The sequence below is a fragment of the Pontibacter diazotrophicus genome, from assembly GCF_003367245.1.
Classification (GTDB): Bacteria; Bacteroidota; Bacteroidia; order Cytophagales; family Hymenobacteraceae; genus Pontibacter; species Pontibacter diazotrophicus.
Map to the genome: position 1 here is coordinate 1 of NZ_QRGR01000030.1, position 57,671 is coordinate 57,671.

Annotated in this window: 47 protein-coding genes (1 of these 47 running past the window's edge); 25 read left to right on the top strand and 22 right to left on the bottom strand. The window is 49.3% G+C overall.

Going from position 1 to position 57,671, the window contains the following annotated elements:
* Positions 1-348: 348 nt before the first annotated feature.
* Entirely contained in the window at positions 349-1,329 is a 981-nt protein-coding gene (gene meaB / locus DXT99_RS21615; RefSeq protein ID WP_115567682.1) for a methylmalonyl Co-A mutase-associated GTPase MeaB, read from the top strand.
* 305 nt (positions 1,330-1,634) lie between these two features.
* Here meaB and rny read toward each other — a convergent pair whose 3' ends face one another.
* The 5 genes from rny to DXT99_RS21640 form a co-directional block, all read right to left on the bottom strand.
* Positions 1,635-3,266, bottom strand: coding sequence for a ribonuclease Y (gene rny, locus DXT99_RS21620; RefSeq protein WP_115567683.1), 1,632 nt, complete (start codon positions 3,264-3,266; stop codon positions 1,635-1,637).
* A gap of 114 nt (positions 3,267-3,380) precedes the next feature.
* Complete coding sequence (locus DXT99_RS21625) at positions 3,381-3,671, bottom strand: cell division protein ZapA (protein WP_115567684.1); 291 nt, start codon at positions 3,669-3,671, stop codon at positions 3,381-3,383.
* 77 nt (positions 3,672-3,748) lie between these two features.
* Positions 3,749-4,045 carry a hypothetical protein gene (locus DXT99_RS21630; RefSeq protein WP_115567685.1) on the bottom strand — a complete coding sequence of 99 codons (297 nt, stop codon included), beginning with the start codon at positions 4,043-4,045 and terminating at the stop codon, positions 3,749-3,751.
* Between the two features lie 4 nt (positions 4,046-4,049).
* Positions 4,050-6,470 (bottom strand): phenylalanine--tRNA ligase subunit beta, encoded by a 2,421-nt coding sequence (gene pheT / locus DXT99_RS21635; protein WP_115567686.1) that lies wholly within the window; start codon positions 6,468-6,470, stop codon positions 4,050-4,052.
* A 245-nt stretch (positions 6,471-6,715) separates the two neighbouring features.
* Positions 6,716-7,345: a DUF1684 domain-containing protein gene (locus DXT99_RS21640; RefSeq protein WP_115567687.1), complete on the bottom strand. Its 630-nt coding sequence runs from the start codon at positions 7,343-7,345 to the stop codon at positions 6,716-6,718.
* A gap of 160 nt (positions 7,346-7,505) precedes the next feature.
* On the opposite strand from DXT99_RS21640, the gene DXT99_RS21645 reads away from it, so the two are divergent.
* The 10 genes from DXT99_RS21645 to DXT99_RS21690 all read left to right on the top strand — a co-directional run bounded on the left by DXT99_RS21645 (position 7,506) and on the right by DXT99_RS21690 (position 17,211).
* The gene (locus DXT99_RS21645; protein WP_115567688.1) at positions 7,506-7,736 is read left to right on the top strand and encodes a DUF433 domain-containing protein; all 231 of its coding nucleotides are present in this window, start codon (positions 7,506-7,508) and stop codon (positions 7,734-7,736) included.
* Entirely contained in the window at positions 7,733-7,963 is a 231-nt protein-coding gene (locus tag DXT99_RS27995; RefSeq protein WP_115567689.1) for a DUF5615 family PIN-like protein, read from the top strand. Before DXT99_RS21645 ends, DXT99_RS27995 begins: the two co-directional genes overlap by 4 nt.
* Before the next feature lie 226 nt (positions 7,964-8,189).
* A complete protein-coding gene (locus DXT99_RS21655) occupies positions 8,190-8,576 on the top strand; it encodes an SRPBCC domain-containing protein (RefSeq protein WP_115567690.1) in 387 nt (128 codons plus the stop codon).
* Between the two features lie 56 nt (positions 8,577-8,632).
* A complete protein-coding gene (locus DXT99_RS21660) occupies positions 8,633-9,952 on the top strand; it encodes a glycoside hydrolase family 2 TIM barrel-domain containing protein (protein WP_246000935.1) in 1,320 nt (439 codons plus the stop codon).
* Positions 9,953-10,161: 209 nt separating this feature from the next.
* Positions 10,162-11,622: an Nramp family divalent metal transporter gene (locus DXT99_RS21665; RefSeq protein WP_115567691.1), complete on the top strand. Its 1,461-nt coding sequence runs from the start codon at positions 10,162-10,164 to the stop codon at positions 11,620-11,622.
* 221 nt (positions 11,623-11,843) lie between these two features.
* Complete coding sequence (locus DXT99_RS21670; protein ID WP_115567692.1) at positions 11,844-13,691, top strand: pyruvate kinase; 1,848 nt, start codon at positions 11,844-11,846, stop codon at positions 13,689-13,691.
* Positions 13,692-13,858: 167 nt separating this feature from the next.
* The gene (locus DXT99_RS21675; protein WP_115567739.1) at positions 13,859-14,470 is read left to right on the top strand and encodes a DJ-1/PfpI family protein; all 612 of its coding nucleotides are present in this window, start codon (positions 13,859-13,861) and stop codon (positions 14,468-14,470) included.
* Positions 14,471-14,569: 99 nt separating this feature from the next.
* Positions 14,570-14,800 carry a hypothetical protein gene (locus tag DXT99_RS21680; RefSeq protein ID WP_115567693.1) on the top strand — a complete coding sequence of 77 codons (231 nt, stop codon included), beginning with the start codon at positions 14,570-14,572 and terminating at the stop codon, positions 14,798-14,800.
* Between the two features lie 6 nt (positions 14,801-14,806).
* On the top strand, positions 14,807-15,319 hold the full coding sequence (locus DXT99_RS21685) for a hypothetical protein (RefSeq protein WP_115567694.1): 513 nt from the start codon (positions 14,807-14,809) through the stop codon (positions 15,317-15,319).
* A 1,688-nt stretch (positions 15,320-17,007) separates the two neighbouring features.
* Complete coding sequence (locus DXT99_RS21690; RefSeq protein ID WP_115567740.1) at positions 17,008-17,211, top strand: YwbE family protein; 204 nt, start codon at positions 17,008-17,010, stop codon at positions 17,209-17,211.
* A 33-nt stretch (positions 17,212-17,244) separates the two neighbouring features.
* Here DXT99_RS21690 and DXT99_RS21695 read toward each other — a convergent pair whose 3' ends face one another.
* Positions 17,245-17,625: a four helix bundle protein gene (locus tag DXT99_RS21695; RefSeq protein ID WP_115567695.1), complete on the bottom strand. Its 381-nt coding sequence runs from the start codon at positions 17,623-17,625 to the stop codon at positions 17,245-17,247.
* A 56-nt stretch (positions 17,626-17,681) separates the two neighbouring features.
* Complete coding sequence (radC, locus tag DXT99_RS21700; protein WP_246000937.1) at positions 17,682-18,404, bottom strand: RadC family protein; 723 nt, start codon at positions 18,402-18,404, stop codon at positions 17,682-17,684.
* 151 nt (positions 18,405-18,555) lie between these two features.
* Between radC and DXT99_RS21705 the strand changes: the two genes are divergently transcribed.
* The 4 genes from DXT99_RS21705 (at position 18,556) to uvsE (ending at position 22,401) form a co-directional block, all read left to right on the top strand.
* Positions 18,556-19,788 (top strand): metallophosphoesterase, encoded by a 1,233-nt coding sequence (locus DXT99_RS21705; protein WP_115567696.1) that lies wholly within the window; start codon positions 18,556-18,558, stop codon positions 19,786-19,788.
* 258 nt (positions 19,789-20,046) lie between these two features.
* Positions 20,047-20,502 carry a hypothetical protein gene (locus tag DXT99_RS21710; protein ID WP_115567697.1) on the top strand — a complete coding sequence of 152 codons (456 nt, stop codon included), beginning with the start codon at positions 20,047-20,049 and terminating at the stop codon, positions 20,500-20,502.
* A 195-nt stretch (positions 20,503-20,697) separates the two neighbouring features.
* Positions 20,698-21,330 carry a carboxypeptidase-like regulatory domain-containing protein gene (locus DXT99_RS21715; protein ID WP_115567698.1) on the top strand — a complete coding sequence of 211 codons (633 nt, stop codon included), beginning with the start codon at positions 20,698-20,700 and terminating at the stop codon, positions 21,328-21,330.
* Positions 21,331-21,501: 171 nt separating this feature from the next.
* Positions 21,502-22,401, top strand: a complete 900-nt coding sequence (gene uvsE / locus DXT99_RS21720) for a UV DNA damage repair endonuclease UvsE (RefSeq protein ID WP_115567699.1) — start codon at positions 21,502-21,504, stop codon at positions 22,399-22,401.
* Between the two features lie 10 nt (positions 22,402-22,411).
* Here the strand turns inward: uvsE and DXT99_RS21725 are convergent, their stop codons facing one another.
* The 5 genes from DXT99_RS21725 to DXT99_RS21745 all read right to left on the bottom strand — a co-directional run bounded on the left by DXT99_RS21725 (position 22,412) and on the right by DXT99_RS21745 (position 24,593).
* A complete protein-coding gene (locus DXT99_RS21725; protein WP_115567700.1) occupies positions 22,412-22,900 on the bottom strand; it encodes a DUF4112 domain-containing protein in 489 nt (162 codons plus the stop codon).
* A gap of 85 nt (positions 22,901-22,985) precedes the next feature.
* Positions 22,986-23,213: a hypothetical protein gene (locus tag DXT99_RS26870; protein ID WP_147294272.1), complete on the bottom strand. Its 228-nt coding sequence runs from the start codon at positions 23,211-23,213 to the stop codon at positions 22,986-22,988.
* Between the two features lie 168 nt (positions 23,214-23,381).
* Positions 23,382-23,660, bottom strand: a complete 279-nt coding sequence (locus DXT99_RS26875; RefSeq protein WP_147294273.1) for a hypothetical protein — start codon at positions 23,658-23,660, stop codon at positions 23,382-23,384.
* Positions 23,661-23,851: 191 nt separating this feature from the next.
* Positions 23,852-24,124 carry a mechanosensitive ion channel family protein gene (locus DXT99_RS21740; protein ID WP_181885214.1) on the bottom strand — a complete coding sequence of 91 codons (273 nt, stop codon included), beginning with the start codon at positions 24,122-24,124 and terminating at the stop codon, positions 23,852-23,854.
* A gap of 1 nt (position 24,125) precedes the next feature.
* Positions 24,126-24,593 carry a mechanosensitive ion channel domain-containing protein gene (locus DXT99_RS21745; RefSeq protein ID WP_181885215.1) on the bottom strand — a complete coding sequence of 156 codons (468 nt, stop codon included), beginning with the start codon at positions 24,591-24,593 and terminating at the stop codon, positions 24,126-24,128.
* A gap of 671 nt (positions 24,594-25,264) precedes the next feature.
* Here DXT99_RS21745 and DXT99_RS21750 point away from each other — a divergent pair.
* Positions 25,265-25,510 (top strand): hypothetical protein, encoded by a 246-nt coding sequence (locus DXT99_RS21750; RefSeq protein ID WP_115567705.1) that lies wholly within the window; start codon positions 25,265-25,267, stop codon positions 25,508-25,510.
* 125 nt (positions 25,511-25,635) lie between these two features.
* Here the strand turns inward: DXT99_RS21750 and DXT99_RS21755 are convergent, their stop codons facing one another.
* From DXT99_RS21755 to DXT99_RS21795, 9 genes are all read right to left on the bottom strand, one after another.
* Positions 25,636-27,030, bottom strand: coding sequence for a glycoside hydrolase family 30 protein (locus DXT99_RS21755; RefSeq protein WP_115567706.1), 1,395 nt, complete (start codon positions 27,028-27,030; stop codon positions 25,636-25,638).
* 354 nt (positions 27,031-27,384) lie between these two features.
* A complete protein-coding gene (locus DXT99_RS21760; RefSeq protein WP_115567707.1) occupies positions 27,385-29,748 on the bottom strand; it encodes a glycoside hydrolase family 127 protein in 2,364 nt (787 codons plus the stop codon).
* Positions 29,749-29,969: 221 nt separating this feature from the next.
* Complete coding sequence (locus tag DXT99_RS21765; RefSeq protein ID WP_115567708.1) at positions 29,970-30,857, bottom strand: glycoside hydrolase family 16 protein; 888 nt, start codon at positions 30,855-30,857, stop codon at positions 29,970-29,972.
* 81 nt (positions 30,858-30,938) lie between these two features.
* The gene (locus DXT99_RS21770) at positions 30,939-31,187 is read right to left on the bottom strand and encodes a hypothetical protein (RefSeq protein ID WP_115567709.1); all 249 of its coding nucleotides are present in this window, start codon (positions 31,185-31,187) and stop codon (positions 30,939-30,941) included.
* Positions 31,188-31,221: 34 nt separating this feature from the next.
* Positions 31,222-35,325 (bottom strand): glycosyl hydrolase, encoded by a 4,104-nt coding sequence (locus tag DXT99_RS21775; protein WP_115567710.1) that lies wholly within the window; start codon positions 35,323-35,325, stop codon positions 31,222-31,224.
* Positions 35,326-35,547: 222 nt separating this feature from the next.
* Positions 35,548-37,098, bottom strand: coding sequence for a carboxylesterase/lipase family protein (locus tag DXT99_RS21780; protein WP_115567711.1), 1,551 nt, complete (start codon positions 37,096-37,098; stop codon positions 35,548-35,550).
* 6 nt (positions 37,099-37,104) lie between these two features.
* Entirely contained in the window at positions 37,105-38,724 is a 1,620-nt protein-coding gene (locus tag DXT99_RS21785) for a carboxylesterase/lipase family protein (RefSeq protein WP_115567712.1), read from the bottom strand.
* 245 nt (positions 38,725-38,969) lie between these two features.
* Positions 38,970-39,866: an alpha/beta hydrolase gene (locus DXT99_RS21790; RefSeq protein WP_115567713.1), complete on the bottom strand. Its 897-nt coding sequence runs from the start codon at positions 39,864-39,866 to the stop codon at positions 38,970-38,972.
* Positions 39,867-40,000: 134 nt separating this feature from the next.
* Positions 40,001-40,870 carry a sugar phosphate isomerase/epimerase family protein gene (locus DXT99_RS21795; RefSeq protein WP_115567714.1) on the bottom strand — a complete coding sequence of 290 codons (870 nt, stop codon included), beginning with the start codon at positions 40,868-40,870 and terminating at the stop codon, positions 40,001-40,003.
* 191 nt (positions 40,871-41,061) lie between these two features.
* Here DXT99_RS21795 and DXT99_RS21800 point away from each other — a divergent pair, with 191 nt between their 5' ends.
* The 5 genes from DXT99_RS21800 to DXT99_RS21820 all read left to right on the top strand — a co-directional run bounded on the left by DXT99_RS21800 (position 41,062) and on the right by DXT99_RS21820 (position 47,353).
* On the top strand, positions 41,062-41,433 hold the full coding sequence (locus DXT99_RS21800) for a DUF7009 family protein (RefSeq protein ID WP_246000939.1): 372 nt from the start codon (positions 41,062-41,064) through the stop codon (positions 41,431-41,433).
* 221 nt (positions 41,434-41,654) lie between these two features.
* Positions 41,655-42,548, top strand: coding sequence for a LysR family transcriptional regulator (locus DXT99_RS21805; RefSeq protein ID WP_115567716.1), 894 nt, complete (start codon positions 41,655-41,657; stop codon positions 42,546-42,548).
* Positions 42,549-42,954: 406 nt separating this feature from the next.
* Positions 42,955-43,590, top strand: coding sequence for a peroxiredoxin (locus tag DXT99_RS21810; protein WP_115567717.1), 636 nt, complete (start codon positions 42,955-42,957; stop codon positions 43,588-43,590).
* Positions 43,591-43,596: 6 nt separating this feature from the next.
* Positions 43,597-45,405, top strand: a complete 1,809-nt coding sequence (locus tag DXT99_RS21815; RefSeq protein WP_115567718.1) for an assimilatory sulfite reductase (NADPH) flavoprotein subunit — start codon at positions 43,597-43,599, stop codon at positions 45,403-45,405.
* Between the two features lie 232 nt (positions 45,406-45,637).
* A complete protein-coding gene (locus DXT99_RS21820) occupies positions 45,638-47,353 on the top strand; it encodes an NADPH-dependent assimilatory sulfite reductase hemoprotein subunit (protein WP_115567719.1) in 1,716 nt (571 codons plus the stop codon).
* A 263-nt stretch (positions 47,354-47,616) separates the two neighbouring features.
* Here DXT99_RS21820 and DXT99_RS21825 read toward each other — a convergent pair whose 3' ends face one another.
* A complete protein-coding gene (locus DXT99_RS21825; RefSeq protein ID WP_115567720.1) occupies positions 47,617-48,954 on the bottom strand; it encodes a hypothetical protein in 1,338 nt (445 codons plus the stop codon).
* A 404-nt stretch (positions 48,955-49,358) separates the two neighbouring features.
* Here DXT99_RS21825 and DXT99_RS21830 point away from each other — a divergent pair, with 404 nt between their 5' ends.
* From DXT99_RS21830 to DXT99_RS21845, 4 genes are all read left to right on the top strand, one after another.
* A complete protein-coding gene (locus DXT99_RS21830) occupies positions 49,359-50,564 on the top strand; it encodes a proline dehydrogenase family protein (protein WP_115567742.1) in 1,206 nt (401 codons plus the stop codon).
* 255 nt (positions 50,565-50,819) lie between these two features.
* Positions 50,820-52,634, top strand: coding sequence for a hypothetical protein (locus DXT99_RS21835; RefSeq protein WP_115567721.1), 1,815 nt, complete (start codon positions 50,820-50,822; stop codon positions 52,632-52,634).
* Between the two features lie 123 nt (positions 52,635-52,757).
* Positions 52,758-53,084, top strand: coding sequence for a 6-pyruvoyl trahydropterin synthase family protein (locus DXT99_RS21840; RefSeq protein WP_246000940.1), 327 nt, complete (start codon positions 52,758-52,760; stop codon positions 53,082-53,084).
* A 981-nt stretch (positions 53,085-54,065) separates the two neighbouring features.
* Positions 54,066-57,671, top strand: the 5' portion of a protein-coding gene (locus DXT99_RS21845; RefSeq protein ID WP_181885216.1) for a gliding motility-associated C-terminal domain-containing protein. The gene runs 5,880 nt beyond the window's last position; the window shows 3,606 of its 9,486 coding nt (coding positions 1-3,606); its start codon is at positions 54,066-54,068; its stop codon lies beyond the right edge, outside the window.

A 57,671-nucleotide genomic window follows, 5' to 3' on the forward strand; every position in this document is an offset into this window, starting at 1 on the left:
TGCCTCGAACTCCTTCAGGATTTTGGCGATCTGCTGCGGGGTAAATGTCTTTCTCTTCATAAATAACTGTTCAAAGTTAAAGGTTTTACTCTACTTCAAAACAGTTCTATTTGCTGGGGAGCTGACAAAGGTAATCTACAAGATCCTTAACAGGATGGCAGAATAGAAAACCTGATTCATCTTTAAGAGTCTACTTCTTACATGCTCAGTGGAGCAGAAAAGTGAAAGCAGCAAAAGAGAAGCTTTTACCGTTAAGCACCTTATGTAGCCTGTGCTATGGCTCTTAGTGCAATAATCTTAAATTTGTAGAAGACGATTTCTACTCCTTAACCTAAAACCCGGACACTCTTGGCTAAGCGATTTAGTGCAGAAAAATATGTAGCAGGCATTTTAGCTGGTGACAGAGTGATGCTGAGCCGCGCCATCACCTTAGTGGAAAGCAAGCTGCATTCCGACCAGGAACTGGCGCAGGAGGTTATCAGCCAGGTGCTTCCACATGCGGGTAATTCCGTACGGATAGGTATAACAGGAGTACCGGGTGTAGGGAAAAGCACGTTTATAGAAGCCTTCGGTATATACCTGATTCAGCAGCAAAAAAAGAAACTGGCTGTGCTGGCCATCGATCCGACCAGCCAACGCTCCGGCGGCAGCATACTAGGGGATAAAACCCGTATGGATACGTTGGCAACTAATCCGCAGGCATTCATACGGCCTTCTCCGGCAGGGAAATCACTGGGTGGCGTAACCAGGAGTACACGCGAATCCATCATTCTCTGCGAAGCAGCCGGTTTTGATACGATTTTTGTAGAAACGGTGGGCGTAGGCCAATCAGAAACAGCGGTGCATGCCATGGTAGACTTTTTCCTGTTGCTAATGCTCGCCGGCGCCGGCGATGAGTTGCAGGGCATCAAGCGCGGCATCATGGAAATGGCCGACGCCATCGCCATCACCAAAGCCGACGGCACCAATGCAGACAAAGCCAAAATGGCCCGCGCCGAATACCAGAACGCCCTGCACCTCTACCCAAAAGCAGCCTCTGGTTGGCTGCCGCAGGTCAGCACCTGCTCTGCCCTTCAGCAAACCGGCCTCGACACTATCTGGCAAACCATGACCGATTACCTGCAGCTTACGCACAGCAACGGCTTTTTTGAGCAAAAGCGCCACAGTCAGAACCTGCAGTGGATGTATGAAGCCATTCGGCAGGGTTTGGAGGAGCATTTCTATCAGCATCAGCAGGTAAAGGAACAGCTTCCCGGTATTGCGGCGCAGGTAAAGGAAGGGCAGAAATCTGCTTTTGCTGCCGCTTCGGAGCTGTTGGGATTGGTGTAGTAGGTAAAGCTTAAAAAATACTTTTACTGGATCAAACTACCTGCTGCTGTTTCGGACATCTTTGTCCGAAACCAAACTGCCGGGGACATCCTTCCCCCCGTTTCTGTAATACCGGGTCAAACCATCCCTGCCCCTCCTTGTCCAAGGATGGGAGCCTGGATAAGCTGCGTAGTAAAAGCCTTCACCTCCCGTAAGCTTCCAGCTTAAAGCAGGTTAACGCTTGTTATAATTACGCTTTAAAACAAAACCGCCTGCCACAAATGTAGCAGGCGGTTTCTTATTAAATCAAATCTCTATAGCAACTGCTACTTGGCGTAGCTGATGGCGCGCATCTCGCGGATAACTGTGATCTTGATTTGTCCGGGATACTGCATCTCTTTCTCGATTTTCTGAGAGATATCATAAGATATCTGGGATGCTTTTTCATCTGATACGTTATCTGCATCTACCATTACGCGCAGCTCACGGCCGGCCTGTATGGCGTAGCACTGGTTTACACCTTCGAACGAAACAGCTGTTTCTTCCAGCTCTTTCAGACGCTTGATGTAAGACTCCATGATCTCGCGACGGGCACCTGGTCTTGAACCGGAGATAGCATCGCAGGCCTGTACCAGCGGAGACACCATGGCAGTCATCTCTACTTCATCGTGGTGGGCTCCAATGGCGTTGCAAACATCCGGATGCTCCTTGTATTTCTTGGCCAGCTCCATACCGATGATAGCGTGTGGCAGTTCCGGCTCATCCGGTGTTACCTTACCAATATCGTGTAGCAGACCAGCGCGCTTCGCGTGTTTCACGTTCAGGCCAAGCTCGGCGGCCATGGTGGCGCAAAGGTTGGCTACTTCGCGTGAGTGTTGCAGCAGGTTCTGCCCATAAGATGAACGGAAACGCATACGTCCAACCATTCGAATCAGTTCAGGGTGCAGTCCGTGGATGCCTAAGTCAATGGCAGTACGCTCTCCAATCTCTACTATTTCTTCTTCAATATTTTTGCGTGTCTTGGAAACCACCTCCTCAATGCGGGCCGGGTGAATACGGCCATCTGCTACCAGGCGGTGCAACGACAGACGGGCAATCTCACGGCGAACCGGGTCAAAACCAGATATAATAATCGCCTCAGGCGTATCGTCCACGATGATTTCCACACCAGTGGCAGCCTCTAAAGCGCGGATGTTACGGCCTTCGCGACCAATGATTTTACCTTTGATGTCATCGCTCTCGATATTGAACACCGACACGCAGTTTTCAATGGCATGCTCTGCCGCAGTACGCTGAATCGTTTCGATAACGATTTTTTTGGCTTCTTTCGTAGCCGTCAGTTTGGCCTGGGCCACAATGTCTTTAACATGGGAAGAAGCTTGTGTCTGCGCCTCACTCTTCAGCGCCTCTACCAATTGCTCCCGTGCTTCAGAAGCAGTAAGGCCTGCTATTTTCTCCAGCTGGCCTACAATCTCGTTGTGCTTCTTTTCTACTTCCTCTTTGCGCTTTTTAAGCTGCTCCTGTTGTGTGGTCAGGTTCTCTTTTTCCTTGTCGAGCTGGGCGTTCATCTGCGCTCTTTCCTTATCCAGCTGCGCGGCTACATTCTCCCGCTCTTTTTCAAGCTCTGTCTCCAGGCGCTTGGTCTGCTCCAACTGCTTTTGAGCTTGCTGCTCGCGCTGCTTTACCTTGTTCTCGTTCTGGATGATGATGTTCTTTTTCTTGTTCATCTCCTCATCGAACTCAGACTTCAGCTTCAGGTATTTCTCCTTGGCCTCTAAAATGCGGTCTTTCTTGATGCTCTCAGCATTCAACTCCGCCTCACGGATGATGCTTTTTGCCTTCTGGCGTGCATCTTCCTCCTGCTGCTTATAGACCTTCTGCAGCATGGCGCGCCCAATGAACACGCCCACTGCGAGCGCGACAACGGCAGTTAATAAAATATAAAGGATATCGGGCATAACTATTAAGCTTTTATAGTGAATAAAAACATATAGCAGTGCCTGCAAAGGGACAGGGTATGACTTATAGCCCTAACGAAAAATAAAAGCGGCTGGCCAGAATGGCCATGTTGCCTACTTCACATTTACTGATGATAAGAGTTCTTCCAGAACGTTGAGTTTTTGTCCGATGTCTGCACCGTGGGTGTCTTTGTCCTCCTCCAGTTTCACCTTGTCCACCATCGTTTCAAAGGCAACCAGGGCCAGCAGATCCTGCTTGTCCTGCAAGCCGAACTGATCCTTGAAAAAGCGCAGGCGCTCATTCAGAATCTTGCCAACAACTCTAATTCTTTCTTCTTCCTCCTCCTTTACCCGCATCGGATACTCGCGTTCCGCGATGCGAATCTTTATAGCTAATTCTCCCATCCGTTGCGTTTTAAGGGTTGTGCTTTCTCAGGTGCTTTCATAGCGTTGGGCCCTACCGGCCCATTATATGCTGGTGCTCAGTCCTGTAGATAAGCGATACACTTATCAATTTCTCTGATATATTCGTTCAGCTTGAGCTTTAACTCTGTCGAATTTGCAGGGTTTCCTGCTATCGTGTTTACAATTTTAACAATATTCTCCTGATTTTGAAAATTTTTTATTTGTTGATCCTTTTCATCGACTAAACCTTCCAGGATTTTAATTTCCTCCTGGGCATTGTTTAGCTTCTGCTGCACGTCGGTGTAGCGGGCGACAAGTTTGCGCAACTTATCCTCAATATGCTGAAGTTGTTGTATCTGCTTTTCCTTTGGCATAACACTATTTGCGAATTAAAGCTCCCAACTGTTTCTCAAATTGTTGCATCAGGCGATTCATCGTTGAGTCAATCACCTTATCGGTCAGGGTTTGCTGTTTGTCCAGCAACGTGAAGCTGATAGCATAGGCTTTCTTGCCGGGCGCTATCTTGTCGCCTTCGTACACGTCGAACACATTCACATCCTGCAGCAGCTTGCGCTCTGTCCGGAAGGCGATGTGCCTGATCTGGTCGAAGGTAACATTTTTATCGAGTACGAGCGACAGGTCGCGGCGCACTTCCGGGAATTTAGGCAGCTCTTCGGCCACCAGGTTGTCTTTGTACTTCTTCAGGAGGTAATCCCAGTTCAGCTCCGCATACCACACCTGCTCCTTCACTTCCATGAAGCGGCTCACGCCGGCATCCAGTGGGCCAAGCTCGGCAATCACAATACCATTTTTCAGGTAGGCGATGCCCTGCCGCATATAGCTGTTTGGCTGCAGTGGCTGCACCTCAAAATCACCGGCATTCAGCTTGCGTAGCACGTTCTGCACTACTCCTGCCAGGTCATGAAAGGAAGATTTGTTACTCTGCTGCTGCCAGCTCTCAGCGGTTACGTTGCCAGCCATATACAGGGCCAGTTTGCGGCTCTCCCTGGTGCTGCCGTCCTCCAGCTGCTCGTATACCTTGCCCAACTCAAACAGCTTCAGGTCGCGCTGTCGGCGGTTGATGTTGCGGCGCAGCACCTCCAGCCCTGAAAACACCATGCTCTTGCGCAGCACATCCAGGTCTTCGGAGTTATAGTTCACGACCCGCACCAGACCCGCTACCTCTGCTTCGCCGGCAGGTTGATAGTAATTGGAGTTGGTAATGGAGTTAGTGATAATCTCATGGAAGTCGTTATCCGCAATATAATTTGAGATGGCTTCCGTTACGTTCTCAGCATACGGCTTCGGGAACTTGGCCAGGTAAGTCGTCGCCAGATCCTCAGACATTTCAATGTTGTTGAAGCCGTAGATGCGCAGGATTTCTTCCACCACATCGGCCTCACGGGTTACATCTACCTTGAACGGGGGCACTGAAAACTGAATGTATTCTCCTGTTTCGCCGGTTACCTCCACTCCTAAATCGGTCAGGATTTTTTTAATACGCTCTGCCCCAACGTGCTGCCCAATCAGGGTATGCGCACGTTCTATGCTGAGTGTGATGATTTTGTTTTCAATCGGTGTAGGGTATACATCCACAATTTCAGAAGACACCTCGCCACCTGCTACTTCCTGCATCAACAAGGCAGCGCGCTTCAGGGCATGCAGCACCATGTTCGGGTCGGTGCCACGCTCGAAACGGAACGATGCATCTGTTTTCAGGCTGTGGGTCATGCCGGTGCGGCGCACCCAGTCCGGGGAGAAGTAGGCGCTCTCGATGAAGATGCTGGTGGTTTCGTCTGACACCCCGGACTCCTCGCCTCCAAACACGCCACCAATCGCCATCGGGCCTTCTGTGTCGCAAATCATCAGGTCCGTTGCCTGCAGTTTGCGCTCCACGCCATCCAGCGTTTTGAAGGTGGTGCCTTCGTCCACGGTTTTCACAACGATTTTATCGCCTTTTATTTTATCTGCATCAAAGGCATGCAGCGGCTGTCCCAACTCGTGCAGTACATAATTGGTCACATCCACCACGTTGTTTATCGGCGATAAGCCGATAGCACGCAAGCGCTTCTGCATCCACTCCGGCGACGGCCCCACGGTTATACCAGACACTGTTACACCGGCATAGCGTGGACAAGCCTCTGCGTTCTCCACCTCCACCGCAACTGGGCGGGAAGTACTGCTTACCTTGAAGTCTTTTACTGAGGGCAGAACCGCTTTAGCATCTGTCAGCGCCTGCAGGTCGCGGGCTACGCCGTAGTGCGAAGCAGCATCGGCGCGGTTCGGCGTCAGGCCAATTTCAAATACTTTATCAGAGCCCAGGCCGAAGAACTCGGCGGCTGGTGTACCGTTTGGCAAATCCGTGTCCAGCACCATGATACCGGCATGCGATTGGCCAATTCCAATCTCATCCTCGGCGCAAATCATCCCCTCCGAAACGGCGCCGCGTATTTTGGATTTCTTAATTTTAAAGGCTTCTCCGCCTGTTGGGTATAAGGTGCTGTTGATAGTTGCCACCACCACGCGCTGCCCAGCCGCCACGTTGGGCGCACCGCACACAATCTGGCTTGGCGTGCCGTTGCCGATGTCCACGGTTGTGATGCGCAGGCGGTCCGCATCCGGGTGAGGTTCGCAGGTCAGCACCTCGCCCAGCACAATGCCTTCCAAGCCTCCCTGTACCATGTCAAACGTTTCGATGCCCTCTACCTCCAGGCCTGCGCCTGTCAGCAAAGCACCTACTTCTTCCGCATCTTTATCTATATGAATCAGTTGTTTCAGCCAGTCGAATGAAATCAGCATGTTATTTTTTGTTTCTTTTATTACTTAGCCTCTGCAGCAGAAGCCAATGCTTTTCAAAATTAAGAATTTAAATTTTAGGAGACACAAGTATCAGGATACAAGACATAAGACTTTTACATGAATGCGTCACTTGAATGCCTGCATGTATTTGTAAGCTAATTTATGGTTCATTCTGTAAAGTTGTTTATTTCATAAATAAGCAACTTTATGCCTTAAATCTTGTGTCTAACGTCCTGTGTCCTCTTTCAATGTGCTCCCTCATACGTCTTCTCCCCTGCCGGAATGGCTATGTCGAGGCGATTATCCTTTGGCGGCACCGGGCATACATAATCAGGGTTATAGGCGCAGAAAGGGCTGTAGGCGCGGTTAAAATCCAGCACCACCGTCTTCGCATCTTCCTCGAAAGGGATGTCCAGATAGCGGCCGCCGCCATAGGTATCGTAGCCGTTGGTTCTATCGGTGAAGGGCACAAACAGTTGCTCTTCCTCGTCAGACGCCGTGCTCGCTTTTTTATACAGCGTCAGGCGCTGCGGCTGGTCCTCCAACTCAAATGAGGCAGTGGCATAGCGTACGTAGGCTTCGTTGCTGCCGTCGGTCATGGGCATGAGCAGGGTATCCTGCTGTGGCAGTTGCTCTACCTCCGCCTTCACACGGTAATCAGGGTCCGGCTCGAAATACACCAGGTTCTTAAAATTGCGGCGGTCTTCATCTTTGAAAGGGCTGTTAGCGCGACTCCGGAAAGTCAGGTCTTTGTCTGTACGCTCCTGCTGCAGCGGCTTTATGTAGTTGTCTTCGTTAAAGAAGGTTTCCTGCACAAAGTAGAAGAGCACCAATGCGATGCCCGCAAATATGATCAGCCTGAGTGGTCGTTGCATAAGGTTCAATAGCTATTTTATGCAAAGGTCGGAAATTTTTGGAGAGGTTGTTGGGGAAAATAATGAAGGCAATCACTTTCTACCAGGGAGCAGTTCTGCTTTGGCGCTGTGTGAAGACGCATAGAAAAGACCGAAACAAAATAATTCCGTAAATTGAAGCATGGAAAACTTGTTGAATAGAATAACACTTAATCCTGAGATTTGTCATGGGAAACCGACTATCAGGAATAAAAGGTACACAGTTGACTTGATTCTCGACCTGTTGACTTCAGGCATGACAGAGGCTGAAATACTTGCAGATTATCCTGCATTAGAAAAAGAGGATATTTATGCTTGCCTGGCGTATGCTGCTAAACTAACCAGGACAAAATCTTATACCAAGACTGCATGAAGTTTCTGGTAGACGCCCAACTGCCATCAAAGCTATGTGAGATTCTCGAATCGGTAGGGTTTCATTCTATTTATGTAGATTCCTTACCAACTGGAGACGAGACTCCTGACAATGTTATTTGCGCTTATGCAGATAAAGAGGACTTTATCGTAGTTACAAAAGACTCTGATTTTTATCACTATGATTCTAGGCCAGCCAAAAAGACTATTTCTGATTACAACAGGTAACATCAGGAATAGAAGGCTTTTCTCTTTAATAAGAGATAATGAATTGATAGTTAAGACCCTATTTGAAACATGTAATTATCTGGAAATGTCAAATGACGGCATAATAGGACATGAAGCGTAGTAAAACATCAAAATAAAAACAGTTTAACTGCCATAGGTATTTATCAGTTATCAGCACTATTACCAAATCCGTACTTTTGCCTCAACTAAGCTCCTTTTACAAACCATGAAAGACTTCAAGAAATATTACATCATACCCGCATCTCCGGAAGAAGTATACCTGGCCCTGACGCACCCGCTTACCATACAGGCCTGGACGGGTGACAAAGCAGACATGTCGGCGGAGCCCGGATCTGAGTTTTCGCTGTGGGACGGCAGCATTGTGGGCAAGAATCTGGAGTTTGAAGAGGGGAATAAAATCGTGCAGCAGTGGTACTTCGGGGAGCAGGAGGAAAACTCAATCGTCACTATTAAACTGCACCCACACAAAAGCGGCACTTCGGCAGAGCTCAGGCACACCAACATTCCGGACGAGGATTTTGAGGACATGGTAGAAGGCTGGAACAACAGCTACTTCGGTGCCCTGATTGAGTTTTACGAGGACGAAATGTAAGAAAGCGTTGTGGCTTGATACTTGTGTCCCCTTTATCAAAAAGACATCCTATCAACATGAAAAACTTAATCTTAGCAGCGCTTGCTCTCCTGCTCATGTTCCCCTTTGCGCAGGCATACGCTGGTAAATTACCTGAAACAGAACAACCTGGCAAGCCAATGCAGGAAGCGATAAAAGTAGAAGTACGCAAAGAAAACGGGGAATACCAGCTTTACAGAGGTGGTGCCCCTTATTACATAAAGGGTGCAGGCGGTAGCCAGTATCTGAAGCAACTGGCGGCTTATGGCGGCAATTCCATCCGCACCTGGAGCACCGACAATGCACAGGAGATACTGGACGAGGCACACAAGCATGGTCTAACCGTTACAATGGGCCTCGAAGTTGGTCGCGAGCGCCACGCCTTCGACTACAGCGACCCCCAGGCCGTTGCCCAGCAACTGGCGGAACTGCGGAAAGAGGTAATCAAATACAAAGACCACCCCGCTCTGCTGATATGGGGCATTGGTAACGAACTGAACCTGCACTACACGAATCCACTGGTGTGGGATGCTGTGAACGACATTGCGAAAATGATTCACGAGGTAGACCCAAATCACCCGACCAGCACCATGCTGGCAGGCATCAACAAGATGGAGGTGGATTATATAAAGGAGAAAGTGCCTGAACTGGACATACTGGCTGTGAACGCCTACGGTGGTTTACCGGATGTACCGAAACGGGTGCGTGAGTTCGGTTGGGAAGGCCCTTACATGATTACAGAATGGGGACCAACAGGGCACTGGGAAGGCCCGCAGACGCCCTGGGGCGCATCGGTGGAGGAAACCAGCAGCCAGAAAGCAGCTGTCTACAAAAGCCGCTACGAGGCCTCCATGCTGCAGGACAAGGAGCGTAACCTAGGCTCTTATGTATTTCTGTGGGGGCAGAAGCAGGAAAGAACACCTACCTGGTATGGCCTGTTTACAGAAGACGGTAAAGAGTCTGAGGTAATTGATGTGATGCAGTACCTCTGGACGGGCAACTGGCCTGAGAACCGCGCGCCGCACCTCAGTACGTTTGAGTTAGATGACAAAAAAGCTACCGACAGTGTTTACCTGAAGCCAAACAAAAATTACAAAGTAACAGCTGCTGTCACCGACCCGGATAATGATAAGCTGACGTATCGCTATGAGCTGTTGCACGAAAGTACTGATCTGAAAGAAGGCGGCGATCGTGAAAGCAGGCCCTCCGCAGTTGAGGGTAGTGTGTCTGGAACTACTGCAGGAAAGGCTAAGTTAAAAACACCAAAGCAGGAAGGAGCCTATCGCCTGTTTGTATATGTGTATGACGGCAACAACAATGTGGCTACCGCCAACATACCATTCTATGTGAAGAAATAGTCCATAAGGAACCAAACAAGGTAGCAGCGCCTGTAAAAACCATTTTTTACAGGCGCTGGTCTTTTCAGCAAAGGGAAGCTTAACATAATGAAACATTTAAGAGCCCTGTAACTAAATGCTCTTGTCGTTTTACAAAAAATTGCACCCAATATAAGAAACCTCACTTGCCTGTCTGGGTAATAAATAGTTAAAGTAAAATTGCATTAACTATGGCTTCAGACAATACCGAAGATAAAAAAGTAAAAGAAGTACGCGCCTCAACACCGTCCCCACCCAGCGGTAAGGAGCGATTTAAGTGGTACGGGCCTGGGCTCATCTGGATGCTCTCCTCCGTAGGGTCTGGCTCCGTTCTTTTCACGCCACGGGTTGGCTCCAGGTATGAATACTCTCTCCTATGGATAGCACTGATAGTATTCGTGCTGATGTGGGTCATGATAAAAGAAGTTGGCCGCTATACTGTTGTAACCGGCAAAACCATACTGGATGGGTACAGAGACATATCCGGCAAAAGTGGCTGGGCGCTCTGGCTGATCTTTGTTCCCCAGATAGTTGCCGCCGTGGTAACCATTGCCGGAATTGCTGCGCTGGCTGGCAGCGCGCTCATGATCGCCTTTCCCGGAAACCAGCTTACCTATGCCATCGGCCTGATTGTGCTTTCCATCATCCTGGTGGTATCAGGGCGGTATGTATGGGTAGAGCGTGCTACTAACGCACTTGCCGCAATTCTGGTGGTGATTGTGGTCGTCACCGCTACCCGTGTCATCTCTTCGGGGCAGGCTCTCCTAAAGGGCGCCGTACCGAACATACCTTCTGACTTCGATATCGATTTTGTACTTCCATGGGTCGGCTTTATACTGGCTGGTGCCGCTGGCATTATGTGGTTCTCTTATTGGGTGGTGGCCCGGCAATATGGCGGTCCCCAGGCAAATCCTTCAGATGTAGATCATATAGATGCGGATGCGGATGAAAACGAAGAGCGAAGTAATAAGCTGAGGCAGTGGGTAAAGATTATGAGTACAACCGCTGCTATCGGTGTATTGGGAGGAGGGTTGATCATCGTTGCCTTTACCATACTTGGTGCCGAGCTCCTCGCCCCGGAAGGCATTGTGCCGGAGGGCATTCAGGTGGCGAAGGACCTGACCAGGCTGTTGTCTGAGGTATGGGGAGAAGCAGGCTACTGGATGCTGATAACGGCTATTGTCATTGCCCTGGGCGGAACAGTACTGGCGAACCAGGATGGCTGGGGGCGCATGTTTGCCGATGCCACCATCGTGCTGCTGGCACCATGGTTCGAGAAAAACGACAAGGTAGAGTTCAAAAACAGAAACGAGATACATACAAAAGAAGATCTTCCCAGGAGGCAGCATCTTTTCTATAGCTCTATTACACAGCGCCGGAAGCTAAAAAACATATATGCGGTTCTTTTTTGCGCGGTCATTCCTATTCTGCTGCTTTTCATTGTGCAGGACCCGGTTGACATCCTGTCTATTGGCGGGGCAGTTGCTGCAGCCCACACTCCTATCGTCGTTTTCCTGACCATGTACCTGAACTACAAGAAGCTACCCAAACAACTTTCGCCCGGCATTTTCGCCACCGTTGTGATGACCCTTTCAGGTCTGTTCTACTTAGGATTTGCCTTGTTTTACTTTATACAAGGTGGCACCGGCTGATGAATCAGCCAGACAGATCTATCCCGGATCTAACAAGATAAGATTACAGCATCTATGTGGAATAGCAAAGCAATGGATGAGACAGCATTCTGTTCTGGTGCAGCAATTAAATTTTACTAATCGTATTATAAAAATAAATATTTTGAGTTAACTTGATACTACAAGCACAACCTAAGTATCAAATCCTCACTTTGTAAGCCTGTATAAAACTTGATAAGCGTATGCAGCAAGACGTAAAGCAACTGGAAGAACTGATAGAGCAAATAGACACTCTGCACGAGGGGGCAGTGGCGTTGGAACAGAAGTTCGCACCGGCGGTTGAGTTGGTGCACCCGGAGTTTCGGAAGAGTGCCCAGAACCTGCTGCACTACCTGTCGTTGCGCAAGCATGATATGCGAAACCTGCAGGAGAACCTGTCGCAGCTGGGCTTGTCGTCGTTGGGGCGCGCGGAGGGGCATGTACTGGCTAGCCTGCAGGCGGTGCGGAACCAGCTCTGCCTCCTCTCTGCCTGCACACCTGCAGAAAAGGAACTCGCGGTTTCTTTTTTTGAGTACAGCGAATTGCTGGAGACACACACTGAGGCATTGTTGGGTCCAAAACCCGAAAAGCGAAATACCCGCATTATGGTGACGCTCCCCAGCGAGGCGGCCGAAGATTACGATTTGCTGCTTCGCCTGCTAAAAGCCGGCATGAACTGCGCCCGCATTAACTGCGCCCACGACAACGAAAAGGTGTGGCTGCAGATGGTGCAGCTTATTCATCAGGCCGAAGAAGAAACAGGCGTCAAGTGCAAAATTCTGATGGACCTGATGGGACCGAAACTACGCACGGGCCCGTTGAAAGAGGGTCCGAAACTGATTACTATTCGACCTGCCCAGAATAATCTGGGTCAAACCACGGAAGCAGCTAATGTCTGGCTGGCACCACCGGATGCGCCTCCACCTGTCAACATGGATGCCTGGTTGCCTGTAAAAGCCGAGTGGGTAGCGCAACTACGGGAGAACGATGCCATCCTCTTTACCGATACGCGTGGCCGTAAACGCTCTTTCTCTGTTCTGAAGAAGGAAGCGAATGGCGTTATAGCGCACCTTTTCAAAAGCTCCTACATCACCACAGGCATGAAGCTGCGCATCAAAAACAAAGCCGTGGCGGAGCGAACAACCGAGGTAGGCGAACTGCCTCCCACTTTTGCGCCCATCATCCTCAAAAAAGATAACCTGCTGGTACTTACACGGGAACTGATACCCGGTGAGCCGGCGCTATACGACGACCAGGGCCATGTGGTGAAGCCTGCTCAAATCTCCTGCACTCTTCCTGAGGTTTTTAAACAGGTAAAAGAAGGACAACCTATTCTTTTCGACGACGGCAAAATAGAGGGTAAAATCATGGAAGTCAACAAAGACTCCATTATGGTGAAAATCACCTATGCCAGCCCCACCGGCAGTAAGCTGCGTGACGACAAAGGCATTAACCTGCCCGAAAGTAAAATCCGGCTCAAGGGCATGACGGAGAAAGACAAGCATGACCTGAAGTTTGTAGCCAGGCACGCCGATATCGTCAACTTCTCTTTCGTGAACTATGTGGAAGATGTAGAGGCGCTGCACCACGAACTAAATGAGTTGAAGGCAGATAATGTGAGCGTGATGCTGAAAATAGAGACGAAGGAGGGATTCCGTAACCTGCCCCACCTGCTGCTTGCCTGCATGAAGCGCTACCCGGCAGGCATCATGATAGCACGCGGCGACCTGGCAGTGGAATGTGGTTTCCTGCGGCTGGCTGAGGTGCAGGAAGAGATTCTGTGGCTTTGCGAAGCGGCACATATGCCGGTGGTGTGGGCAACGCAGGTGTTGGAAACGCTAGCCAAGAAAGGCCGCCCCTCCAGGGCAGAGATAACGGATGCCGCCATGGCCCAGCGTGCCGACTGCGTGATGCTGAACAAAGGTCCGTATGTGGTACAGGCCATCGAAATGTTGCACGACATCATGGTACGCATGCAGGAGCATCAGCACAAAAAAACATCGATGCTGCGCAGCCTGCAAGTGTCAGACATGGAGGCGCTACAGGAGTAATTAGCTGAAGCAGTAAGCCTGTGTAGCTACAGCTGCAGCTTCATCTAATTGAATTTCAACTGCATACACTGTACTTTCTAAAACATTATACCTACCTTTCTACAAGCAATGCACCCAAACGCGCTGTGAAAGGTGTTGCCTCTTGCTTACTTATAAACATGAACACTATGGAAAACACAAAGAAAATCCTGTTCCTGACAGGTGATTTTGCCGAGGATTATGAAACAATGGTGCCCTTTCAGATGCTCCTGATGGTAGGCTACGAAGTGCATGCCGTGTGCCCGGGCAAGAAAAAAGGCGACTTCATTAAAACGGCTATTCACGATTTTGAGGGCGACCAGACCTACACCGAAAAGCCGGGCCACAACTTCCAGCTTACCTACTCTTTCGCCGACGTAAACCCTGCCGATTATGAGGGGCTGGTAATTGCCGGTGGCCGTGCCCCGGAATACCTGCGCCTGAACCAGGACGTACTCAACCTTGTGAAACACTTTGCCGACAACAATAAACCATTAGCCGCTGTTTGCCACGCCATCCAGATACTGACAGCTGCCCGTGTGGTAGCAGGTCGTCGGCTGACGGCTTATCCTGCTGTTGGCCCTGAAGTAGAGATAGCAGGCGGCACATTTGTTTCGGTGGAGGCAACTGAAGCAGTAGTGGATGGCAACCTTGTCACCTCTCCTGCCTGGCCTGGCCACCCGAAATTTATTCGTGCTTTTCTGGACGTGCTGGGCACAAAAATAGAATTAGGGCAACCTGCCACACTGGCATCAGTATAACCTTTTCCATAGATTGATTAAATTTACCACTATCCTTTGTGCTCCGGCAATAGCGAAGAGCACAAAGGATAGTGCTGTTGTTTAACGAATTTTGGTTTGATGAAAGACAGAATAATCGAAAAGCTACTTTACAAGATTGCTGCTCTTTTGGTAGTATGCGGCGTATTGGCATGTTTCCTGAACTCTTCTGAAAGTTACTTCGGGCTGCACTTAATTTTGTCAGGGCTTATAACAGGCGTCATCGCTATCTTCCTGTACATGAAGTATGAAAATGAACTGGAGCAGAAACGGGCAGCACTCAAAGAAAAGAAGTCGCTAAAGAAAAGATAGTATTTTATGAAAGTATTGCACGCCCTCATCTCCTGTCTGCTACTGGCCTGCTGCCTTACCACACAGGCACAGGGAATAGAACAACAGTTTTTCCCGCCAGCAACGCAAAACGTATCTATAGCTAATGATGTAGCACGACCTCTGGTAGTCATAGGTTCACAGGAAACTACTTCTGATGCCTTGATCCTTGATCCCACTAATATTCAGCATCTAAATGTCTATAAGGGAGAAAAGGCAGTGGAAAAGTTTGGCGACAAAGGCAAAGAAGGCGTGGTTGTCGTGGAACTGAAAGAAACGGTGCCTCTGGCAAGACTGCCGGAAATTTTTGAGCAGTTTAATGTGAGTAAGAAGGGGCAAACGCTGACTGTTGCCATAGATGGCAAACACGTCTCTGAACCGGAATTGCTGCTGGCCGACCTGCGCCAGATAAAGAAAGTAGAAGTAAAACCGTTTGATGTTACCGCCCCTTCCCGCTGGACATTTGATGAGGAGTACCTCAACATTGTAACCGTTCAGTAATCAGCGTTCCTGCTATGTACCTGAAGTGTATCCTATACCTGTTGCTGCTTGCCCTGCCGCTATCCGGATACGCTACAAATTATTACATAAGCAGCAGTGGCAGCGATGATAACAATGGCCTTAGCCTGCAAACCCCCTGGCAAAGCATCAGCAGGCTGGACAGCATCCGTTTCAGTGCTGGCGACTCTATCCTGTTTGAAGGCGGCGCTACCTTTCCCGGCAACCTTTACTTCCATCAGGGGAATGTAGACACATCCGGCACATCCAACACTCCTGTTATTATCAGTTCCTGGGGCACAGGCAAGGCCGTTATAGCGGCAGATACCAGCTACGGCCTTTATGTGTACAACATTGGCGGCATCGAGGTGCGCCACATTGCCTTTACAGGCAGCGGCTATGCCCAGAACAAAGAAAACGGCATCCTCTTCTTCAACGACCTCCCGGGAGACGTTAAGCTACAGCATGTTTACATTGATGATGCGGAAGTGCAGGGCTTCCGGAAAGCAGGCATTTCCATTGGAAGCAACAATGGCAACAGCGGCTTCAGCGATGTAAGGATTACGCGTGCCGTTGTACATGATATCGGCTCTGAAGGCATCAACAGCTGGGGCCTCTTTAATCAGCAAAAACAGGGCTATTCCCATCAGAACATTTATGTGGGCAACTGCCACGTATACCGGGTATTTGGCTTGCCCCTTCCGGATAACCATAGCGGCAGCGGCATTGTACTCTCCGATGTTGACACCGCCACCATAGAGCACTGTGTAGTGCACACCTGCGGTATGAATAACCTGCATTGCGGCGGGCCTGTCGGTATATGGGCCTGGGATGCCAATGCGGTGACTATCCAGTTTAACGAAGCTTATAACATGAGCGCAGGCCGCGGCTGCGACGGCGGTGGCTTTGACCTGGATGGCGGTGTTACAAATTCTGTGATGCAGTACAATTACTCCCACGACAACGACGGCCCCGGTTACCTGGTCGCGCAGTTTGAGTGGGCACGCCCCATGGTGAACAACGTGGTGCGCTACAACATATCAGAGAACGACGGCAGAAAGAACAACTATAAGGGAATTACTTTATGGGTTGCGGACAAAAACAACAACGGGGGGAATCAGAACTTACTTGTACATAACAACACCATCTATGCCGACAGTCGATTTGTGCCTACCGGCGGTGGCCTCCGCATTATGAGTGCCAACCATCGCAACACCTCATTTTACAACAACATCTTTTATACTGCCAACGGGGCCGCTCTCATAGAAGCCACTGACACCACCAACCAACTGGCGTTTAGCAACAACTTCTTCTACAGCCAAAACAGTGAGCCTTTGATTCAGTGGGGCGATACCGTCTTCTCAAGTCTGGTAGCATTTAAAGAAAACTACAAACTAATACCAAACGAGGAGGAGATGGTGGTTATAACAGCTAATCCGGGCTTAAAGGACCCGGGCACCGGCAAAACACTCGGCTATCCTCTTGACCTGGCAAAGCTGACGGCCTACCGGCTGGAGGCGCATTCTCCTCTTATAGACAAAGGCGTAAACCTGCAGGACACCTTGCCTGTCTCAACTGCAGCACACGATTTCTTCAGAAACCCTTTGTCACAGGGGCAACAGCCGGATATAGGCGCTGCAGAGTATACTGAACCGATAATTTACCAATCATTGCTATACTATACCTTAAAAATGGACGGAACAAAACGCTCAAACATTAAACCTGGCCTCCGTGTCAACATCGTGCTAAAGGAGGATCAGCGCACCGGAGAACTAACAGAAGGCTACGTAGACAAAATTCTCACCAATTCCCCCACACATCCGCACGGTATTAAAGTAAGGCTGGAAACCGGCGAAGTAGGAAGAGTGAAGGAGATATTGGAGGAAGATCTCTAAGTTAGAAAGTTAGAGGGTTAGAAAGTTAAAAAGTCATTTGTTTGTTTGTGATGACTTTCTGATGGTGGTGAGAATAGCTGTAAGCGCTGCTGCTTCTTGTTTTAAATTGACTAAGAGTTCAGCTTTTACAATGTCTGATTCTTCCAGCATCTCCAGCCAGAAAAGGGATTCATCTGCTGCTTCTAACACGAGGCCAATCTTTGATATAAACTCAGCATTAGACCTTGCGCGGCAGGCCGCACGATAGTTTGCCGCAACAGATGTAGCCGAACGAAGCAACTGCTTTCCCAGAGTTTGCGCATCGGGCCTATTCGGCAGCGTCTGAAACAATTTGATTACACGTAGTGCAAATGTCTTCGTTCGCGCCTTAAACTGTACTGCAAAATCATAATTGCTCAACCTCACCTCACTCATAATTCCAGATGCTCAACTTTTAACTTTCTAACCCTCTAACTTTTTAACTTTCTAACTTATAAAGCTCCCTCGTCTGCGAAGCTATAGTAGTCGTTGTCGGTGAAAATGATGTGGTCGAGCACGGGGAGGTCGAGGAACTGGCCGGCTTCTTTCATTTTCTTGGTCAGAGAGATATCGGCGGTGCTGGGTTTGATGTTGCCGCTCGGGTGGTTGTGCACCAGGATAATGGAACTGGCCAACTGCTCTAATGCTTTCTTGAAAATCATTTTCGGGTCTGCCACCGTACCGGCCACACCGCCGGAACTGATGCTCTCCTTCTTCATCACCACATTAGCCCTGTTGAGCAGTATAATCCAGAACTCCTCGTGGGGCAGGTCCAGCAGCTGCGACTTCATGTAGTTATAGATGTCTGTGGAACAAGTGATACGGGTTTTCGCTGTAGCAGCGGTTTCTTTGCGGCGACGGCCCAACTCCAACGCGCTGACAATGGAAATGGCCTTGGCCTCCCCTATTCCTTTATGCTTTGTCAGGTCTTTCACTGTCAGCTTGGCCAGTTCGTTCAGGTCGTTGCCTATAGCCGATAGAATGAGCTTTGCCACATCTACCGCCGTTAACTTCGGCGTGCCCGAACCGATTAGTATGGCAATGAGTTCCGCATCGCTTAGTGCGGCCTTGCCTTTCATTAAAAGTTTCTCGCGGGGGCGGTCTTCCTCCGCCCATGTTTTGATGTTGAGCGGCTGCTGATAAGGTGCTATAAAAATGCTTTCGGTTTCTTCCACTTGCGGTATAGATTTTGATAGTCAGGAGATGTCAGTGACAAGAGCTTTTTACCAAAATAAGTTCAGCACAGGCAGATATAATTTTAATCCTAATTATTTGATATAAAACCGTAATGGCTTTCAGCCACAATACAAGCGGTTTTTCAATTATATGAGACGTATGATTTCAATCGGAATTGTAGTATTCCTCCTTTTCGTGATAGACCTGTATGTGTTTCAGGCGATAAAGACTGTGACACAGAACCTGGCACCCACGACACAAAAGGTGATATACTTCTTGCATTGGGCTGTTTTTGCCATAACGGCAGGCACTTTTGCCCTGGCCTCTGCCACACGTGGTACGCCTCCCGATGCTTTTAAAACCTACCTAGCGAGCACGCTCTTCATCATTTTTGCCTCTAAGCTGGTGGTGGTGCTGTTCCTGTTTGTAGACGATGCCGTCCGTATCGGCAAAATTGTGCTGAACAATGCCAACGGCACTACAGACTTCGACCCCTCGCGCAACAAGTTCCTGAACCAGATGGGGCTTCTGGTGGCGGCTGTTCCTTTCTCCGCCTTCATCTATGGCATGGTGAAAGGGGCTTACGACTACCAGGTGAAGCGTGTGACACTCCGTTTACCGAACCTGCCACAGGCTTTTGACGGCTATAAGATGTTACAGATTTCGGACCTGCATACAGGTAGCTTTAACTCTACGGAACCCTTGAAAGAGGCCGTGAAGCTGATTAACCAGCAGGAGGCCGACCTGGTGTTCTTTACCGGTGACCTCGTAAACAACATGGCGGTGGAGGTACAGCAACATATAGGTACCCTGAAAGAGATAAAGGCAAAGACGGGCGTGTTCTCCGTACTAGGCAACCACGACTACGGCGACTATGTGGCCTGGCCAAGCGCCGAAGCGAAGCGGGAGAACCTGCAGAACCTGATCGAGAGCCACGGCAAAATGGGATGGCAGATTCTCATGAACGAGAACCGCATCATTGAGAAAGACGGGGAAAAGATAGCCGTGTTAGGCGTGGAGAACTGGGGTAACCGCGCAGGCTTCCCGAAATATGGCCGCCTGGAGCAGGCATACAAAGGAACCGAGGACTCTCCGTTCAAAGTACTTCTCTCCCACGACCCTTCGCACTGGGACGGGGAGATCAATAAAAAGTATGACGACATTGACCTGACGCTCGCCGGACACACGCACGGCATGCAGTTTGGCGTAAACATTCCGGGTTGGAAGTGGAGCCCGGTGCAGTATGTATACGAGCAGTGGTCTGGGCTCTATAAAAAAGGCCGCCAGCACCTGTACGTAAATACGGGCCTCGGCTTCCTGGGCTATCCGGGCCGTGTCGGCTTTTTACCGGAGATAACCGTTTTTGAGCTGAAGAAAGCTTAAACAGACAAAAACATAAAACAGCAGCGCCAGCCCATAAGGCTGGCGCTGCTGTTTTAGAGGCTACCGTACTAAAAATGATCCGGAAGCTGAACCTACCTTCTCTGTATCATCAGCCATTATTCTGCTTCGCCTAACACACCCTTAGGCTAGCCTAAAGGCATAAGGGCAGCTAAGTTCTTAACCAGTTCAGGCCCGGTTCGTAAAACAGAGGGTATCTTTAAAAGGATATACTGATAATTTAAACTGACAAAAGAAGCTATGAAGAAGATACTATATTCCATATTCGCCTTCAGTACCATCATGTTCACTGCCACCTCCTGCACCGAAGACAGGGGTACTACGACAGAGGTGCGTGATGCCAACCAGGATGAAGAAGTAAACCCAAACCACATCAGAGGCTATGATGACACGCCCGGTGGTACCCCCACTAACGCCGACGGCACCATCACTTCACAGGATAACGTCACCTCCGGTAACACAACTTCCGGTGGGAATTCTGCCGGAAGTAATTCTGCCAACATGAACACCACTACAGGTAGCACCAGTGGTAGTAACACTGGCGGTGGCGGCGGCACTACTAATGGAAATACGACAGAAGGTAATACTTCCGGTGGTAATACTGGTGGCAGCACTTCCGGTTCAGGTAATACTGGTGGGAGCACTTCCGGTTCAGGCAATCAGACAGGCCAGGGAACTACTGGGGGCAACCAGTAAAGCGTAACCCCGTTAAACCTAACAAAAGCCTGTAGCTCACGTAACTACAGGCTTTTGTTGTTTAGCTATTTTACTTTACTTTTGTACGATTGCTTATATGCCATTTTTTTAATTTAATGAGGTTGGCATACTATTTGGGTTTCTCATTCGTATTAAACCATATATCCAACCGCTGCTACGGCTTCACACTATTACATGCTCCGATACTTTTTCCTTTCCGTTTTTGCATTGCTGCTCTTGTGCTGCTTACCTGCGCACGCCCAAAAGAGCATCAGGCTGAGCGGCACTGTGGTGGAGCCAGATCGTAATACCCCTGTACCAGGGGCAACCATTGTGAAGGTGAGCACCAACCTGGGTGTACTATCAGATGAGCAGGGGCAGTTTAAAATAGATATATCACAGAGTGACACTTTACTTATACGCGCTGTCGGATTTAAGCCGCTCTTGTACCTGCCCAGCAAATTGCCCGTTTCTGAGCTGCGCGTAAACATTGTGCTGCAGGAAGATAGTATCATGCTCGGCGAGGTAGAGGTTACCAGCCGTCCTTCGCAGGAAATGATTGACCGGGCACTGCGTAACATGAAGCGTGAGCAGGCAAGCCAGACAAAGAAGCCAGGTTACATACCTGGTTTAGAGCCGCCTCCCCCACCGCCAGCACCTGGTCCCACCATCGCCAGCCCCATCGGCCTGATGTACGACATGTTCTCTAAAGAAGGCAAAGAGCGCCGCAAACTGGAAGAACTGAAACAAAGGGAAGAGTTAGAGCGCAGGCAGAAGGAAGAAGAGGATTACAACCGCTTTTTTAAAGACAACAGAGGATACGAATAAAAACTAACCAAAAGCCTGCTTCGATAGCAGGCTTTGTTGCTATAGCATGTGTGCTGCATCGCAGAAAAAACGAGACCACACCGCATTCTTTAAGAAAACACCGTTTGCCGCTAAGAGCAGCTAAACAAGGGCATGCTCCGTAGGTTATATGTATAGCTAATTACTACTTACATGAAGATCGGATACCCTTGTATGAACAACACCCTCGACTGTAGCTCCTCCCGCACCTTTCGCCTTGCCTCTTACTCCGAAGAGCGCCTGATAGAGACAGTAGAGCAAAACCTCGCCTGCCTGCACCGCATCCTGGAGTTTAACGTACAGCACGGCCTGTTCTTTTTCCGGCTTTCCTCTGACCTTGTACCCTTCGCCTCGCATGAGGTGAACAAGTATAACTGGCAGGAGCATTTTAAGATGACCTTCCGGAAGCTGGGCAATTATATCAAAAATAACAAAATGCGCATCTCCATGCACCCCGATCAGTTTGTGGTTCTCAATTCGCCGAACGAGCAGACGGTGAAGAACAGCGTGGCAGAACTGCTGTACCAGGCAACTATCCTGGACCTGATGGGGCTCGACACCACCGCAAAGCTACAGATACACGGCGGCGGCGCCTATGGCGACAAACCTTCCGCTATACAGCGATTTGCAGAGGTATATCACTCCCTGCTCCCTGATGCTGTAAAGGCCCGCCTCTGCGTGGAAAACGACGACCGTACCTATTCGCTACAGGACTGCCTGCAACTGCACGCGGAAACAGGCATGCCCATCATCTTTGATAATTTCCACCACGAGTGCGTGAACAACGGTGAACCGATGCGCGAAGCGGTGCAAATGGCTGCCAGCACCTGGCAACCGGAGCGTGACGGCATTCTGATGATGGATTACTCTTCACAGGCGCCGAACGAGCGAAAAGGTAAACACGTGCAAAGCATACAGGAGGAGCTTTTCCACGACTTCCTGGCCGAGACCGAAGATCTGGACATGGACATCATGCTGGAGATAAAAGACAAGGAAGAAAGCGCTCTGAAGGCAATTGCCTTGGCCAGGACATTGGGGCGTGTGCCCGCTTAAGGCGTGTGGTTTAGAAAATGAGCTGGTACAGCCATTCTATCAACTCCCACATTGCCCACAGCAGTAGCATCAGCACAACTAGTATACTCACAACAGCCATGATGAATATACCTTTGCCGCTGCCCTGGTATTTCCCTTCTTCGTAGTGGCGGCGCAGGAGCCGTACATTCCTTTCGTTGGCTTTAAAAGCAAAGTCAAAAAGATTTCCCAGGATGGGCACACTGCCGACAACGGTATCTATGGCCAGGTTGATGAGCATGAGCACGACCAGCTTGCCGCTGGCTCCGTGGCGTGCTATGGTCAAAATAATAGTAGCAGACATAGCAAAAGAGGCCAGGTCACCAGCTACGGGCAATAAACCCAGAATTGGGTCTAAGCCGAAGCGGAACTTGGTGCCCGGAAGCGTAAACTGGTTATCCATCAGACGCGCTACATATTCCACCCACTTCAGTCGCTCTGTTTGCGGCGTGCGGGTGTAGCGCAGGTTTTCTTGTGCCATAAGCGCTTATACGGCGGCGGCAGCCGAAAGGTGCAATTTCAGGTACTCTATCGGCGCCTGCTTCCCTAGCTGTAGCGCTTCTGGCTTAATTTCTTCTCCTCTTTCTAAAGGCTTTGTCTCTTTTCTTCTGTTGTTTGCCCAGGCTTCTGGTGCTATTCCACTTTTTAGTGTTGCCTTCTGCGCGGCCATTGTTATAGCGCATGCTTCGGCCATCATCATTTACCACGATTGCTTTTTTTCCTCTGAGGGGTGAACAGGAAAAGGTTAACAACGCCACCACCAACACCATCAGGAACTGCTTAGAAATGTTCATATATACTTTACTCTTTAATTGTTTTGATTTTCAGAGAAGCTTAACGCAAAGTAAAGATAAAAGTATTAAATTTTACAGGAAAAAGCCAACTAAAGACTATAAACAAATAAAAAGAGCCACAGAAGCTGCGTTACAGCTTCTGTGGCTCTTCGAGGATTTAAAAGCAATTTACTTTTTTTTGCCTTTGGCTACCTTGCCACCTTTCGCAGCTTTGCCTTTGCCTGGCTTTGACTTTGTATGCCCGGGGTTAGTGGTTCGTGGGTAATGCGGGTTATTCGGATTTTTGTACCAGCCCTTGTGCAAGCCATTGTCTTTTCCGGCTGCTTTGCCCTCTTTCAGGATGATGACTTTCCCTATTCGGGAGGGCTGCTTCTTGGAACTGGAGCAGGAGGCCATGAGCACAACGGCACACAGCATAATTAACCCTCTTAATAAACTTAATTTCATAAACAGATGCTTGATGGTGGCACAATATAGCTGAAAATATATATCAATGCACCTGTTGTTATGCCTTCCTATAAAATTAAATTCGCTGAGGCTCCCCTGCCTTTTCTGCTCCCCTAACAATCTGAACCGGGATATCCTTTTGGTAATCGTAAAGTTTGAGTTCCTGAATGTCGGCAGGCAGACCGAAGCCATTATCCAGCAGCGCTTTTGTTACGGCCTGCATAATACTTCCTTTCAGGAGTACCACACCTTTCATTTGTCTCAGCCCAGAAAAAAACTTTTATGTTGACGGTGCTGGTACCCAGTTCATCCACGGTGGCATACGGAGGTTCTTCCTGTAAAACGCCCTCCACCTGCAATGCTGTACTTTCGATTAAATCAATGGCATCCTTGATGTTGTCATTATAGTCTATGCCCACTATAAAATCCATGCGGATGAGGCCATTTTGCGTCAGGTTGGTCACTTTAGAAGTGAGAATGGTGCCGTTTGGATATGAATACGTCTTTGCTGTCGAAGGTACGGATGTGCGTGGTACGCAGGTGCAGGGCTTTCACTTTGCCAATGGTCTCGTCTACTTCAATTGTGTCATTTATCTCAAAGGGCCGGTTGAAGGCCAGAATCAGACCGGCCAGAAAGTTTTCTGCAATGTCTTTGAAGGCAAAACCTATTACAACCGCTGACAAGCCGGCACTTGCCAGCAATCCGGAAGCAACGCCGCTCAGGCCCAAGGTCTGAAGCACAAGCAACAGCCCAATAATAATAACGGCCCACTTAGATACCAGTGCAATATACTTTCCTGTTATCTGATCATGGGCTTTGCTTGCTAATCTGCCGTCCAGCCAAGCTTTCTCTTTACCGGCAATCCACAACGCAACAAAGAAAATAACAATAGCAAAAGAATATTCGGCAGCAGGAACAGAAATGCTTCCCAATATTCATTTACAACCCTCGTGATTGTTGAGGTACTGTTACCAACACTAAAGTCGTTAGCCTCTTGCATCATTTATATTTTTCTGAATAACTATAAAGGCGGCAGGTCTGGATATATCCTTCAGAGCCTGCCCCAGCACGACACCTGCTGCTTCTTAACGATTAGATAAATTCCGGTTGTATTGTTTTGAAAGGAAGAACAGCCGCTATCTGGCAGGAGCCAACGCGGCACAGGGTTCTACTGATTGATGAAGCCTATTATAGAATGGTGGCATAAAATGAATAAGGCCCGTAGCGTTCACTCTACGGGCCTTCAATCAACCTTATTATCTAAATTAACAGATATCCTGCATCCATATACTGTCATCTATATAGAAAGGTTTAGATAATTGGGAAAACAATTTCACCGAAATATGAAAAGACATACTCTGTTCGCTGTCTATACGAGTTGTACACTTAAATCAATTTTTCCCGCTTCAGAAGTATTAGCTGATCATAACAGGCTGTGTACGGCAGAATATGGAATTTCAGCTACCATAGCTAAAGCTCAAATCTAATATGGTGTTTTTCTATTTCAGAAAACTGTAATGATAAAGGAGCAGTTAAAAGCCGAACTGCCAATTTTCTGCACTGCAGAAGCGTTATCTACAGGAACAAGTTTCGTATATCTACTATGGATCTATACCAGTTTAACAGGAGACCACTGGAGCAGCGGGCAGGCATTGTGATGAAGCATGGCACCTTTCTGGCAATCCGGCATAGGTCGCAGTACATCATCAGTTTGTACTACATCAACCAGTTCTTCGCTGAAATGTGGTATGAGCCAAGAAGACACGAGTTCGTACTTGTGCGCGGCCTCCGGGACAGGATAGCTCTGGAACCTTACCTCGCTATGATAAAGCTTTCCGACATCATCTAGTAATCACTCCTTTACCTACAGCAGTAAACCCTCCATTCCGACATATATGGTATGGTTAAGCGTAGTCATCCGTATTGAATAAGCCAGGCAAGTTAGCAGAAGAACAGGTTGTGAACGTAAGACAACTACCAAACATAAGTGCCCACTGCACCAACAGGTAATGAGCTGCTGAATTGCTGCTCTTTATAACGGATGTTAAAGGTTTGCTCTGTTTTACCGTCGTTGAGCACGATAACAACCATTTGCCCATCTGGTGCCTGGTAGGCCACATTAGGCAGCGCCTCCGGAATATTGCTGGCGACACGAACAGCCCCCGGACGAACAAACTTAGAAGCATGCGCTATAATATAATAGGCAGGGTTACGGGTTGCTGTATTGCCATCGATGGTGACAGCACCCAAACACTTTGTACAGCCGCCTTCCGTATGCGGCTTCTGATTAGGGTCGGCAGCCAGGTTCCATTCCAGCACATTCCGGGCCCAGTTGCGGGGAGCGCCAATAATCAGGTTTTTAACATGCCAGGCTAAATCGCCTGCGAAGTTACCCGGTGCACCTATCCACTGCTCGGTAAAATACAGGTTCTTGTCGGGGTGCGCCTCATGTACCTTCGTCAGGGCCTCTATATCACCGCCATATAAATGAAACGCGGAGCCATCCACATATTTTTTCACCTCCGGATCATCCATAATGCTAATCGGGTAATCCGGCCGGTCAGCGTTGTGGTCGTAGAGGATGATTTTTGTATCGATATTAGCAGCCTCAAAGGCAGGTCCTAGACTGTTCTTGATGAACTCAGCCTGCTGCTCCGGCAGCATCAGCAAACTGGGGTTGTTGCCCGGGTGTAAGGGTTCATTCTGAATGGTGATAGCGTCTATGTCAATGCCTTCCTCCGCCATACCTTGTATGTATTTCACAAAATACCTGGCATAGGCATCGTGATACTCTGGTTTCAGGCTACCGCCCTTGGTGTTGTTATTGGTCTTCATCCAGGTAGGCGGCGACCAGGGGGAGCCCATAATCTTTATCTCCGGGTTGATGGCCAGTATCTCTTTCAGCACCGGGATAAGATGCGCCCGATCAGGTTCCAGGCTAAACCGATCCATGTTTGGGTCTGTTTCTCCGGTAGGCAAATCATTATAAGAAAACACGCTGTCGTCCAGGTCGGATGCGCCTATGCTTATGCGCAGGTAGCTGACGCCAATGTTGTCTTCGTCAGTGCGAAACAACTCCCCTAGCAAAGCCGCACGAGCCGCCGGCTCCATCTGGTGCAGTAGCATGGCGCTGCCACCTGTTAAAGTATACCCGAAGCCATCCATGGTCTGATACGTCTGCGCATCATTCACCTCAATTGTCGGAAACTGGTTGGTGCTGTCGCTGAAACGAAGTGCTGTGTTTTGCTTTTCGAATAAAGCAGACTTATCTGGCGTGGTCAGCCATAACGCTGCGCTGGCAGTAGCTGCAGGACTGCTGGTCTGGGTGGTAACGCTTTCCTGGCAGCCTGACAAGTAAGTGAGCAGCATTAAGAGCAAGGATAACCTGAGCGAAAGGTATTTAACTTTATAAAGCATATTATTAACAACTGACGTTAGGCAACACCAGATTATATTTTGATTTAAGTCCCGGCGGGATATCCTATTAACAGCCTGATGGTCAGAAACCACCCATAGCTCCAACGGAGCGGCCTGTAAGCATATCCCAAACAGGCCGCTCCGCTGGAGCTAAAGAATAGTGAGGCTCTTTTTCTATCAACAGGTCGTCCCGCTGGGACTCTTGGGTGATGTCAGTACAACTTTAGAAATTAAGCCCTTCGTCTGCCTTCGGCCTGCGGACAATAAACGGATGGCAGACTCTAAGCCACTCATATTACAGACAACTCACTTTAACAGGCGAACGCCATATACTCCTCCTGCAACAGAACCTTCCTGCGCAGCGAATTTCACCTCTAAGACCCCATTTGATGACTTAACAAGTTCCTCCGGGATGGCGTAGTCCGCATCAAAGAAAGTATCTCCCATTGCACCATCTAAACTGACAGACTTCAGGAGCGAACCATTTATATAAATATCAAAATGCCGGTCTTTGTCTAGTCCAAAATACGTCACGCGCAGCTTGCGGGCTTCTTTTTTTGTATCCTTGAGGTCGTAACTGAACCAGCCGCTGGCATGGCGCCAGTGTCGGTCCTGGTGCACACCTGATTCAGTTTTCTCTCCCCGATAGTTATGGTCCGACTCCGGTTGCTGCTCTCCCGGTGCTACCTGGTCGATGGTACTGGCTTCCAGGGCCATTCTTGCTTCTTCCTCTTCGCGCAGCTTTTTCTTTCTGGCCTCCAACTCTTCGGGGCTGGATACGGGCCAGTACAGCATATAGCGTGTGTCGTGCACCTGGAAAAAAGGCACCAACTCCACATTCTTATATCTGTCAGAAGAAATAAGGCTGGAGGCCGTGAAAGTCATGGGTTTTCCTGCCACCGGTTTTAAGCCTGCTGCCAGGTTGTTACCCTCAGGCACCAGCACAGGGGCTCCTTCTATAGAATAATCCGGGCCGCTGGCAATGTGCCCCATGCGGCTGTCATCAGCTATCAGCCCTTCCAGGTCTGCTGAGTCTGTGGCGGCAGCCAGCACAATCGGGCCATGCACAAAAGAGACCCAGGGCGAATTATCAGGCAGGTACTCGGCCTTCGTTTCCATGGGCAGCGTAATGGAAACAATATCGCCTGATTTCCATTTTCGCTCCACTGTTACGTAAGAGGCCGCTGCTGATTTTATCTTTACCTCCTTGTTGTTCACACGCACCTTTAGCCCATCTTTTTCTACCCAATACGGGCGACGGATGTGCAGGGCAAACTTCTGTGGCTTCTTCAGGTTTAGTTGTATTTCGGATGCTTCCTCAAAAGGAAAGCTGGTGCGCTGTATTACCTCTACTCCCCGCTCTTTCCAGTGAAGGCTGGATGGAATGAACAGGTTTACAAAAAGGTCTCTGTCGTTATGAGCGTAAATAAGCTCTCCATACTTGCCATGGTTTTCCAGACCTGAGCCAACACAGCACCAGAAAGCCTCTTCCGGCTGCGAATACACCCGGTAATGCCTTGGCCGCATTGGCGTGAAATAGACGAAACCTCCCCGTGTAGGGTGCTGCGAAGAGAGAATGTGGTTGTAGAGGCCCCGCTCGTAATAATCGATATAGGCAGGCGAGGCACTTGACAAATACAGTTGCTTTGTTAGCTTCAGCATGTTATACGTGTTGCATGTCTCCGGTCCTTCTTTCGACTCTACCATAGAGGAAAAATCGCTGGATGGGTGAAAATGCTCCCTTACGCTGTTACCACCAATAGATACTGTTCTGTTATTGACAACTTCATCCCAGAAAAACGCGGCAGCATCTGCCCATGGCTGATCTCCCGCTACCTCAGCCACTCGCTTGTACCCGATAACTTTTGGGATTTGTGTGTTGGCGTGCAAGCCGTTTAATTGATCCTTTTCAGCCAGCAGCGGCTCAAGTATGGAACGATGGGAGAACCGGCGGGCAAGTTCCAGGTATTTCCTGTCACCGGTGATTTCTGCCACATCCGCAAATACTTCATTCATGCCACCGTGCTCACTGCGCAGCATGTCCTGTATTTGCTCGTCCGAAAGGTCAGCTGTGAGAGTTAGGCACCAATCAGAAAGCTTGATCAGCATTTCTTTTGCTTTTTCGTTTCCAGCAAACAGGTAAGCGTCCCGCAATCCAGCGTAAGTCTTGTGAATATTATACCAGGGCACCCACTTATCGTTCAGGGAAAACGTTTCAGCATCGATGTTTCCTTTCGCAATTTCCTGCCACATCGCTTCGCCACCCGGCACACCCCCAACATAGCCGTTCCCGTTCTTCTGCTGGCAGGCCTCCAACTGGTCCACCATGTAGTTGAGCCTTTGCAGGAGTTCCTCGTTACCTGTTGCAGCATACATCAGGGAAAGCGCCGTGAGGTAATGGCCGCCTATGTGGCCGTCAAGACCTGTGTTTTCCCAGTTGCCATAGGATTTTGCTTTGGTCTCTATTCCAGCCTCCCGCAGGTAAGGCGCCAGCAGCCTGTCCGGGTCCAACGCCAGGATGTAAGCCATATCTGTCTGCTGCGCCTGCTTAAAAGGACTTTCCAGCAAAGTAACAGAAGAAAGAGGAAAGCTTTTAAGCTGGCTGGTTTGACTGTAACCAACAACTGGCACCAGAAATAAAAGAATATAACTCAGAAACCGCATCTTCATCTTATTAATAATTTATGAGGTGTGTACATTATCGCCAAAGACAACCAGGCTGCCATAGAAAATGTAAACTATACACTTAAAGATACAACAAATCCCATACTTATAGAAACGGGGTTTCTCTTTCTATAAGTATGGGATTTATTATGAAGATTTTCGCCCCTGGTCACCACACAAAATAATGCATATCAACTCCCTCAGGTACTACAGCTTCTGATTTTAAATTACTTCTCAATCATTTCATACACCCGCACATAATCGACCTCCATTGACTGTGGGTATACAGCAGGATCAACGCCCTCTGCTCCGCCCCAGTTACCTCCTACTGCAATGTTCATCAGGAAGTGGAATTTCTTATCGAAAGGCCATTCTTCGAAACCTTTGCCTTCGTTAATAAATTCGAACACGGGCTGGTCGTCTATATACCCTCTGATGGCGTACGGGGTCCAGTCGACGCGGTACAGGTGAAATGCTGTGCTTGCAGTTTCAATTATTTTGCTTTTACCTTTCTGGGTATTTTTACCATGGTTATAGGCTTCGGTATGCACCGTGATGTGTACCCTGTTCTGGTCGTAGCCCACGTGCTCCATAATGTCTATCTCCCCGGACTTTGGCCAGCCGCCATAGGCCCAATCGGTTGGAAGCATCCAAAGGGCGGGCCAGGTGCCCCTGCCTGTCGGAAGTTTTGCTTTTATCTCGAACCTGCCGTACAGAAAGTCCCCTTTGTCTTTAGACACCAATCTGGCAGATGTGTATTCTTTGCCCTGCATGTTTTCTTTGCGTGCTGTGATTTTCAATGTGCCGTCTGCTACATTGGAGTTGCTCCTGCTGTCGGTATAGTACTGCAGTTCATTGTTCCCCCAGCCACTGCCGCCAATATCGTAACCCCACTTAGCAGGGTCCGGCTCCCCGGTATAGTTAAACTCATCGGCCCAGACAGGAGTGGTTTCAAAAGACCAGTTCTTATCCACCGGTACCTGGGGCTTGGGTGCCGTAATGATTGGTCCCGGAGCTTCTGATTTTGAACCGCAGGATATTGCAAGCAATGCAAAGCAGAGCAGCGCAGTCCGTTTAAATACCACTTGTCGTTTACTTTCTCTTATAGTAGCCATATGTATGGGTTGGATTTACCTGGCAACAGGCTTTCTGAGCAGTATCGTTCATGAAGCCTTGCGCTATATTCCAATTGTTCTCTAGTAAAACAGGCCAGAACCCTGCGAAAGATTCTGGCCTGTTTCTGATTTAGGACATTTTCCTTCTACTCTGATATCATCAATAAAGAAGATGCCCGGAATGAAGTTTCCTTCTCCACCGACAGAACTAATTTGAACAGGGTTCAAATCAGTTCTGTCGGCGTAAGGGCTGAAGTCAAACTCCAGTTCTACCCATGAGTCAGGCGCTGTTATAAATGTGCATAAAGGATGCAGCCGCCCAAGATTCACATTAACCTCTACAGCAAATGCAGTCCCTGCTCCCTCACCCTTTCAACACGTAATCAGCTAATGGCTTATGTAATGCTGTCCGCAACACCACCGGCCCTACCAGGCCAGACTCCAGTAAGGGAGAGTCTTTGTTGTAGTGTTTCCAGGTAGTAAAGGCGACTCTGCCGTTGTCAGGCTTTGGCTTGCCTTCTTTATACCATTCCGGCAACTGCTTTATGGCGCCACCACTCAGGCTGGCAAAGCCACTGCCGCCGGCACCTGGTGTATAATCGTTTACATCAGGCAACTGCTCATCACCTATCAGGCGGTTAGGCCATAGGTTTGTCACCCTGATTTCAAGACTGTTTGATCCCGCTTTCACAGTATCTGACACGTCTACGCGATAAGGCCGCTTCCATAGAACGCCCAAATCTTTTCCGTTCATCAGTACCTGTGCCATTACTTCCACCTGCCCCAGGTCCAGGAACAAACGCTGGTCCCTGGTCTTTACGGCTGAGATATTGTTTGCCTGCACATCAAAGGTTTTGTGGTAGGCAGCAGTGCCGGAGAAGTATTTTACGCCATCCTGAGAGTGTTGGTGCAGCGACATAAGCTGGGGTAAGGTAACACTTGCGGGCGCCCCCAGGTCTGGCGGAAAGTTTACCATCCATGGTCCTGATAGTTGCTGCTGCTTACCAAGTCCTGAGACCTGCAAATTAATACTGCGTCCGGCGCTGTCATGCAGCGTATAGCGGCCATCCTGCCAGAAGAGCAGCCCTGGTTTTCCGCTGCCGAACATTTCTACTGAAGGCATTTCCTGCCGTACCGGCACGTTTTGTATAGCCAACTGCTGAATATGCTCCTCACTTACGGCCTCACTCAGGAGTTCTGGCTCCGTCATATCTCCATTATAATAGGAGGCTCCCTCCTCCAGGAAAGCCTGCCCCAATCCCGGATGCACCATGTCGCCGCTTCCTTTTCCCTTCTCCACCAGCTTCCCGTTCACATAAACCGAGGGTACATTGTCCTGATAAACCAGTGCCACGTGGCTCCACCCTGAGATAGAGACAGGCGCAGCAAGCGCCAGCGTTGGCTTCCCCGCTCCGTGCTCCCACACCGCCACGCCGTTGCGGCCTACCGCGAGTCCAGCCGTAGCGTGCCCCGGCCCGTACTGCGTCTCGCCCGAAGGAGGATAAATGGAGTAGTAGTCTGTCCAGGGATCTTTGATATTGTCCATAAAATTTTGAGTACTGAGCATCACGTTGAACTCTGGCTTGGCCCAGAAGCTGATCGTGAAGTTGCCCGATACATCCTTATAAAGCTTCCGTGGCTCCTTCGGAAAAGGCTTGGTGCTGAGCAAGGGGGTATTGCCCTTTAGCACCGCCTGCACATGCCGCGCCGGGGCTGGTGTGCGAAACACAACGAATACCGAACCGGAAGGCTCTAACTGCACCGGCACGCACACCTGCTCACCTATCTGCTCATAAATACTTACTGGTGTCATCATGCCTGTATCGGCATCCCACAATTCAGGCTGCATGCCTTTCACGCGGAAAGTACACACCAGATTCTCCTGCTTCCTTCTCTGGTTAGCCAGGAAATAAATATCTGTACCATCGATATGGCGGTGAATATAGGTGATGGGGGCATCGCCTGAGCGGGAGGATACCTGGAAATCAGGTTTTAGCGCCAGCGCATCCAGTATTGTCTGCAGTGGCTGGCCCCAATATACGCGGCCCCGGCCTACAGTATGCTTAATGGTGGTACCGCTGCCATTGCCCCATAAATTTGCTGTAATGCTATCAAATTCAGACCGATTATCTGGATAGCCCTGCAGCCCCAGCGTGTACTCTGGCTTTGGGCCAATAAGTATCATTCCTTGGTTCACTAGTTCCTGCAACTTCCGCAGGAGCGCTACTGTGATACCTTTCGGCTCCTGGAGCACCAATGCTCTGTAACTCATGCCGTCCGGCAACGTGATATGGCCGTTTTCCACCTTCACGCGCTTCATGATTACCTCGGCATTTATCAGGTCATAATCGTAACCTTCCGGCGGCGGCGGGTTCAGTTCACTCCTATCCACTACCGTGTACCCGCCGGGGCTCTCGCTGGTGAAGTAGGCCAGGTCTGCCACAAACAGCCCCTGCTGCAGTAGACTCTGGCAACGGGTCAGGTAACTTATCCACGACTTGCCTGGCTCCCACCAGGTATTGGTGCGATCAAAGTGAATGCCCCAGGGGCCCATGGTCATACCGGGTTTGGCAGTAGGGTGCGGCTGATGCGCGAAGCGGTGAAAGACAATCCGGTTCAGACCCTCCGTAAATTTTTTATCGCCTAAAGCCTTCATAGCGAAAGGATATTCCTGCCATCTGGCAGACTCAGGTTCGCCTGTGAAGGACTCTGCCGCTATCACCTGCTGCCCGTTTACGTGCGCAATGGAGGCAGACAGTTTCATGGTCCTGCGCATGGTCCAGTTATTCTGAAATATTGTGGAGAGACTGTTCCAGAACTCACCCAGATTTATATCCATCCTTGCTCCAATCTGCATTTCCTCCATTGGTCCCCTGTCATAAGGCTGCGAATAGGAGATAATGCCGTGCTGGTGGCACAGGTCAGTAAATTTACCATAGTAGTTATCGGCCATCAGGTCTGCCTGCGAGCGGCGCAGGTCCCAGAGGAAACGGTTTGTTTCTTCCACGCTACCAACCACGCGGCCTGTCATAGCAGGCAGGTACTTCAGCAGGTCGTAGCCCATCCGTTTCCTGAATTCCTGTTCAAATCCGGGAGTCCAGTTCTGCATGCCCACCTCGTAACTATCAATCAGCAGGCCCACTTTACCTTTTGTTGCCAGCGGGTGCAGCGAGGGCAACAGTTCTTCCATCATCTTATTGAAATGAAACTCAATGGCCTCTGCACTATACTTATCACACTCCAGCCCTACACCGGCATCGGGAGCAGAGCGGTTCAGGGTGCCCATGGAGGTAAAGCCAATGCGCAGGATCGTCCAGTTTCCTGCAGGCGCTTTCCACTTCAGCTGCCCGTTTTTGTCCATGTATTTCGTAATATCCATCACGCGGTTCAGGTCAATGAAGGATGAAGCTGTCATTTCCTTTCTGCCGTCAGGTGTGTCAGTAACGCCGTCGCCGGTGAACCTGTAGTTCGCTTTCTTCATCCAGTCCTCCAGGCGGGGAGCGCCGGAGAATCGCACCTGCGCATACTGCCTTGCCTTAGGTGATATCAGCCGGAAGTATTTGGCGCTGGTGGCAGGAAATTCGGCGAACATCAGGGCCTCTTCTTCAGATCGCCCCATTTCAGCAGCTGAAGTAATAGGCGATACCTGCCGGAACCGTACTCCATCGTTGGAAGCTTCCAGTATAAGATCTCCTTCCTGACCACCGCCCCAGCCCCCTGAGCTTATGGGTGAACCAACAAGCGTTAGAGAACGCGCCTCATATGATTCCCTGAACTCAAATTGGAGATAGGCAGGCTGGCCATCTGCCCCCGGCTGAACAGCCACTCCCTCCGAGCCCTTCCCCGTCAGCTGTTTTAGCGTAACTGGGCCGCTGCTGGAGGTAACGCTTTTCAACAGTTCTTGCTGAGGTGCCTCTCCCTGCAGCGAGGGGTAGGCCACTACAGCCACATCGCGGTAGTAGCCCAGGTTGGTAAACGGTTGGGGCAATGTTCTTTTAATTCTTCTGCCGCCCCTGACACTGTCCTCGCTCCAGGTAAACTGCTGCATCGAAAGCTCGGGTGTTATCCAGGGACCTCCACTCGACGACCAGCCCGGGCAGTTGTGCATGGTGAACTCCAGGCCAAGCCTGTCGGCTTCCCGGATAGCATGCTTTTTAAGTTCAAGCCACTCCGGGCTCAGGTATTTAACAGGACCTTCCACGATGCCGGTGCCTGCATCAAAATTCTGAAACCCGCCCACACCAATGCGCTCCATGGCTTCCAGATCCAGGGTGATGCCTTCTTTCGTTACATTCCCGTTCATCCAGTGCCACCAGGTATGGGGGCGGGCCGATGCTGCTGGCCTTATAAAACTCTCTTCTAAACCTGACTGCGGATTCTGCCGCAAGGTCTGGAATATACCTGCCGGGGTGATAAGGGTCAGTAGCCCGGCGGCACTGGTGTTTTTCAGGAATGTTCTTCTTTTCATGTGTTCTGATGATGGGTGTGCAGGTGTTAGCCTCAAACGCTCATGTGTTCACCTGCGGTTAATAGCGATAAGCCTTGAGTTTCGATCTTTCAGGATGCTTACAAGCGATTCTAAATATAGGAGTAAGATGTGGTGCAGCTATGCTGTACTGTCCTGTGAATTTCAGGATACCTGGAGATTTATAACCAAGACAGTCCAGAACCGGCCTCATATCCAGGGCTACTACTTCACCATCTGCTTATAAAGGAAATCCAGCGCTGCTCTGTCCGGCAAAGGTTTAGCTTCGGCCTTCTCACTCAGAACCATTACCTGCTTCTGCCCTGTGGTATAGGCAGGCCACTGGGGGAGACCTTTGCCATTGGGATTGCCGGTAGCAGCAAAATTCACCCAGTAAGCAGACATCATCTTCGCAAGGGCATGATCTACCTGCTCCCAAGGGCGATTTACAAATTTAAGGTTGTCATAAGCGTAAGGTACCTCTCCGGTATGGAAGGCACCGTATTTCACGTACTCTCCTGTTGCCGGAACCTTACGTGCAAAACGGTAAACATATACCGGAAACTTCCCCTGCTCACTTTGCACATTGGCCCAAGTATAATTCTGAATGCCAAAAACCATGTCTCTGGATATCTCCAACTGCGATGCTGCCGCTTCCGCATCTGTGGCACCCGGGTAGTACTGCAGAAATGTATTCACCTCAGAACCATATTGCGCTTCTGCCTCTTTCTGGAAATCTACTGCATTTTTGATGGGCCCGAACAGCAGTCCTTCATCTTCGTTCCAACCCGTCAGCAGGGCTACGTTGTTCTGCTGACCGGCAGCAAAAATTTCCGGAATGGCAGCAGGCAATACATATCCGTCTATAATAGGGCGTGTTCCCTGTGCTTTCTTTGATAACGCTGCTGCCGGTATGTCTCTTAACGCAGCAAGTGAGGGGGCATTCAAGGCCTGCGCTACTTTTACCCCCTCTTCTTCTGCCTGCTGTAAGGTTGCACTTCCCCTCGAAAAGTTGGCTCCGCTTTGGGCAATTGCTTTTATGAAGAGCCCTGTTGCCAGTGGCGAAGCTACCAGCGCATTCACACTCATAGAGCCTGCTGATTGTCCGGCAATGGTGACATTGGCCGGATCACCGCCAAAAGCAGCGATGCTTTGCTGTACCCATTGCAAGGCAGCTATCTGGTCCATGAGGCCATAATTTCCTGAAGCACCCTTTCCCGATTCCCTCGTAAGTTCAGGATGGGCAAAGAAGCCAAAGGGCCCCACCCTGTAATTGATGCTCACGAACACAATCCCTTTTTGAGCCATGGCTTCCCCATCGTAAATGGGCACCGCGCTACCGCCGCTGTTAAATCCGCCGCCGTAGATCCAGACCAGCACCGGCCGCTTCTCTTTAACTGATTTGGCACCCGTCCATACGTTCAGGTAAAGGCAGTCTTCGCTGATAGGTTCTTTGGGAATCAGGAACTCTTCTGACCACATGCTGAAAGGCGCTGGCTCCGCCTGCATCGGGCTGGGGCCAAATGCATCGGCCTTGCGTACGCCAGCCCAAGGTTTTACCGGTTGAGGAGCTTTCCAGCGCAGGTCGCCTACCGGTGGTGCCGCAAAGGGAATGCCCTTGAAACTGACAACATCGCCGGACTGATTTATGACCCCGCTCACCCTGCCTGCCTGTGTTTTTATGACCTCGGGCACCGGCATAAAAGAAGTAAAAGCGGCTAGGGCGAAGGCACATACAGCTAATACGATGGGTATTATGTGAAGGCTCCTTTGCATCAGAATCTATTTTGCAGTGGCTACCTGTATCAACTCCTTGTCGTGGTGGTTTTTTACCACACTGGCATTATCGAACAGCATAGTAGCACCATTTTCGGCAGAGTACTCAGGCCATTTCGGCAGACCTTTATGGTTAGGGTTCCCGGACTTTGCAAAGCTTATCCAGGCCTGGCTCATTTTGTCAGCCAGCACGTGCGCCTCTTTTCCGCCACCGGTCATTTCTTCGCAACGGCTGATGTTATCAAACACAAAGGGCAACTCCATGCAGTGCATGGAGCTATAGGTGCCATCCAGCACAGGAGACTGCCATGTAAACAGGTACATATAAACCGGGGCGGCACCATGCTTTGCTTTCTGACTGGCCTGCTCTATGGCTAAAGAGCGGAAGTTGAAATCGAAGAGGACATAATCAGCCGGTTTGGCTGTTTCAGGATATGCTTTTTTTACAGCCGCCATATAAGCCTCTGTTTTATCGCCGTATGTTTTCTGCAGACTTGCTTTTGCAGCTTCCATGGTTAACCCATGGTTGCCCGGATTGAAAGGAGCAAACTCAGATTTAGTGGTGCCTACCAGCAAAGGAATGTCTTTTGAAAGCGCAATAGCGGCCGGTTCAGTTGGTTGGTAGGGCAAGAATTCACCATCCAGCACAGGGCCCCAACCTATATTCACGACAGGCTTTCCTTCTGCCTTCAAGTCGTTCTGAACTTTGGCGATGGCTTTTTTGCTGGCAGCGCTCAACTGATCATACGGCAACTTCTGCAGGGAATCGACTTGGTTTGGCTGTAGTTTTAGTTCTTCCAGCAGCGCGGCACTCACGCGTTTGGCCAGGGCAGCATCTGTGAATTCTGTGATGTAGCTGCCGCTTTGCACAATGGCTTTATGAAATAAGCCTTTCGCAGATGGGGCATTCATCAGGGAGGTGACTTTACCGCCTCCTCCGGACTGGCCGAAGATGGTGACGTTATCGGGGTCGCCGCCAAACTGGTCAATGTTTTGCTTCACCCACTGCAGTGCCATGGTCAGATCAGTTAAACCGGCATTGGCCGATCCTTTGTACTTGTCTCCATAGGCTGACAAATCCATAAAGCCCAGCACATTTAAACGGTGATTTACCGTTACCACCACCACATCTCCTTTCGTTGCCAGGCTCCTGCCGTCGTATGAAGGGAGTTCTACAGATGAACCGGCGGTGAAACCACCTCCATGCAGCCATACCATAACGGGGCGCTTTTTTCCATCATTTATTTGGGGTGTCCATACATTCAGGCTCTGGCAATGCTCATTGGTGTAGCCCCAATTATGTTGAAAAGGGAATTCAAATACATCATTAACAGTAGTAGTGGGATCAGTAGGGCAAACAGGACCGTAGGACATGGAACTGCGGACACCTTCCCAGGATGCTGGCTTTTGGGCAGCCTGAAACCGTTCTGCCCTGGCATACGGAATACCTTTATAAGTAAAAATGCCATTATGTATGTAGCCGCGTACTTTCCCATATCCTGTATTTACAATGGCCTGGTCGGCACTGGCTATGATGGGTGTAACGGCATCAGCTTTCTTTTGCCCCATTACCGCCGTTGGTCCCATTAAAAGTAGGAATGAGAAGATTAATAGCTTATTTTTCATTTGATGTTTCTTTAAGAGGAATTGTTTTATACCTGATCCTGACTTAATAATAACCATCTTTTCCATTATGTCAAAATAACACATTGAAAAACGGGCATTTATTTCCCCCACATGCATAGCCTGATCATCACAAATCTTAGTTTATCCTGCGGCGATTGGCGAGGCTTGTACTATCGTCGTTAACTAGAAGCTTTTTGAAGCTATCGGAAAAGTGTTCTGTTTCAATAGCACCCAACCTGAGCAAATTAAGGCACGGCAACACCGTTATCCTTCAATACATCATGCAAGAATAACACATGGTAGGGCAGCGCATTTCCCCAATACTCCCAGGTATGCGCGCCGGGTCTTTCTATATAAACGTGAGGCGTTTCATTGGCCAGTAAAAGGCGGTGCAACTCCCGGTTTGTTTCTATCAGGAAATCATCCACGCCACAGTCAATCATCAGCCTCACATCATTTGCTTTTATCTGGTCTGTCAGGCCTACTGCCGTGTAAGCCGGGTATGGATGAGGCTGATCCTGTGGAGGCCCTAATAACCGTGCAAAATTCTGAGCACGAAGTTCTGCAAACTCAGCGGGCACTTTCCAGGTTGCCGTGTTGATGTCCATTACCCCACTCATGCTTCCTGCCGCACAGAAAACATCCGGGTGTTTGGTCGTGATATAAACAGCACCGTGCCCGCCCATAGAGAGGCCGGCTATCACCCTGCCATTACGGTCCCGAACCGTCCGGTAAGTTCCATCTATTTTTTCTATCAGTTCTTTTGAAATAAAGGTTTCGTATTGGCTGCTTTTATCTGTAGGGCTGTCGAAGTAGTAACTGGTAGGTCCCGCATCCGGGGTAACAATGAGGATCTTGTATTCATCGGCCAGGCGGTGGAGCAGTGCTTTGTCCGGTGTTTTGCTTAGCCAGTCGCGGTAACTGCCGGTGCCACCGTGCAGCAGGTAAAGCACCGGGTACCTATTCTTTGACTTTTTATATCCGGCAGGAACCACTACGGCAGCTTTAATTTTCTTCTGCATCGAAGAACTGGTGATTTCCAGCGTATCTACTTGGGCAGCAAAAGAAGTTTCAGAGGAACCTGTCCAGCAGAGACTAATGCAGAACAGTATGAGCCATGTTCTGGGTATGGTAAAGGGCATGGTACGGAATTAATTTAAATCGATGTCACTGTGCATGTCAGCTGTGATTCAGCAGGAGAATTATCTTCACAGAAAGCCTGTTCGGTTTTCTGAAATACATGCTGTTGCTGCTTCCCTGTATTTGAGGTAAAGCGTTATTGCTTATTTCCCTGATAAACCTCCTGCAGTTGCTGCGTCAGGAACTTATGGGCATTTGGTATTTCTTCTTCAGGGTTATTCACACGCCCCTCAATAAACATGGGGCCACTGTACCCGATGGATTTTAAAGCCTGGAAGTAAGGTCTGAAGTCTTCGCCTACCACGCCGGGCAGCGTTCGGTTTTCCTCTTCCGCAATCTCCACATACACAATCACATTGCCCGCATCGATGATATGCTGCGGTGGCTCATTTTCTTTCATCATGTGGTAAATGTCGGCATTCAGCCTGAAGTTAGGATGATTGGCTCCTTTTACCACGCCGGCTGCTTCCTCGAGCGTGGTCAGGAAGTTGGTTTCTGTGCTGTTCAGGTTTTCCAAAGCGACTGTGATACCGTGTTTCTGAGCAGCCTGCCCTATCTTGCGGGCTAGCTGGGTAAAGTCTTTTGTTGCTTTTTGGTAGTCATAGTTCTCCGGCAGCTTTCGTGCGCCTCCGCTCCCTAAAACAATCACGGGCACTCCTGCCTTTTTTGCTCTTTGGAACACCTGATCTGCATAGGCCAACACCTTTTTCTCATCCACCTCAGGCCCTGCTATTTTCAGGTCAGAGGGGAAAAAGACATTACATACGTACACTTTTGTTTTTGCATCTTTTATTCGCTGCACATTCGTCTGGAATTCAGCTTCTGTTAAGGCAGGTCCCAGCATTCTTCCTACAGACTCACCCTGCATTTCGAAACCGGATGCATACAGCAGGCTATCCTTGTCAAGGGAGGCCATCATGCCCAGCTTTGGAATTTCCTGCGCTTCAGCGCGGAATCCCTGCAAGGCGCAAAAGGATAGCAATAACACATAAAATAAAGCTCTCATATAGTCAATTTTTAATAGTATGACCCGATTTAGAAATGCCACAGTATGAACTGTAACTAAAGCTATACATTTTTTAGGATAATCTTATACTAAATCTGCTTTACCTGAAAGATGATACAAGTTCCTATAATATATCGAGTCTTAACTTTTTTGTACCTTTCCGTCTGGATTATCTGACTATGAAGATTAGAATGAGCGAGAACTCCCTCAGGTTGCGGCTCATGCAGCAGGAGGTGGAGCAGTTTAACAGGGAAGGTAAGGTGATGACCGCAACGCATTTGGGTCCGTCGCTGACGCAAATTCTTCGCTACTCCCTGATAAAAGACGAGGGAGCCGAAGTAGTGACAGCCACTTTTATCTCCAACAACATTGAGGTGTTTGTCCCGGCAAAATTAGGAGAAGAGTGGGCACAGACAAATCGGGTTGGCCTGGATGTACAGATGCCGTTTGGAGAAGGAAGGCACCTGTACATCCTGATAGAGAAAGACTTCAAGTGCCTGCAGGAGAGACCACATGAAGATGAATCGGATGCCTTTCCAAATCCACTGGACATGAAATGCTGAGCCAGCAGGAGCCTGACAGGATATCCTGTATCTGTAGCTTTGCGTAGTACCGCAGCGGAGAACAGCATTAAACCCATTTCCCTAAATGAGAAGCTGTGGGGCTTGACAGGATTGGCTGCCAGCAAAAATTTCAACGCTAGCTTTCCACATGGAACAAATCATAGTTGCACAAGCTTTATAAGCATTCGCTACCGATTCTGTAAATATGGTTATACTTGCACATGTTTGATTTCCGTCTGAAAGTCTTTTACACTGTGGCCAGGAGGCTCAATTTCACTAAAGCTGCTGAAGAACTGCTCATATCCCAGCCTGCCGTAACAAAGCACATCAAGGAGTTGGAAAGTCAGTTTAACCTGGCACTCTTTGACAGAAGAGGAAACAAAGTGCTGCTATCACCTGCCGGAGAGATTCTGTTAAAACATACAGAAGCCATGCAGGAAATTTACCGACAGGTGGAGTTTGATTTAAACCAACTGAACCACACATTAAAGGGTGTGCTGCACGTGGGGTCCAGCACATCCATCACCCAATATATATTACCCCCCTTGCTGGCCCGCTTTCATAGCATACACCAGGAAGTGAAAGTGGAACTGCTCAGTGGCAATACCGAGCAGATTGAACAGGCACTGCTGGATAAAAAGATCGAAGTGGGCGTTGTGGAGGGAAAATCCAAGCGCAGGGAAATCCATTACACCCCCTTTCTGAAAGATGAAATTGTGCTGGTGTGCAGCAGCAAAAACCCGCTGTCAAAAAAGGAAGAAGTAAGGCCGGAGGAGCTCCGAAAAATCCCTCTTTTACTCAGAGAACCAGGCTCCGGCACGTTGGAAGTAATTGCGGATGCCCTGAAGCAAGAAGGGATTCGCCTTGCTGATTTGGATATTGAAATGCAGTTGGGGAGCACAGAAGCAATCAAGTCTTACCTGCAGCACTCTGATTGCGCCGCTTTCTTATCCATACACGCTATCCTGAAAGAACTGGAAAGCGGAACACTCAAAGTAATTGAGATCAAAAAGCTGCCGATCCACCGTCATTTTTACTTCATCACACCCCAGGGCCCGGAAAGTGGTCTGGCTTCTCTTTTGATCCGTTTTCTGGTCCGAAACCATAATGTTTAATTATTGGCAGAAGCAGCTGCATAGTTCATTTGTAATGCCAAATCTCCCAACCATACAGATGTAGAAATAGAGAAGGCTTGTTCTCTCATGCTGCTCTAGCAAGCGTCTGGATGGTGTTTTGCTTTCTTTCTACCACCCTCCTGCTGTTCACGCTGCCATAACAACTTACAATTCCCTTATCAGTTAATCTTCCCTTCTTCTCGCACTACTATAACCTTAAGTTATCCTAAATCATTTTTTACAATTGGCCTTTCCTGCTATTCTGCCGTACTTTTGGGTATGTACATAGAAAACAGAAGTCGATAGATATAGCTTTTTTGTATGTACAAAATGAAAAACCTATAAGAAGGTCTTTGAAGTATAAGTAGAAAACGGATACAAATTCAATCTATAAATTAATAACACTATGAGTTTAAGAATCGGAGATGACGCACCAAACTTTACAGCCCAAACTACAGAAGGCGAAATAGATTACCACCAATGGCTGGGAGACAGCTGGGGAATACTTTATTCGCACCCTGCGGATTTTACACCGGTTTGCACAACAGAGCTTGGCCGCACAGCGCAGTTAAAAGATGAGTTCGCCAAAAGAGACACGAAGGTGATTGCTGTTAGTGTGGATGAACTGGATTCGCATCATGAATGGGTAAAAGACATCAACGAAACACAGAACACGAATGTTGAATTTCCCATCATCGCCGATGTAGATAAAAATGTGGCCACTTTATATAACATGATCCACCCGAACGCCTCTACCAGCGCGACCGTGCGATCAGTTTACTTTATTGGCCCTGATAAAAAAATAAAAGCGAATATTACCTATCCGGCTTCTACAGGAAGAAACTTCCAGGAGATACTAAGAGTAATTGACTCGCTTCAACTGACAGCCAACTACAGCGTAGCCACTCCGGCAGATTGGAAAGAAGGCCAGGATGTGATCATTTCGCCTTCCATCAAACAGGAAGACGTGGAAGCCAAATTTCCAAAAGGACACAAAGTAGTAAAACCATACCTGCGGTATACACCACAACCAAACAAATAAGCTTTGATGGATTTAATGAAGGGATTGGCAAGAGGGCCGTTTTCTGATAAGCAGGCAGCACAACTAAATGAAGCACTGTCCGGATTAGATTCCGGGCAGCTTCAGTGGTTGTGCGGCTATATTACAGGTGTGTCTCAATCAACGCCTGCAGGGGCTGATAATACAGCTGTGCCTGCTGTTGCAGCAGTAGCAGCAGAGACACCTAAATTACAGATTTTGTATGGCAGCCACACCGGGAACAGCGAAGCGTTGGCAAATAACCTGGCACAGCGGGCGAAAGCACAAGGCGTAGAAGCGGAGGTTTCGGATATGGCTACCTTTAAAACCAGGGATTTAAAGAAGATCACCAATCTGGCGGTGCTGGTAAGCACGCATGGTATAGGCGAGCCTCCTGTACAAGCCGAGGATTTCTATAATTTCCTTCACAGCAAAAAAGCGCCGGATCTTTCCCATGTTAAATTCTCTGTGCTTGCCCTTGGCGACAGCAGTTACGTGGACTTCTGCCAGACAGGAAAGGCCTTTGATGCAGCGCTTGAAAAACTGGGTGCACAGCGCATCAGCCCACGGGTAGACTGTGATGTTGATTTTGAGGATTTGGCTGAGGCATGGCAGAATTCTTTTCTCCAGCAAATAGCGCAGACCTCAGGTGCAAATCCTGCGGCGGAAGCAAAAAGCAATGAGGCGGCTCCGGCAGCACAAACCCAATACTCCAGGAAGAATCCTTTTGAGGCAACTATACTCGAAAAGATTAACCTGAACGGAAAAGGATCATCCAAGGAAACCATACACCTGGAGCTGAGCCTGGAAGGTTCCGGCTTGCAGTATGAGCCCGGTGACGCCCTCGGTGTGTATGGCACCAATTCACCCTCTTTGATAGAAGGTGTGCTGCAAACTACTAATCTTTCGGGTGATGAAGTGGTGCAGGGCCATAACGGCGAGAAAACACTGGCCGAAGCACTGACTTACGACTATGAGCTCAGCCCGCTTTCCAGTGTCACCTTAGCCAAATATGCGGAGCTAACAGGAAGCACCAGGTTAAAGGGCATCCTGGCAGACAATGAGAAGGTGCTGGAGTACCTGCATGGGCGGGATATACTGGATTTACTGAAGGAGGTGCCGTACAAACTGAAGGCAAACGACCTGCTGTCGGTGTTGCGGAAAAACATGCCACGGATGTATTCCATTGCCTCAGCTCAGGCTGCGGTAGAAGATGAAGTACACCTGCTCGTGTCTGTTGTCCGGTACCAGGCGTATGGCCGTAACAAAGAAGGGCTTTGTTCTGCTACACTGGCCGATCGGTTTAAGGTAGATGATAAAGTAAAGGTTTTTGTAGATAAGAACACCCGCTTTAAACTTCCAAAAGATGCTGACACCCCTGTTATTATGGTGGGCCCAGGCACGGGAGTAGCTCCTTTCAGAGCCTTTATGCAGCACCGTGAGGTAGAGGAGCACACAGGCAAGTCCTGGCTTTTCTTCGGCGACCGCAATTTCACGACTGATTTTCTTTACCAGACAGAGTGGCAGCAGTACCTGAAAGAAGGCGTCCTGACAAAAGCGGATGTGGCTTTCTCCAGAGACCAGGAGCAGAAGCACTATGTGCAGCACAGAATGCTGGAAAACGGAAAAGAACTGTATAACTGGCTGGAAGACGGAGCGCATTTTTATGTATGCGGGGAGGCAAAGCGAATGGCGAAAGATGTGCACAACACACTAAAGGAAATCATAGAACAGCACGGAGGTGTTACGCATGAAAAAGCGGAAGAGTATATCAAGCACCTTCAGATAGCAAACCGTTACCAGACGGATATCTATTAACAGTAGCTGTTCAGGTAAATTCACACGCTACAAGCCATCATCACAAGAGGGTCTACTAAACTCAAGTTGCGATTATTCTTTTGTAGCTGAAATGAACCCACCCCTACCCCTCCGAGGAGGGGAATCTTTCTTCTAGACCGAAATTCCCCTCTTGGGAGGGGTAGGGGTGGGTCTTCAACGGTAGCGAAACAGTGAAAGGAGTATACCGCAACCTGAATCAAAAACAAACAACATGGAAGAGCAATTAGAGAAGCAGAAATTATCTGCTGATGAATATATAAAAGAGAAAAGTGATTTCCTGCGGGGAACCATCAAGGAGAGTTTGAGCAACCCGCTGACGGGGGCGCTGGATCCTGATGATGTAAAGCTGATCAAGTACCACGGTTCTTACCAGCAGTATGACCGGGACCTGGACAGTGAGCGAAAAAAGCAGAAGTTGGAGCCTTTATACCAATTCATGGTGAGAGTGAGAGTGCCGGGAGGCATCACCACACCGGAGCAGTGGGTGGCGCTGGATGCACTTTCTGATAAGTATGGTAATGGCACCATGAAGCTGACCACTAGGCAGTCTTTCCAGTTTCATGGTATACTAAAGCGTGACCTGAAGCCAGGCATCAAGGCGATAAACGACACCTTGCTGAGCACCATCGCTACCTGCGGGGACGTCAACAGGAATGTGATGTGCAATCCTAATCCGTACCAGTCGCAGATACAAGAAGAGGTATATGGTATTGCGGCACACATAAGCGAATACTTTACGCCTAAAACGACAGCCTACCACGAAATATGGCTGGACCAGGAAAAGATAAGCGGCACCCCGGACAGAGAGCCTTTATACGGCGAAACATATCTGCCCCGTAAATTTAAAACTGCGATAACCGTTCCCCCAAGAAACGACATCGATGTTTTTGCCAATGATTTAGGCCTTATCGCGATCGAAGAGAACAACGAACTGCTGGGATTCAATGTCTGCGTGGGTGGTGGCCTGGGCAGTACGTTTGGAGACCAGACCACTTATGCACGCCTGGCGGATGTGATAGGCTTTGTGCCGAAAGAGAAGGTAATAGAGGTGGCAGAAACTGTTATCGCTATCCAGCGGGACTACGGCAACCGCGCCAACAGGAGAAACTCCAGGCTAAAGTACACCATCGATAAGAGAGGTTTGGAATGGTTTGCAGAGGAGCTGAATACCCGCTTAGGCTGGGAGTTAGAGAGCCCGAGGTCTTACCATTTCGATACAAACGGAGACAAGTACGGCTGGCTGAAAGGCACCAACGGCAAGTGGTTTTATACCCTGTTCGTGGAAAACGGAAGGGTGAAAGATGAGAAAGGCTACGAACTTAAGAAAGCATTAAGAGAAGTGGCTCTTATCCTGAATGGAGACATGCGCCTCACCGGAAATCAAAACCTGATTATCGGAAATGTAGAAGAAAAGGACAAGGACGCGATTGAGGTTATTCTGGCGCAACATGGCGTATTGAATAATCCGAAGTTAACGGGCCTCCGGTTAAGTTCTATGGCCTGCGTGGCATTGAACACCTGTAGCCTCGCCTTTGCAGAATCAGAGCGTTATTTGCCTTCCCTCATCGATAAACTGGATGTCCTGCTAACAAAAAACGGTCTGGAAACAGATGAAATCACTATCCGGATGACAGGCTGTCCGAATGGCTGTGGCCGGTCGCCTATAGGTGAAATTGGACTTGTAGGCCGTGCCATCGGCAGGTATAACCTTTACCTGGGCGCCAGCCATAACGGAGACAGGCTGAATACCTTATACAAAGAAATGCTTTCCGAAGAGGCCATTATAGAAGCCCTTGACCCAATCTTTTCGGCCTATGCGCAGGAAAGGGAAAAGGGGGAGCATTTTGGTGACTTTGTTGTGAGAAAAGGAGTAGTGGAAGTGACTGACCGGCCCGTAAGAGTATTGAGCTTAAGCGAAAAAGAGTAAAGGGCTGTGCTTTATAGATTTTAAGGAGTAGCAAGTATAGCAGACGGTTAGGCTATTCTCCATCTTGATAGCGCAGATTTTTAGTTCTTGTTTATAATCGAAGGGGCTGTCCAGCATATATGGACAGCCCCTTCAAATTTAAGCAGCACGGAGGAAGAGGCTATGGTTCTACCTCATGCACGTTAGTAATAAAGTACTTCCCTGAGTTGATTCCTTCCACCAGGTCTTGAACAGTTTTTGACTGAAACACCTTCAGCAGGTGATCACGCTACTGGTATCAGATGCATTGCCTGTTGCTTTTTTAGAGGCTTGCCTTCCCCGGCTGCAGGTTCCTTTTCAGTCTTCAACTGACTCATAAAAAGCAGGCCTAAACCGATGGGCATCGGGATACTGAAGAAGAACATCAGCAGATTGAAGGAAGGTATAAAAGGCAGCCCCAACCACAGGAGCGTACCATGCAGGAACATCAGCAGCTCTGTGCTGAAGAAGCCAAGCAGCAGCAATATCAAGCCAGATTTTCCGTATTTGCCCAGGCGATAAAGCCCTAGTTGTAGCATGGCCCCAAACAGGAAAAGCGATACAAAGCCGATGAGCGACAGGTGCAGGTACCCGATGATGAAATAGCGCACGCGGTACGCCAGGTTCGCCATAGCAGGCAAGGCAGAAGCGGCCTGCAACGCCAGCTTCACCACGAAAAAGAACATGGCCAGCCCCATCAGCAACTGTACCCAGGGCTTCAGCACGGCTATTACCTGCTGGCGCACCTCCCAGAGCAGCTTCAGTAACAGGTACAGCGCCATGAGCTGCATCAGTCCAGCTGCCCCTCCTATCCAGTACACCACAGTTGCAGGCTTCGCCCAAAGCACGGATAGCGCAACGGCAGGCACGCAGGCCACGGCTAAAAGCCAGAAAGCGTTTATAGCTAGTTTTTTTGAGTAAGCGATGTGATGATGCTCCAGGAACCAGAACAGCATACCCAGCACGGCAAACGTAAACCAGCCATTGTACTGGAAATGCAGGTAAAAGTAGATGGCTGAGTAGTATAAAGTGCCGCCAGAATTGCCCGTCGCCAGAATGGGGCCCATTGCCCAGGGACCTATGGAAGAGAACACCAGGAACAGCAAACTGGCGCCAAGGTATTGCAAGGCTGTACTATACTTCTGCTGTAATGCACCATCGCGCTTTGCCTGTTTCCAGAAGGTATAGGCAAACCAGTAGCTCAGCAGAATGTGCATGGTGGAGAAGATGATGGAAAGCAGCGCATATCCCTGTACCGGAAAACCCAGCATCATGCCCACTACTGACACCTGCGTCAGGAAGAACTGCCATTTGAAAGACTTCCGCCCTTTATCCGTTTGGGCAGGGAACATGTACAGCAGCACCGCGAAAAAAGCACAGTAGAGCCAGCCCAACAGCGCCACATGCGAGTGCCCATGCAGCACATACTTGTAGTTAATGCCAACTACGGGGGCTACCAGCAACCAACGGAGCAACAGCCCCATGGCAGCAACCAGTGCAAAATAAGCCAGGGCTACTCTGCCTCTTGTTGCAGCCACTGCAAAATGCGGGCTCCCCTTTATCCTTTCTTCCTGTAACAGCATCGCTTCCTATTTTTCAGCGCCACCTGTCTCTCAGGCAGATACTTTATACCTGCCTTTAACTTTACCCGGCACAATACAAAAATAAGCTAACACACTGGTGCATAAAATGATATATATATCATGCTGCTTCCTGCCATGGAGGAGAGGCAGGGAAACTACATCAGCACGAGCGTACTGCAACTCAACTAATGACTTTTATCATTTTTAGGGTTGACAGAACTCATTCAAATGCTGCGGAACGTCCCCTACCTTGGTGGCTAAAACATGTGCCATCACACCTGCTTTATGCTTTTCACCCTACATACAAAGACACTCCACATACTAAAGACACCACTGATGGCAGGCACTGTCTGCTGCTTACCTGCTATGAGAGAACATACTAAAAGGACTTAGTCGACATGATCATGAACAACACTTTTATTTTACGCTGTGTAAGGCACTTCAACCCGGAGAACCTGCAGGTAGCCTTCAGGACTAAAAAAGACAGCGACCTCAGGCTGGCGCACTGGCTCTTCCGCCTGATGGGCAACACCACCCTTACGAGGCTGGGAGGAGCGGCCACACGAGAGTGGGTTAGGTTAGGCTTACCCTTTAAAGCATTGTTCACTAACTCAGTATACCGCCATTTCTGCGGAGGCGAGACTGTGCAGGAAGCGCAGCAGGCAATTGAAAAACTGAAAGCGGCGCGCGTACAAACAGTGCTGGATCATGCTGCCAGGGTGACGGAAACAGAAGAAGGTTTCGAAAAGGTGCAGGAGGAGGTGCTGCGCAACATAGCGCTTGCCAGTCAAACCCGTTCCTTTTCGCTCATCAGCATCAAGCTCACTGGCATCGGGTACAAAGACATCTTCCGGAAACTGGCAGCAGGCACAACCCTGACACCTGAAGAGCAAAGCGCCCTTGCACGCACCGAAAAACGACTGGACACAATCTGCCAGGCGGCGGCGGAGGCAAACGTAACTGTTTACTTCGACGCTGAGGAAAGCTGGCTACAACCCCCGATAGATGCGCTGGCAGAAAAGATGATGCTGCGCTACAACAAACAGCGGGCTGTGGTTTTCAACACACTGCAGATGTACCGTACCGATCGGCTTAACTACCTGAGCAACTTACTCCAGCGCCTGGAGAGCCAGGAGGTAATGGCAGGCATTAAATTAGTGCGCGGAGCCTACCTGGAGAAAGAGCAGGAAAGAGCCCGCAAACATGGCTATGCGTCTCCGGTGTTTTCTAACAAAGTTGATACCGACCACAGCTACAACAGCGCCATCGACATTTGCCTCGATCATCTGAAGCACGCAGCATTCTGCGCCGCCACTCACAACGAATACAGCACCCATTACCTGACCCGTCGCATCAGGAAGGGGGAATTAAACCGCTTCCGTGAACGCATTCATTTCTCGCAGTTTTACGGTATGAGCGACAACCTCACTTTCAACCTTGCAGATGCCGGCTACAACACCTCTAAATATTTGCCTTATGGTGATGTGGCTACAGCTGTTCCCTACCTCATCCGGCGGGCAGAGGACAACCCCTCCATTGCCGGGCAAATGAACAGAGAACTGAAACTGCTGGAGCGGGAAATGCGCAGACGCAAGCTTAGCGAAGCATAGCTGCTCCATTAAGCTATAGAATTATATCATAAACAACTGCTGACATGTCAATGAAAACAACCTTGGGAATTACACCAGTTATTGGGTGAAAAAACAGACCCACCCCTGCCCCTCCGAGGAGGGGAATTTTTACTCTAGCAGGAATTCCCCTCCTCGGAGGGGCAGGGGTGGGTCCTTTCACTTTACTAACAACCCGGGCTATTTAAACAAGACACAGCAGCAACAAATAAATTAACCAATCATACTATCAACGTAATGCAACAGAACACATTACACACCTTCCATTTGCCAGTTATGGGGCTGGCTTTTTCTATTGATTCACCTCTTAAAGTGGCGCAATACGGTATTTCTTCAGTGATATCGCTCAGCGATGATGCCCTGCTGGAGCAGATGCGGGAATATTATAGCGGCATCTATCAAGAACCTTTTGTGCCTATCTCTTCTAAAGAAGAAGACTACCGCGCCAGGCGCGTAACTGCTTACCTGAACCTGCTGGATATAGTGGTAACAGAGCAGATTGCCCAAATAAAAAAGGAGCAGTTTGAGCCGGGAACAAAACTCACCAAATACTTCATGCTGCTACCGGACAGTTCCCCGGTAAGAGGACTGTACCTGCAGATGCTGGAAGAAGAGGACCCGACGCTAAAGCAGGAGTTGCAGAAAACACTGCGGGATTCCATTGTGCCGGGAAGCATTGATGTGAACATCATGACCAAACTGGACAGGACCAACTACGGCAGCGATGGGGAGCCGCTGCCGCAGGAGTTTTCTGATGCGCTGGCTGCTTTCCGTGGCTTTGCCAGAAGCACAGTGCAGTCGGCGGTGGTTTTTTCTGCGGGCATGAACATGCGCCTCTTCAGCTACATCGAACAGTTTCCTGAGTTTATTCCGGACAACGACGGCAACATCCACAAGAAGATTATCATCAAGGTAAGCGACTACCGTTCGGCACTTGTTCAGGGGAAGATTATGGCGAAAAAAGGGCTTTGGGTATCGGAGTTCCGGATAGAGTCTGGCTTGAACTGTGGTGGCCATGCATTTGCGACTGATGGCTTCCTGCTGGGCCCGATTCTGGAGGAGTTCAAGGAAAACAGGGAGGCCTTGCAGGTAGAACTGTACAGCCTGTTCTGCTCAGCACTCGCCAGCAAAGGCACACACGTACCCCGCACAGTGCCACCCATTCGCATTACCGTGCAGGGCGGCATTGGCACCGCAGAGGAGCATGCGTTTTTGATGAAGCACTATAACGTGCATGCTACCGGCTGGGGTACCCCCTTCCTTCTAGTGCCCGAAGCCACTACTGTAGATGAGGACACACTGCAGAAACTTTTAAAGGCAGAAGCCGGTGATCTGTTTCTGAGCCCGATTTCTCCCCTCGGCGTGCCTTTTAACTCTTTGCGTGGCACCAGCAGCGAAGAACTGAAGAACCTTCGTATTGAAAAGGGCAAGCCTGGTAGTCCCTGTGCAAAGAAACACCTGGTGTCGAACAGCGATTATACAAAGGAACCGGTCTGCACGGCATCCCGCCAGTACCAGCGCCGGAAATTGGACGAGCTAGCCGCTCAGGGCCTGTCGCAGGACGAGTACAAGACGGAGGAAGCAAAGGTACTGGTAAAAGAGTGCCTCTGCGAGGGCCTGGCGAATACAGCTTTGCTGGTAGCCGGCATCAGTAAGAAAGCCAGCACCAAAGCCGTGGCGATTTGCCCTGGCCCAAACCTGGCTTTCTTTTCCGGTGTTTTTACGCTGCAGGAGATGGTCGACCATATCTACGGCCGCTTCAACGCCCTGAACCAGACGTACCGCCCGCACATGTTCATCAACGAACTGAAGATGTACATCGACTACTGGCAAAACAAAAAGGAGGAGCAACTGGACACGCTTACCACAAAACAGCAAAAGTACCTGCAGAGCTTTTGGTTAGAGCTGCGGAAAGGCATAAACTATTATAAGCAGTTGGCACCGATCATGTTAGGCAAAGACAAGGAGAAAGAGGTGCTGTTTCTGGATGAACTGTTGGAAGCTGAAGACCAGCTGATATCCTCTAAACTGGAGCATCATACTGCCATATGACCAAAATCAGGCTTACCCGTCTGTCTCTTTTAGATTGAGACGGCACACGCACTGCAAAACTACTAAGGGCCATGCCGTAACATACACGGACATTCCTATAAACTGGAAATAACGGTTATCGGGGTGCCTTTAGTAGAGGAGGAGCATCCTGAAAACGGCATGGTCATGGACTTCAGAGATATAAAGAACCTGGTGCAGAATCTAATCCTGCACCAGGTTGACCACGCCTTGCTTCTGTGCGCAGACAGTTCGCCGGAGTTAATACAGGCGCTGCACAACCAGGATTACAAACTGGTACTCACTCCTTATCAGCCGACATGCGAGAACATGCTGATTGACTTTAAAGCCCGGCTCATGCATAAACTACCGGATGGCGTACAGCTACATCACCTAAAGCTCTGGGAAACACAAAATGCCTTTGCAGAGTGGTATGCTTCTGATCAGGTATAAGTGCACCCGACTAGCGCCAACATACATTTCTTCTGAGACCTCCAAAGCTTTGGTTCTGGAGGTTTTCTTTTGCCCGCTTCTCACCCATACTTCCACAGCAGGCACTTCCACTCTGAGCTACGACAAGGGTAGCAGCGTGATTAAAATACTCAATTTTTGTATTAATCAAATGATAAATAAAGTTGTTTCAGCTTAACCGCTCCACTACTATACATCATTTGTCCTATCCCGCAAAAGCTACAATACAATTTTAAGTTTGACGCAACAACGGCTGCCACAAAAGAAATTTATAACTCATTTGTTTATTCAAGTTTTACCTCTTTAACTCTATCGCAGCTTATCTATATTGTAAAAATCATACTATATCACCCTATATAATAATAACATGGCACCTATTATTAAATTATTTATTTTTCTACCTACTTATTAAGTTTTAATATATACTTCAGCTATATTTAAATATCGAAATACCAACCTGACAGATGGCTATATACCCCTAGCAGGAATGTCACTAAAACAGGTTGAACAAATTTTTAAATATAATACAAAACAAAATTTATTTCTAAATATCACTTTAAACGTATGACAGCAACTCTACCTCCCCCCTTTCGCCTGGTTTTATCCATGGCACTGTTATGGTTTCTTCAGTTGGTGAGTATACAGAACCTGTATGCACAGACAAACAGCTCGTACATAGTAGACCTGACCGGATCGCCTAACGGCACTTGGGTCTCTCCTAATGTAAGTAGAAACGGGAGTTTCTGTGAAGCTGATAACAGTAATAACTGCATTGAATTTGTTGTTACGCTGGATAAGAATGCAGGCGGTCTAGAAATTGAAATTTCTTCTGGCGCAACACCGTCAGGTGCAATGGATTACCGGTTGAATTGCGGAACCCTAACAGCAGTAGGACCACCTATCTGTGTTGATGGTCCAGGCCCGCATAGGATTACACTCTGCAAACCTGGTAACTCTTCGAATGTGTATACCATCAGATCCATTGCTGCCTTCGAGCCACAGGGTGATGTCTCGGTAACAGCAGGTTGTACAGCTGAGTTAAAAGCGCCCATCGCTTTTGAGGAGGCGTCCATTACCTGGAACGATATTACAGGAGGAGGTATCTACAATGAGTATTTAAGCTTCCCGAATGGTAACTCTACCGCCATTGTAACGCCCGATGACAACGCCCCTGAATATGTTGATTATGAGGTTTGCGGCAGGTCAGTAGCCTCGCCATGTTCCAGCTTACCTTACTGCGATGTGGTGCGGGTTTACTTTTACAAGCAGCCGGTAGTTACCATCGGACCTGACCCGGCTATCATCTGCCCTGGCGGCAGCGGTGTTGAACTCCTGGGTAATGTGACAGGTGGTGATGGCGATTTTGACTACATCTGGACGGACGGTGCTGGCAACGAAGTAGGAAATGCATTGAACTACACTGCGACTACTGTCGGAACGTATACCCTGGAGGTAAGAAACACAAACTACCCGAACTGCCAGAAGTTTTCTGCTTCTGTTGATGTAGTAACGAACCTGACAGTGAATGCCGGGCCAGACCAGCTTGTCTGCTCACAAAACCCGGTTCAACTGGCAGGTGCGGTAACGGCGGCAACAGGCGGTATCTGGAGTGGAGGAAGCGGAACATATTCGGATAGAACCGCTTTGAACGCAGTTTATACGCCTTCCGCAGCTGACATAAGCGCAGGCGCTGTGAGGCTGACATTAACCTCTACAGGCAACGGTTCCTGTACCGCTGTAACTGATGAGGTACTCGTAAGTTTCTATAACATGGATGTGAGCCTTACAGGCCCAAATCTAAATCTCGTTTGTGACGGAAACCTGGCAACCATTACAGCAAGCGTAACCGGCGCACAAGGTACAGTCGCCTATCGTTGGAACACAGGTGAAACTACTGCAGCTATCAGTAACAAGCCAGCCGGCACTTATACCGTAACGGTTCTCGACGGAAACAACTGTGCCATCGAGAAATCAATCACGATAACCCAAGCGACAGGCCCAACTGCACTGGAAGCCTCTCTGAAAGCCTCCACCTGTGGCAACAGCAACGGTGAAATAAACATAACCGGCGTAACAGGCGGCACCTCCGGCTATACCTACAGTAGAAATGGCAGCACTTTCCAGAGCGCCTCTACTTTCACGGGGCTGGCAGCTGGAAACTATACCATCACTGTGAAAGATAGAAACCAGTGTACGTTTGCTCAGTCTTTCACTTTAACGAACAGCGCCGGACCTACGGCTGTAGCGGCAACTTCCCTTCCCGCGAGCTGCCAGAATAACGACGGCAGCATTAACGTAGGCACTGTAACAGGCGGCACAGCTCCTTATGAGTATGCTGTAGGAAACAGCGCCTTCCAGACTTCTACTGCCTTTACAGGTTTAGCCGCGGGAACTTATATCGTGACGGCTAAAGACGCTAACGGTTGTTTGAAAACCACCTCCGTTATCGTTACGACAAGCATACCAACTAACTTTACCAGCAACGCTACCGCTGCCACGTGCGGCAGCAACAACGGAGAAGTGACAGTAACCGGCGTAACAGGTGGCATTGCTCCTTATTCCTACAGCAAGAATGGAGGCACTTTCCAGAGCTCGGCGACTTTACAGAACCTGTTGCCCGGTACCCACACCATCACTGTAAAAGATGCCAAAGGCTGTACCATCTCCCGCCAGGTGCAGATAGGCAACGTTCCCGGACCAACTGACCTTGTTGCTGCCGTTCAGGCAGCAACCTGCGGTAGCAGCAACGGCGAGATTACGGTAACAGATGTTACCGGCGGCACAGGCTCTTATACTTACAGCGAGAACGGAATTGATTTTCAGTCTTCCGCTGTCTTCTCTGGTCTGGCGATTGGCGCCCATACCATCACAGTGAAAGACGAGAAAGGCTGTACCTATAGCGAAGACGTTGCCGTGGGCAACATTGCCGGTCCGACTTTCACTGCTACAGCTCGGGCCTCTACCTGCAGCAACAACAACGGCAGCATCAGCGTCAGCAACGTGGCTGGCGGCGTTGGTCCTTATACCTATAGCAAGGACGGTGAGAACTACCAGGATGGCACCACGTTTTCGAACCTGGAAGCCGACACCTATACGATTCGCGTAAAGGATGCCAATGGTTGCGTAGGCGCCACTACAGTAGTAGTGGAAGACTTAGCCGGACCTTCCGGTTTAGAACTGGAGATTTTTGCTGCTACCTGCGGCAGCAGCAACGGCTATTTCCGTGTGCTTGGAGTAACCGGCGGTAACGGAACGTATATGTATGCCAGAAACGATGTTCCTTTCCAGGAGTTTAACACCTTTGGTTCACTAACACCAGGAGAATACACCATAACTGTTAGAGATGAGAATAACTGCACCTACACTGAAAGCTTAACTATACCTGGTTTACCCGGCCCCGGTGATATCGCCGGTACTGTAAAGTCCTCTACCTGCAGCCAGAGCAACGGTGAAATAGCCATCACCGAAGTGATAGGTGGCAGCAGCCCATACAAGTACAGTAAAGATGGTGGTACTACTTATCAGGGAAGCAATGTTTTTACAGGTTTAGCAGCAGGCACACACACCATCACAGTAACAGATAGAATAGGATGTATACTGGTAAGAGACTTTACCATCTCCGATATAGCCGGCCCTACGGCGGTGGCAGCCACCTCACTACCTGCCTCTTGTGCCAATAACGACGGCACCATTACGGCAGGAACTGTAACGGGCGGAACGGGTTCTTACACCTACTCCATCGACGGCAGCAACTTCCAGTCTGAGACAGTTTTCGCAAATGTAGCATCCGGCACCTATACGCTTACTGCAAAAGACGCCAAAGGATGTACAGTGACCAGACAGGTCACCGTAGCGAAATCACAGCCTACTAACTTCACCTTCACTACTACTTCTTCCTCCTGTGGCAACAGCAACGGAGAAATAACTGTGACGGGTGTAACAGGAGGGAAAGCCTCTTATAAGTATAGCAAAGACGGCATAAACTTCCAGGATGCTTCCAGATTTACAGGCCTGCTCGCCGGCACGTACACCATCACGGTAAAAGACGCGAAGGGCTGTACGTATGCAAAACAGGTGCAGGTGAGCAACGTTACTGGCCCTACTGGTTTAACGGCTACTGCCCAGGCCTCTACCTGCGGCAACCGCAACGGCCAGATTGTGATAAGCGCAGTAACAGGCGGCACCTCCCCATACACCTATAGCATTGACGGCACAAACTTCCAGGATTCAGACACATTCGCTAACCTGTTGGCTGGCACATATGCCATCACCGTGAAAGATGACAAAGGCTGCGTATACACAGAAGAAGTGGTGGTAACGAACATCGCAGGACCTGAGTTTACTGCAGCGGCACAAGCCTCTACCTGCGGCAACAGCAACGGCCGCATTACCATCAGCGGCGTGACAGGCGGAACAGCTCCGTTCTCCTACAGCAAAGACGGCACAAATTTCCAGGATGGCACTACCTTCTCCGCTCTGGCGGCGGGAGATTATATCATCACGGTAAAAGACGACAACGGCTGCTTGTCTGAAAAGACGGTAACTGTCGGCAACATTGCCGGACCAACA

Coding starts and splice junctions, on each gene's coding strand:
- DXT99_RS27995 (WP_115567689.1), top strand. CDS start 7,733: ATGAAGTTTCTGGTAGACGCCCAACTGCCATCAAAGCTATGTGAGATT.
- DXT99_RS21710 (WP_115567697.1), top strand. CDS start 20,047: ATGAAGAAGATACTATATTCCATATTCGCCTTCAGTACCATCATGTTC.
- DXT99_RS21680 (WP_115567693.1), top strand. CDS start 14,570: ATGAAAGACAGAATAATCGAAAAGCTACTTTACAAGATTGCTGCTCTT.
- DXT99_RS21630 (WP_115567685.1), bottom strand. CDS start 4,045: ATGCCAAAGGAAAAGCAGATACAACAACTTCAGCATATTGAGGATAAG.
- DXT99_RS21790 (WP_115567713.1), bottom strand. CDS start 39,866: ATGCCCTTTACCATACCCAGAACATGGCTCATACTGTTCTGCATTAGT.
- DXT99_RS21725 (WP_115567700.1), bottom strand. CDS start 22,900: ATGGCACAAGAAAACCTGCGCTACACCCGCACGCCGCAAACAGAGCGA.
- DXT99_RS21750 (WP_115567705.1), top strand. CDS start 25,265: ATGGATCTATACCAGTTTAACAGGAGACCACTGGAGCAGCGGGCAGGC.
- DXT99_RS21835 (WP_115567721.1), top strand. CDS start 50,820: ATGCAACAGAACACATTACACACCTTCCATTTGCCAGTTATGGGGCTG.
- pheT (WP_115567686.1), bottom strand. CDS start 6,470: ATGCTGATTTCATTCGACTGGCTGAAACAACTGATTCATATAGATAAA.
- DXT99_RS26875 (WP_147294273.1), bottom strand. CDS start 23,660: ATGAAATTAAGTTTATTAAGAGGGTTAATTATGCTGTGTGCCGTTGTG.
- rny (WP_115567683.1), bottom strand. CDS start 3,266: ATGCCCGATATCCTTTATATTTTATTAACTGCCGTTGTCGCGCTCGCA.
- DXT99_RS21685 (WP_115567694.1), top strand. CDS start 14,807: ATGAAAGTATTGCACGCCCTCATCTCCTGTCTGCTACTGGCCTGCTGC.
- DXT99_RS21690 (WP_115567740.1), top strand. CDS start 17,008: ATGGACGGAACAAAACGCTCAAACATTAAACCTGGCCTCCGTGTCAAC.
- DXT99_RS21645 (WP_115567688.1), top strand. CDS start 7,506: ATGGAAAACTTGTTGAATAGAATAACACTTAATCCTGAGATTTGTCAT.
- DXT99_RS21760 (WP_115567707.1), bottom strand. CDS start 29,748: ATGAAGATGCGGTTTCTGAGTTATATTCTTTTATTTCTGGTGCCAGTT.
- DXT99_RS21715 (WP_115567698.1), top strand. CDS start 20,698: ATGCTCCGATACTTTTTCCTTTCCGTTTTTGCATTGCTGCTCTTGTGC.
- DXT99_RS21820 (WP_115567719.1), top strand. CDS start 45,638: ATGGAAGAGCAATTAGAGAAGCAGAAATTATCTGCTGATGAATATATA.
- DXT99_RS21695 (WP_115567695.1), bottom strand. CDS start 17,625: ATGAGTGAGGTGAGGTTGAGCAATTATGATTTTGCAGTACAGTTTAAG.
- DXT99_RS21805 (WP_115567716.1), top strand. CDS start 41,655: ATGTTTGATTTCCGTCTGAAAGTCTTTTACACTGTGGCCAGGAGGCTC.
- DXT99_RS21625 (WP_115567684.1), bottom strand. CDS start 3,671: ATGGGAGAATTAGCTATAAAGATTCGCATCGCGGAACGCGAGTATCCG.
- DXT99_RS21705 (WP_115567696.1), top strand. CDS start 18,556: ATGAGACGTATGATTTCAATCGGAATTGTAGTATTCCTCCTTTTCGTG.
- uvsE (WP_115567699.1), top strand. CDS start 21,502: ATGAAGATCGGATACCCTTGTATGAACAACACCCTCGACTGTAGCTCC.
- DXT99_RS21660 (WP_246000935.1), top strand. CDS start 8,633: ATGAAAAACTTAATCTTAGCAGCGCTTGCTCTCCTGCTCATGTTCCCC.
- DXT99_RS21665 (WP_115567691.1), top strand. CDS start 10,162: ATGGCTTCAGACAATACCGAAGATAAAAAAGTAAAAGAAGTACGCGCC.
- DXT99_RS21825 (WP_115567720.1), bottom strand. CDS start 48,954: ATGCTGTTACAGGAAGAAAGGATAAAGGGGAGCCCGCATTTTGCAGTG.
- DXT99_RS21795 (WP_115567714.1), bottom strand. CDS start 40,870: ATGAGAGCTTTATTTTATGTGTTATTGCTATCCTTTTGCGCCTTGCAG.
- DXT99_RS21775 (WP_115567710.1), bottom strand. CDS start 35,325: ATGAAAAGAAGAACATTCCTGAAAAACACCAGTGCCGCCGGGCTACTG.
- DXT99_RS21780 (WP_115567711.1), bottom strand. CDS start 37,098: ATGCAAAGGAGCCTTCACATAATACCCATCGTATTAGCTGTATGTGCC.
- DXT99_RS21800 (WP_246000939.1), top strand. CDS start 41,062: ATGAGCGAGAACTCCCTCAGGTTGCGGCTCATGCAGCAGGAGGTGGAG.
- DXT99_RS21785 (WP_115567712.1), bottom strand. CDS start 38,724: ATGAAAAATAAGCTATTAATCTTCTCATTCCTACTTTTAATGGGACCA.
- DXT99_RS21655 (WP_115567690.1), top strand. CDS start 8,190: ATGAAAGACTTCAAGAAATATTACATCATACCCGCATCTCCGGAAGAA.
- DXT99_RS21810 (WP_115567717.1), top strand. CDS start 42,955: ATGAGTTTAAGAATCGGAGATGACGCACCAAACTTTACAGCCCAAACT.
- DXT99_RS21670 (WP_115567692.1), top strand. CDS start 11,844: ATGCAGCAAGACGTAAAGCAACTGGAAGAACTGATAGAGCAAATAGAC.
- DXT99_RS21640 (WP_115567687.1), bottom strand. CDS start 7,345: ATGCAACGACCACTCAGGCTGATCATATTTGCGGGCATCGCATTGGTG.
- DXT99_RS21675 (WP_115567739.1), top strand. CDS start 13,859: ATGGAAAACACAAAGAAAATCCTGTTCCTGACAGGTGATTTTGCCGAG.
- DXT99_RS21765 (WP_115567708.1), bottom strand. CDS start 30,857: ATGGCTACTATAAGAGAAAGTAAACGACAAGTGGTATTTAAACGGACT.
- DXT99_RS21830 (WP_115567742.1), top strand. CDS start 49,359: ATGAACAACACTTTTATTTTACGCTGTGTAAGGCACTTCAACCCGGAG.
- DXT99_RS26870 (WP_147294272.1), bottom strand. CDS start 23,213: ATGAACATTTCTAAGCAGTTCCTGATGGTGTTGGTGGTGGCGTTGTTA.
- DXT99_RS21755 (WP_115567706.1), bottom strand. CDS start 27,030: ATGCTGCTCACTTACTTGTCAGGCTGCCAGGAAAGCGTTACCACCCAG.
- DXT99_RS21815 (WP_115567718.1), top strand. CDS start 43,597: ATGGATTTAATGAAGGGATTGGCAAGAGGGCCGTTTTCTGATAAGCAG.